Here is a 48,392-nt window from a genome sequence, read left to right as displayed (position 1 = left end):
AGTACAACCAGTACAACCAGTACAACCAGTACAACCAGTACAACCAGTACAACCAGTACAACCAGTACAACCAGTACAACCAGTACAACCAGTACAACCAGTACAACCAGTACAACCAGTACAACCAGTACAACCAACTAAACACGTTGAGTCTAGATTACCGCAGCACTTACCACCAGTGACACAGCTTCAAACCCCTGAACCTGTCATTCAGGCAGTACTTGATCCTGTTCAAAAACAGGGTTTCAGTCAGGTTGAAGGGGTGGAATATGTGGATAGTGAATATCTGGAAAATAAAGAATTTAATCTGGAAGGTAAAAAACGTTTCTACAGCATGCCTGAAGGGATAGTTGATAAAAATATTGGGTCAACACGTGTACAGACGATTGAGCGTGAAAAAGGAGTGGGACAGTCGATTATAAAATCCTTGTTTCAGCAACCTGTTGTAGATTCTGGTCCTATTGTACTGGCTCAAACCTACTATCGTATTTCTCAGCCTGAATCTGTAGAAAGCTTAGGTAAGCAGTGTTTTAAAGATAAAAAAGTTAAGAATGCGAAAGAGATTAGTGCAGGTAAATCCATTAATCTGTGGCCACGGGCACCGCTGAAATCAGATGAGTTTGATTATGAAATTGTGAAGCTAAAATCTGATATTAAAAATATTCAGATTCAGTCTTATGCTTCCCGTCAGAATAATCCTGCCTATTACTGGCCATTTGTTGTATTTCTGGATGAACGAGGCTGTGTTTTAGAAGGGGCGGGCGGTTTTAAAAATCAGGAAGCACAAGCCAATATTATTCAACATGAGAAGATACAGGGAATTATTCAGATTCCTGCGCAAAGCCAATATGTATTAATGACCCCACTCGCTTCAGCCATAGATGTTGAAGACAAGATGCTGACAAATTATGGACAACTAAAACTAGTCGCCATTCGATAAGGACGATTCGAGTAGAATAAGATGAAAAATAAAATATTATATCCATTTGCTTTCACTGCTTTATTTGCCGCCCTCAGCGGATGCGGAGGTGAAAGTGCGAATGTCATACCAGAACAAAATGATGAAGCCACCACGAACGGTTCATGCTCTGCTACTGCAACGAATTGTCTGGAATGGGGGCTTGAATATCCAATTGATGGTCTTAATTTTAATTGTAGTGGTGATAAAGAAAATACCTTTATTACTTTATTTGACCAAAATGATGGGGTGGCGTCAGGTACTTGTCAAAAAGCAGATAGTATTGAATTTTATCTGAAAAGTTTTAGTGATACCAAAATCAAGTTGGGTACTGTAAAGCTTTCTGAATATATGAACCTCAGTACATCGAGTCAATTACCTCGACTAAGTGTACTTGATATTGCCAAGGGAATTACTGGTCGTAATATTGCCAGAATCGAACAGACAGATCCAACCGTACAGGTGGCGATGAAACTGGTCAAAATCTGGCAGACCTTGGCACTGGAAAAAGGCCGTATCTATAATCCGACGGATGTACAGCCCTTGTATATCACAGAAGATATGCGAAAGAATCTGGGCAAAATTAATAAAGATATCAGCCTGACAGATGCAAATTTGGCAGAAACCCTTAAACCTTTTATTGATATTAGCCAGATTAGTGATGATCAGGCCTTTGAAGTCGTAAAAAAACTGGCCAATATTGCCAGTGCAGCAGTATATCAACCGGAATTTTCTCTGTTCTCAACTTCAGGCATTATTAGCAGTAACTTGACTGGTTCCGATGGCCTGGCGGGTTGTAATAAATCTGTATGTGACATTAAAGATAAAACGACTAAATATTTATTTGGACATTTTATCCTGATTACAGACCGCCAAGGTTATACCTTTGGCAGTGGACTACAGTGGCGTGACACTCAGCTAAAACTGGGCTCCAATAATCTGGGATCTTTGGGTGGCATTAATGCGGAATTGATCCGTAAGGTCAAACCACAGCAAATTACTGCAGTACCGCAAACCAGCTGGATTAGCCCTGCCACGAGAATGCTTTCATCAAATGCACCATATAAAATGAATGTGGCTAACAACAGCAATCCATTAGAAATTTACCAAGGTCGTTTGCTGAGCGATTATGTGATTGCCGGTAAAGAAGCATTTTATAAGATGGCCACAGGTAAAACTGAACTCAGCGATGCTGATCGTGCCAGTCTTGGCTTATGGCGTTTTAATGCCGATGATGACAACTATAGTGGCTCAATTGATCTTTATAAAATTTTCCCGATCAGCTATCTGGATCGTCAAGTCTTTAGAACAGCTGAAAATGTAGAGCCAGGTGAAGAATATATTTTCCCAATGTATGGCAACATGGAGTTTAAATTTAGCGAAAACTCAATTAGCCCTGTTACAGTGGGTGTTGTGATTGATAGTAATGGTGATGTGCGTACCAATATGCAGTCCGCGAGCAATCTTGCAACTGATAGCATTAATGGTTGCCAGGGAGATATCTTACCGGCTGGACTTAAAGACAATAACGGCGTTCAACAATATCGTCTCGGTACCTTAGGCCGTGCATTTATAGATGAAAAAACAGTATCTATGCGACTGGTCTTCGCTGATCCTGTATTTGGTTCATTAAATGGTGCCTTGGTAGGTATGAACTCCACTATTCAGGCTTCAACCAATACAGATGATAAGATTGTGATTGATGGGGCATTACTCAATTTATCTAATGTATTGAATGGAACCAGTCGTGTGGGCTTTACCAACTCAGCTGGAGAAAGTGTAGGCTGGGCAAATACTTATGCCAGCTTCCAGAAAGTCTATAACAACAATAATACTGATGAAACGACAGAAGAGACCAATCTGGCCAAGCTAAGTGGCGGAAGTGTTTCATTTAAATTAGCGGATTGTTATAGCATCAAAACCAAATAATGAAAAAAGCCCATCAAATGATGGGCTTTTTTATAAAAAGACATTTTAACCTGTGTGATCCAAACGAGTACCCAAGGTCTCTAGGTGCATCGGGAAACTATTGGTTTTACGGTCTTCAAAATAATGACGAAGCGTATGCTCTACACTCGGGAAAGCCAGTTCACTCCAGGGAATTTCATCTTCATTAAATAAACGTGCTTCAATGGTTTCTTCACCTGCACCAAATTTTCCATCAATCAGTTGAGATTTAAACAGGACATAAATCTGGCCAATCCGCGGAATATTGTACATGCAGTACAGCTGTTCAATATCCACTTCAGCTTCGGCTTCTTCACGGGTTTCGCGTGCTGCGCCCTGTTCCATGGTTTCAAACAGTTCCATATAGCCGGCAGGTAGGGTCCACAGTCCATAACGTGGTTCAATTGCACGGCGGCAGAGCAGGACTTTATCTTCCCAGAGCACCAATGCACCGCAAATCACTTTTGGATTAATGTAATGAATATATCCGCATGTAGTACAAACCTTGCGAACCTTCTGATCGCCTAAAGGAATTTTCTCTGTTGTTTTATGTCCACAGTTCACACAGAAGTTCATATTCATCATCAATGATAACAGTAAGGTCAGGATAACTGAAAAATCAAAATTTGGCATCATTTCTATCCCGCCAAATCAAAAATCAGCTATGATGAAATTATAGTCGCATAGGGAGCTGAATGAATGGATGAGCTGGGATTAATACAACGCTTGCAGAAACATTTACGATTTTCCAAACGGATTCAAACTGCACAGGCTGCTGTATTAATTGCGATCACAGATGAAGCTGATCCCAAAGTTTTGCTGACACGCCGTTCAGCTTATATGAATAATCATGCAGGGGAAGTCTCTTTTCCAGGTGGTAAACGCGACCCTCAAGATACCAGTAATATTGTAGTGGCTTTGAGAGAGGCGTATGAGGAAACGGCGCTTAATCCATTTGATGTGCATCTGATCGGGGATCTCCCGATGCAAAAAGCACGTAACGGGATGCTGGTTAAGCCTGTGGTCGGTTTAATTCCGCCTACCATTCAACTTATTCCTCAGCCGACGGAAATTGACCGGATTTTCTTTGCTTCCTTGCAGCATTTGCTGGAAGCCCAGCCGATGCCTTATGAAGTGCGGTTTGCCCAGCAGTCTTTATATTTTCCAAGTATGCGGGTGGAAAATGAGATTGTCTGGGGACTGACCGCACGTATGCTAATTTCATTATTTCAGTACGGGCTTGACTATAAAAAAGACTGGCCATTTTTACTTAATTCACCTGCGTTTAAACGCTCAAAATTTTTTAACCGTTGAACAGGATTTCAGCCATGTTATATCAATTTCAGGGACATTCACCAAAAGCAACGCATCAGCCGTGGGATGGTTGGGTGGCACCTACAGCGACGGTCATTGGACAGGTCGAGTTGGGCAAGCAGGTGAGTGTCTGGTTTGGTGCCGTCGTTCGCGCCGATAACAGCAAAATCCGTTTAGGTGACTTCACCAATGTTCAGGAAAATGCAGTGCTACATACCGATGCTGGCATTGAAATGAACATCGGGAATTATGTGACGATTGGTCATCAGGCCATGCTGCATGGTTGCACCATTGGCGATAATAGCCTGATTGGAATTCAGGCAGTGATCTTAAATCATGCCGTGATTGGCAAGAATTGTATTATTGGTGCCAATGCCCTGATTCCAGAAGGGAAGGTAATTCCTGATAATTCGGTGGTGATGGGCTCACCAGGCAAAGTCGTGAAAACTTTAGATGACGCCAGTATTCAGAAACTGAAAATGAGCGCCATGCACTATGCTGAGCATTTCCAGAAATTTCAGGATCTGGAAGAAGTACAGCTTTAGGCTGTTATCTGAATAATGTCCTCAGTTAAGCCTAGAATTTTCTAGGCATTTTTGTATCTGGCTTGGGAAAATCTCGCCTAGAAGATATGAGTGGAGTATTATATTCGACGTTTTTTATATTCTCTGAATTAAGGTTGTGCATGAAAGTGCTGGCATTGGAGACTGCCAATGAGCAGTGTTCCGTCTCTGTGATCGATGATACTCAAGAACTATTTTTTCAGCTTGATGCGCGCGCCAAGGCACAAACGCAAACCATTCTTCCAATGATTGAACAAGGCCTCAATGATCTAGGATTGGCTGTATCTGATCTGACAGCGATTGCTTTTAGTCGTGGCCCGGGATCGTTTAGTGGTGTTCGTATCAATGCGGCTGTGACTCAAGCTTTGGCTTGGTCAAATGATCTGCCTGTAATTCCGGTATCCACTTTACAGGCTTTGGCGCAAGCGGCATATCGTTTGCATGGTTTAACTGCAGTAACTGCAGTACTGGATGCACGGATGAATGAAGTCTATGTCGCCAGTTATCAGTTAGATGCTCAAAGGATTATGCAGACTGTTGATGAAGAACAGCTTTTGAGTTATGAACAAGGTGCTGAAGCAGTTAAATTTACTGTGGTGGGTTCAGGTGCCAATCTAGTTCAAGAAACAGCATCCGAATATAAAAATGTCAGTGCAACAGCACAGGATATTGCCATGATTGCGCGTGCAGCAGCAAAAACAGAAAATTGGGTCAGTGCAGAATTGGCACTTCCGGTATATTTACGTGATAACGCATGGAAAAAAATTCCAGAACAAAGCAAAGCATAATTAATCAGGATTAAGCATGGATCTTTTACTGCTGCTGAAAGCAGCAATTATGGGTATTGTTGAAGGTATTACCGAGTTTTTGCCTATTTCCAGTACTGGGCATCTGATTTTGGCTTCAGAATTAATGAATTTCTGGACCAAAGAAAAAAGCGATGTTTTTGTCGTCGCAATTCAGATGGGGGCAATTGCCGCGGTTATTTATGAATATTGGGCACGGCTTTGGGGTGCAGCAACCGGGATCGTAAGTGGTGAACCGCAAGGACGCCGTTTAGGGATTGGCCTGATTCTGGCCTCTATTCCCATTGTGCTGATTGGCCTGACCCTAGGGCAAACCGTAAAAGAGCTGCTATTCAATAATATTGCGATTGCCATTGGCTTGATCGTTGGTGGTCTGATCATTATCTGGATTGAAAAGAATCCACCCAAGGTACGTGCCCAAGAAGTTGAAGATCTGACCGTGAAAGATGCAATCTGGATCGGTCTGATTCAGGTCTTATCCCTGATACCGGGAACTTCACGTTCAGGTGCGACCATTATCGGGGCGATGTTCCTTGGCGTATCACGTAAGGCTGCAACTGAATTTTCATTCTTCTTGGGGATTCCGGTCATTATCGGTGCAGGCCTGCTCGATCTTTATCAAAGCTATGATGTTTACAGTAGCACAGAAGACTGGACAGTTCTGGCAGTCGGTATCATCGTATCGTTCATCTCGGCGCTTTTATTAATCCGTGCCTTGGTAGCCTATGTGGCAAAACGTGATTTCATGGTTTTTGCCTGGTATCGCATTGCCTCAGGTTTACTGATTTTATTATTTGCCTTTACAGGTTGGAGATTATGGTAAGCACGATTCGCTTATATACCGAATCTGAGTATCAAGAGAAAGCACAGCACTTCGAGGCTGTGCTTTCTTCTCGTGATGTAGAGGTTAGTATTGAGGTTATTGAAAAGCTGAATGCACGTTTCTTGCGTTTACATCCCGAACTGGCGTTGTGTGTTGATGCTGACGGCCTATGGCTCTGTGCCAATGGCATGAAAATGCAACCAGATTGGCAAGCAGAAGTAGGGCGCTTAAAACGTGCCTCTTTAAAATCGGAAATGATTGCTCGTGCTTGTAATTTGGGAGAAAAGCCGACTCTTATTGATGCAACGGCTGGGCTAGGTCATGACAGTCTGTTGATGGCACATTTGGGTGCTCAGGTGACCTTGGTCGAACGACATCCTATTTTATTTACCCTGCTTGAAGACAGTCATCACCGAGCGAAAAAGGATACTTTTCTAAGTTCGGTGGTTAACCGGATTCATCTGGTTTTTTCAGATTCTGCAGACTATCTGAAATCACAGACTGAGCAGAATGCGGTCGTCGATGTGGTTTATCTGGACCCGATGTTTCCACAACGTGACCAGAATCAGCAGGCACCGAAAAAGCAGGCACAGGTGAAAAAACAAATGCAGTTATTACATTTGCTTTTACCGGAAGATGGTGAAATGGATCTGGGGGATAATCTCTTAGAATTAGCACAAAAAATTGGCAAGCGGGTGGTGGTGAAACGTCCTCGTCTGGCCGTATTTTTAGCTGGAAAAGAGCCAAATCATCAATGGTCTGGTGATGCTTGCCGTTTTGATGCCTATTTTCAGCATGAACTGGTTACTTAATATGAGAATTGCTTCAAAATAGATCAAGGATTTGTTATATATTTAAAAATTGGCATTGATAAAACTTATATCAAGCATAAACTTATTGGGCACATTAGCGAGCCACTCATCTCCCTGAAATCATATGATCGACTTTAAACCCTCCATCAATTTTTGGCACGATTTTAAAAGCAACCAAATTGCCGGGATGTGGTTATTTCTGGGATCTCGGCGTTCGCTGCAACTGGTGCGTCCCTCTATTCTGCAACTGGTATTCTGGGGGATTTTGGGCGGCTGTGCTAACAGTCTCTTTAGCTGGCTCAGTTCCGGCCGCATGGGAGATTTTAACTCTCAAGGTCTGATCAGTTATGCGCTTTGGCCCTTTATTGCCTTGATTGTCGGGATCTTTTTGTCCCAACGGGTGAATAATCCTCGTCTGATGCTGGTACCCGCATTGCTCTGGCTGGTGCTGGATACGCATATCATGCTGTTCCAGAGCTTGATCCAGTATCTGGGTGATCTGGATTATCTACCTTATATTTTCTATGTTTATATTCCAACCCTGTTTGTCATGCTATTTGTCTGGCAAAGTCTGGCTGTGGTCTGGGTAATTTCACGTGAATTAAAATGGCCGTGGTGGGAACGGGCACTGATTATGCTGGCCACCCTGTTTACTTTGGTGGTGTGGCAGATTTCGGTGAAAGATCAGCCAATCTGGAAAGTCGAAGAAATTCCACCAAGTTTTGCTGAGGATGCTTTCTATGCTCAGCCGATCTTGCTGAACAAGGCGTTAGATGCAATTGAATATGGTGAATTTGCACAATCGCACTGGTACTTCATGGGTGTGGCTGGCGCGAGTTATCAGGATGTGTTCTATTCAGAAATAGAGCGGATTAAAAAGCAGTTTGATACCCGTTTTGGGACTTTTGGCCGTTCGATTATGCTAGTCAATCATCCGGCAACGCGAACTGAAATTCCGCTTGCTTCCAAAACCAGCATGGAACTGGCCTTGCGCCGTATTGGCCAGCAGATGAACCGGGAAAGTGATGTACTGTTCCTGTATATGACCTCACATGGCTTGCCAAATGAATTTGAAATGGAAAATGCACCGCTAGATCTGGCATCAGTCGATCCAAAATGGTTGCGTGATACTCTGGATGCCTCAGGTGTACGCTGGCGAGTGATTGTTATTTCTGCCTGTTTCTCAGGTAGTTTCGCTTCGGCTTTGCAGAATGATAATACTTTAATTATCACAGCCTCTGCTGCTGACCGTCAGTCTTTCGGTTGTTCAAACGAAGCTGATTATACCTATTTCGGCCGTGCTTTCTTTGATGAGGCCATGCGTGAAAATAACAGCCTGAAAGCCTCTTTTGAGCAGGCCAAGACTACAGTGGCTAAATGGGAAGCCGCTCAAGGATTTGAACCTTCAGAACCACAATGGGTGATTGGCAAAAACATGGAATTGATGTTGCCACAACTGGAACAGCGTCTTTTCCCTCCAGCGACGACCACTTCAGCATCTCCGTCTGTCGCTTTGACTCCATAAGCCAATCTACAACTTTAGAAAATAGAAAAAGGAATGATGATGGAACTGGTACAGAATAATCGAAGCTTTGAGGGTGAACAGCGGATTTATAGCTTTGAGTCTAAAATATTAAAAAAACCAACCAGATTTGGAATCTTTCTGCCGCCACAAGCTCTGGAAGGTCAAAATTGTCCAGCTTTGTTCTATTTAGCTGGCCTGACCTGTACTGAAGAAACTTTTGCAATCAAGGCACATGCCCAGCGTCTGGCGGCCCAGCTTGGTCTGATTCTGATTACACCAGACACTTCTCCGCGTGGAGATGATGTTGCCAAAGGGGATCACTGGGATATCGGGCAGGGTGCCGGATTCTATATCAATGCCACTCAAGCACCGTGGGCTGAACATTATCAGATGGAAAGCTTTATCGTCGATGAGTTGTATGAACTGGTGTGTGAAGAGTTCGTAGTTCAGGCGGATAAGATCGGGATTTTCGGTCATTCCATGGGTGGACATGGCGCTTTAACTTTGGCTTTTAAATATCCGGAAAAGTTCTGTTCAGTTTCGGCATTCGCACCGATTTGTGCACCAAGCCAATGTCCATGGGGTGAAAAGGCATTCTCGAATTATCTGGGTGAAAACCGCGAAGAATGGTTGAAGCATGATGCAACTGCGCTGGTTCAGGAAAAAGGTGCACTGTTTGGCGATATCCTGATTGATCAGGGCTTTTCTGACCAGTTCTATAGCCAGCTGAATCCGGCTTTATTTCAGCAAGCCTGCGATGCTGTGAACCAGAAATTAACCTTACGTGAACATCAAGGTTATGATCATGGTTACTATTTTATTCAAAGCTTTGTAGATGACCATCTACAATTCCATGCCGTGCAATTAAATCCATAAGCCAAGCAACACAAGCGCAGCAAATTTAAAAGTACAATGAAACTCCAAAAATAGGTCATATTTTTGGAGTTTTTTATATGAATATCAAATAAATATAATAAAAATGGCATATAAGTTGCTATTCAAAAATCAGGTAGAACCAGTTGCAGTTAAGAACACGATGCACAATAAGCCTGAACCAGAGATTGACCAGCCATCACCTTCACTAGAAAAACATAACTTCCGATTTCATGGCAGTGCCACGGAATATTTTGGAATCTGGATGGTGAATCTGATGTTAACCATCATTACGCTTACTTTGTATAGCCCTTGGGCAAAGGCACGCCGTATCCGCTATTTCTACGGTAATACCCAATTGTTAAAACATCGCTTTGACTTCATCGCCATGCCAAGCCGAATTCTGCTAGGTCGTCTATTGGCATTGGAGTTGTATGTGGTGACAGTGATCTTGACCAATTACTCCATTCTTGTCACCAGTTCATTATTTCTGATTGCTGCGATCTCTCTACCTTGGTTAATTCGGATGACCCTGAAATTTAAGGCCCGGAATAGTAAATATGGCAATGTCCGGTTTCATTTTAGTGGAAGCAATCGGGAAGCCTATAGGGTTTTATGGCTCGCGATATTGGTCAACATTTTTACCCTGTTTCTTTTCAGCCCAGTGGTGATCTGGCTATACAAACGTTACTGCTTTAATCATTTATCGATCGGCCAACTTCAGTTCAGCTTGGGGATCAAATGGTCTAAATTTATGTCAGCAGTCTATGTTCCCTTATGTCTGTGTCTGCTAATTGGTATCGCATGGAGCGCAGCAATCGTTTACTGGGTCGATTTGATCGGTACAGCCCTGTTTACCTTAGGTGTTGTGTTGAGCTATCTGTTTTGCCTGGCCTTGGTCTGGCCGATGATCTCTGCACGCTTATATATGTATACCTGGAATCATGTAGAGCTTGGTCAAAGCTATTTTAAAACCCGGGTAACGACATGGCGCTATAGCTGGATTGTACTGAGTAACTGGATAGTGCGTGCACTCAGTTTGGGACTCATGACCCCTTGGGCGAGCATCCGTTTATATGAATATCAACTGGCTAACCTAGAACTCTATCTAGCAGAGGACGAAACTAATCTAAAAAATATCTTGCAGCGTGATCCAAATGCTATAGCCAATGAAGTACTGGATATCTTTGATTTCGATGCATCGTTATAGAGGCAAGTAGGATGAAGCGACCTGTTGAAGTCAGATTTTATGATGGGGTTTTGGCTGAAGCCCAGCGTGCATGGATTGTCTCTGATCAGCAACATGGGATTGCCCTGAAGCTTAGTGAAGAAACACTCAAGCAAGTGAGCGAAGCTGACTTTTATTTTACTTATCCTGATATGGCGTATATTGGTGGGGTTGGGGGACGTAAACCAATTATCGAACTGCCTGAAGATCGTCGGATTGAATTTTTGACCAAAGCACCGCATTGGCTGAAGATTAAATCCAAAGAAATCTATCATGCCATATGGAAATTTGAACGTTCTCCACTCCTGATTTTCTTCTCGATGATTATCGTGATATGTGCGGTAATTTTTATTCTTAAATGGGGGATTCCTTATACGGCCCATCAGCTCGCTCAATTACTTCCGGAACAGACCTTGGTCGAGGTAGGAAATCAAACTGAGCAGAAATTAATTGAGCAAACTGAGCCATCCAAGCTCTCCGCAGAGCATCAAGCACGTCTAAAAAAACTGTATGAACAGAAAATTGCGGTAGGACAACCTGCAAAGATTATTTTCCGTCAAGGCGGAGAAATCATGGGACTTAATGCCGCTGCGATTCCGAACAATACCATTATTGTCACCGATGAATTGGTCAAGCTTAGTGGTGCAGATGAAGAAGTCCTTGCAGTACTGGCGCATGAACAAGGTCATCTGGTACAAAAACATAGCATGCAAAAAGTGATTTCCAACCTGGGTGCAGCAGGATTATTTGCCTTGGTAACGGGAGACTTAAGTGATGTCGTGGCGGCATCTATAGCGGTACTCGCCGATGCGGGATATTCACAGGCGCTTGAACTTGCTGCGGATGATTATGCCATGCAACATTTACATCAACAGCAGATATCCAGTATCCATTTGTCGAACTTTTTGCAGCGGGTTGAAAACGCTAGAATCCTGGCAGAGCAGAGTAAAACGATAAAAATGAAAAACTTTACCCTGAATATTGATGGAAAAGAACGGCAAATTACCGAGTCTGAACTGAAATGGTTGCGTTTGATTGGAAAACTCAAAAAATATCTGGAATCGCATCCCGAGCTGGACAAAAGAATTGAACGGATTCATGCATTCGAAGAAAAAATGAGTCAACCTGTTTAGCCCTAATATTGAATGCAAAAACTCATATCTCTATATTCTGAGGATCAAGGCATGTTTAGCCTCGATTTTTTGTTGATGGATATGCGAGTTTTCCTGTCTCAATTAATCATCTTCATCTTAATTTTCATCCAGGTCAAATGATGTTAAGCACAAATACTGTCCAGCGTTACATAGCATTGTATTCACACAACATCCAAGTCACAGTAGCAGGACTGGATTTGGTATAATGAGAAAAATCCAATTTTACTTAGCCAGGTCCTTTCATGTCCAAGCCTTATTTAATTGCTCCTTCTATTTTGTCTGCCGACTTTGCCCGTTTAGGTGAAGAAGTTGAAAATGTACTTCAGGCCGGTGCAGACGTTGTGCATTTCGATGTTATGGATAATCACTATGTACCCAATTTAACCTTTGGCGCAGGTGTATGTAAGGCACTGAAAAAATATGGTATTCAGGCACCTATTGATGTGCATCTCATGGTGAAACCTGTAGATCGCATGATTGGTGACTTTCTGGAAGCAGGCGCAGATATTATTACGTTTCATCCGGAAGCATCTGATCATATTGACCGTTCTTTACAATTGATCAAATCGGGTGGTGCTAAAGCCGGTCTGGTATTTAATCCAGCGACACCATTGCATTATCTGGATTATGTACTGGATAAGGTTGATCAGGTATTGCTAATGAGTGTGAACCCTGGCTTTGGTGGACAGAAATTCATTCCAATGACTTTGGATAAATTACGTCAGGCGCGCAAGATCATTGATGCTTCAGGTCGTGATATCCGCTTAGAAGTAGATGGCGGTGTGGGACCAGCAAATATTCGTGAAATTGCAGAAGCTGGTGCAGATATGTTTGTGGCCGGTTCAGCGATTTTTGGCAAGCCAGATTATAAAGCTGTGATTGATGAAATGCGTAGTGAGCTGGCTAAAGTCGGTCAAATCCAACTTTAATCTCTAAAATGTTTAAGGTGCATAAATCTGTGGATAACTTTATGGATAAGTGTGTAGATATCTATGTTGATAACCATATGGATATGTTGCATATTTTGTAATCGTTTGTAGCCTGATTGATTGCATCTTAGACAGAATTTGTATAAAAAGAACTCAATTGGAGTTCTTTTTAAATATGTCAGCCCTTGATTTTAGTGATCGTTTATTCATCAAAGGTTAATAATCAAGCCAAACAAAAAGTGATCAATAGGTCTTAGTTTTGTGTTTCATTGTGTAAGATCTCCACGCTATTTTTAAATTTAATTCATGTGCATAACTTAATAATATGGACTTATTCCTTGTTTGTTTTTCTTACTCAAGTCTCTGTAATGTCATAACACGATGTCCCGTGTTGGCGTTCCTTAAGATAGGCTGAAATCTTCAGGTTGTCCTGAGCATTTGAGTAAGACATGGTTAAATTAATTCTCATTCAGTCAAATTTTGTAAACGGCAGTTTGGTTTTGTCATCTGTTTTATAAGATGTTTATTTTTTTAGGGGGAACGACCTCCCTTGTTGATTAAATTTATAAAATTCAACAAGAAAAATCGTCAGGACGGCCTGACTCTGTTAATCAGGAGGAGGGAGATATGGCCTGGATTATACTTGTATTCGCTGGACTATTTGAGATTGTCTGGGCCTATTCTATGAAGCTCTCAGAGGGTTTTACCAAACTCACACCGAGTATTTTTACGATTGTTTTTATGGTGCTCAGTTTTGTATTACTGGCCTATGCCATGCGTACTTTGCCTTTAGGGACTGCCTATACCATCTGGACGGGCATTGGTGCAGTTGGCTCATTTCTGGTCGGTGTTATAGTTTTAGGTGAACCTGCTTCTGCTATGCGTATGCTGGCTGCGGTGCTGATTATTTCCGGACTTGTTTTGATGAAATTATCCTCCTCCTAAGAGCTGTTGAGCAGTTCTGATTTCGAGTAAAATAAAAACTGGCAAGCTTGATTCTGTAGGAGTAGGGCCATGCAACTCAGTTATATTTACATGGACTCGCCTGTAGGACAGTTGCAGCTGGTCGCCAATGAAACGGCACTGGTAGCTGTACTCTGGGATTGTGAAAAACCGAATCGGGTCAGGTTGGCAACTCTGGTTGAAGATCCACAGCATCCCGTGTTGATAGAAGCTCGGCGTCAGCTTCAGGAATATTTTGCCGGTCAACGCAGTACTTTTGAGCTGCCTTTAGATTTTGCCGGTACTGATTTTCAAAAAAAAGTCTGGCAGGCTTTGCTGAATATTCCTTATGGACAGACCCGAAGCTATCGGGAAATCGCTGAACAGGTCGGTAATGTTAAAGCAGTACGCGCCGTGGGTGCTGCCAATGGTAAAAACCCGATTTCGATTATTGCACCTTGTCATCGGGTGATTGGCAGTAGTGGTAAGCTGGTAGGCTTTGCGGGTGGTCTGGATAAAAAAGAAATTCTGTTAAATATTGAGCGAACCCATTAAGATCAAAATCATAAAATTAATGAAAATTAAAATATGGATCAGTTCGTAACACTAATCTTAGGCCAACTCTGGTCGAGTTTATGGTGGGTTCTTCTACTTTTTATTGGTTTAATCATTTTTAAGTTATTTAAACCATTTTAAAAAGGGAAGCTGGGAGAGTTCGCTATTGCCACGCATGTCAAACTTTATCTGAAAGACCCTGAGTATCGGTTATTAAACGATTTGACTCTTCCAGATGGAGAAGGGAGCACAACACAAATTGATCATTTCTTATTAAGTCCTTATGGCCTGTTTGTGATTGAAACCAAAAACTATAAAGGCTGGATCTTTGGTAGCGAGCGACAAAAAACCTAGACGCAAAAACTTTATAAAAATAGCTATAAATTTCAAAATCCGATTCATCAGAATTATAAGCACATCAAAGTTCTGGAGCAGTTGCTGGTTGATATTATTGAGCCAGCCCAGCTGCATTCTGTGATTGTATTTATGCCAGATGCGGTATTCAAGACCCCAATGCCGAATTATGTATTTCGGGGTGCAGGTTGGACAGATTATGTAAAAAGCTTTAATCAGCGAGTTATTTCTGATACCAAGATTAAACGTATCCAGATTCGATTGGAGAAGGAAGTACTAGAAAAATCCTGGAAAACCAACCGTGAACATGTCGCAAATTTAAACAGGCGGCAATCCGAACAGAAAAGCCTTTGAATTATTCAAAGGCTTTTTCTTAATTTTTCGAGGCTTTTAATTTTTCAGTAATTTCAACCAGCTGTTTAATCCGTTTGACCTCATCCCAGAGCGCTTTGGCTTCAGGATAATGCTTGGACATCATCCCCAGCCATTGTTTATAACGACCGACCATATTCATTTCCTTTTTATAGGAACCATTCAGGAAACGGATTTGCAGTTCCAGTAGTTCATTCCAGGTGATGAGCGGCTCATCAGAATTCTGGCGAATACATTGGGTCAGATCAGGTGTAGTGACCGCACCACGGCCAATCATCAGGTCTTCACAGCCTGATTCTAGCTGACATTGCTTCGCATCGGTATTGGTCCAGATTTCACCATTGGCAATGACATTGATTTTTAAGGCTTCACGAATTGGTTGCAGCTGATCCCAGAAGGCTGGCGGAGTATAGCCATCGGCCTTGGTCCGCGCATGAACAGTGACCCAGGCCGCTCCAGCATCTTCAATGGCATGGGCATTTTCCATCATGAAGTTGCGATCCATATAACCCAGACGCATTTTTGCCGAAACCGGGATATGTGCAGGCACGGCATCACGAACAGCTTTGACCAGTTCATAAACGACTTCAGGTTCATCTAGCAGTACTGAACCACCACGATGACGGTTTACGGTTTTGGCTGGACAGCCGAAATTCATGTCAATTGCAGGGGCGCCCATAGCAGCGACTTTCACTGCATTGGCTGCCAGCATTTCCGGATTATTTCCGAGAAACTGTACATGCACCGGCGTGCCGGCAGCAGTTTTGCCGTCATTTAACAATTCAGGGCAGTAGGTGTGATAGATATGATCCGGCAGCACCGAATCCGTGACACGAATAAACTCGGTTACACACCAGTCGAAGCTCCCGACGGATGTCAGTACATCGCGCATAATCGGGTCAGTTAAGCCTTCCATGGGTGCAAGAACAAGTTTCAACGGTCAACACCTGTTAATTCGAAAAACGGTGTTATACGGCTTTTTGGTGGCAATGTCCAGGCAGTTTAATTTTCATATGAATTGCAGAAAAAGATTGAGTGTGAATGAGTATCTATTGATCTTTTGTGATCTAAATAAAAAACCTTAAATCGGCTGATTTAAGGTTTGGATTTAAAGCTTGAAAATCTAATATTGTCTTAATCGATCAGCTTTTCGACTTTCATACTTTCACGATAATACTGACAGCCTTTATACAGCAGGAACACACCAACCAGGCCGGCTATCGCATTGACGATAGAAATTGAATTTCCCACCATTAAGGTATTCTCATAATATCGGTCTGTAATCAGCGCCACCGCAGTTGTACCCACACCGAGTGCAATCAGGTTAGAAATCAACAGGAATTTGGCTGATACCTGAGAGCGCAACTGGTTCGGTGTCAGCATCTGGGTAGCAGCGGCTGATGCCGGAATCGGGAAGGTGGAGAAGAACATCGCGACAAAGATCAATGCGAATGAAAGCTGCATATTGTCGACCTGAGTAAATAGCACACTTGGAATGATCAGGGCAGCACAGCCAATTGCACCGGCACGAATCGCTGCATCACTATAGCCACGTTTAGAAAAGAAGTCGATGAGCCAGCCACAGAATAGGGCGCCTGAAGTATTTGCGACAAGAATAATACTTCCAAGGATATATCCGGTCTGGCTTGCATCCAGGCCAAAGTGACGCATGTAGTAGGCCGGTGCCCAGCCGAGCAGTGAATACAGCATCATGGTGTAGAAAGAGAAGCCAATAAAATGACAGAGGAAAGTCTTTTTATGGGTTTTGATAAAACCCATCGAATTCTTAAAAGATGCTTTCACTGCGACACCATTCGCATCCATTTTGAGGCCTTTACGTTCTGGTTCACGTACGGTCAGAATCATCAGTAATGCCAGCAATACACCCGGTAAACCGACAATCATAAAGGTCAGCTGCCAGGTTTTGATTTCACCGATCACCGGTAAAGTGACAAAGCTCACATCTTTGAGCAGACCAATCACATAACCACCGATCAGGAAAGCCAATCCTGAACCGATAAAAGCACCAATGGCATATACGCCTAGCGCACGGCCCAGTTTATGTTTCGGGAATAGATCCGCCACAATGGAATAAAAGGCAGGAGATAGGGCTGCTTCACCGGCACCGACACTGAGGCGAGCCAGGAACATCTGGATAAAGTTTTTACTGAGGCCACAGGCTGCAGTGGCCAGACTCCAGAAAGCGACCCCGATCGAAATAATTTTCACACGGGATTTCTTATCGGCCAGTGCGGCGATCGGTACGCCCATAAAGGCATAAAACAGCGAAAAGGCCAAACCTTGTAACAGGCTGAACTGGGTATCACTGAGCATAAGGTCGGCCTTAATCGGCTCAATCATCAGGGATAAAATCTGACGGTCTACGAAAGACAGAATGTAGGCCACCATACAGATGATCACCACATACCATTGATAGCTGCTACGTTCTGGAGCTGCTGGTGGAATTTCTGTAGCCAGCTGTTCAGGGATAGGCGTAGTAATTTTTAGATGAGAATCGAGTGGTTGGACGTCATTGTCAACCTTGTCTATGACCAATGTTTTTTCATTCATCATGCAACATCCTGTGCAAGTTATAGTGATTGGTTTATTTGATACAAATTTAATTATTTTTATTTTTAATGTGTATCAATTAATCTAATCTAGGAGTAATTTGCACAGCCGTCAATATGTCTGGATTAAAAAGATACAATTATTTTTAAATCAATAAAAAAGGGAATCAAATAGATTCCCTTCTTACTTTAAGTGTCTGAAAATATTTGTTAAGCAGCTTTTTCTACGAGAGTTAGGATGTCATAGGTCGCGACCAGTTCATTGCGCTGGTTTTTCACCTTGATGTCCCAGACCACGACACCATGCGGTCTCTGCTCATCACGCAGCGGTTTTGGGGTTTTCTGCTTGCAGGTCAGTTCTACCTGAATGGTATCACCAATTTTCACCGGTTCTACGAAGCGCAGGTTGTCCATGCCATAGTTGGCAATAACTGGACCTGGAGCAGCATCAACAAACAAGCCGGCAGCGGCAGAGACAATGAAGTAACCATGTGCGACGCGTTCACCGAACAAGGATTCCGCAGCCGCAATCTTATCCATATGTGCATAGAAGTAATCTCCACTTAAACCACCAAAGTTGACAATATCAGCTTCAGTAATGGTACGGCGTGCAGTCAGCAGGCGTTCACCGATCCGCAGTTCATCAAAGGATTTCTTGAATGGATGCACGCGGTCTTCAAATACCTCCGCACCCGCGGTCCAGCTATGACCGACCTGAGTCAGCACATTTGGTGAGCCTTGAATAGCAGTACGCTGCATATAGTGTTTCACTGCACGCAGACCACCGAGTTCCTCACCACCGCCAGCACGCCCCGGACCACCATGCACTAACAATGGCAGTGGTGAACCATGACCGGTACTTTCCTTAGCGCTTTCACGATCCAGAATATGCACACGACCATGCCAAGGCGCGATCTTGCTGAGTAGCTGTTCAATATTTTCATCATGGTTACGCACGATTGAAGCGACCAGACTGCCTTCACCACGAGCTACTAATGTTGCCAGTTGTGGTAGGTCACTATAGGGCATCAATGTAACCACTGGGCCAAAGGCTTCGATATTATGAATCTGTTGGGCCTGTACCGGATCTTTACATAACAATACTGTTGGTGGATAGAAAGCAGATTTTTCCGGATGTGCGACCTGGATGGCAAAGTCCTGGCGCAGGTGGCTACCTATGATGATTTCAGCTTCCTGTGCCAGCTGTTCTACCTTGACAGCAACATCATGCTTCTGTTTAACGCTGGCCAGAGCACCCATGGTTACGCCGTCCTGTGCAGGATCACCGATGACTACTTTCTGTAGTTTTTCAGTCAGGCGTTGCTGTACGGTATCGAGCAATGCTGCTGGCACAAAGGCACGACGAATTGCAGTACATTTTTGTCCGGCCTTGGTTGTCATTTCACGGAAGACTTCACGCTCAAACAGGTCAATGGTTTCATCGTTGGCTTGCTGGGTCAGGATGGCGCTGTTCACCGAATCGGCTTCCATGCTGAATGGAATGGAGTGGGCATTCAGGTGTGGATGCGCACGCAGTTTCTGGCCGGTAGCAGCCGAACCTGTGAAGGTTACCGTATCCTGTGCATTCAGGTGATCAAACAGGTCATAAGTCTGCCCGCAGATCAGCTGAAGGGTGCCTTCTGGCAGTAAATTGCTGGCTAAAATGTCTTTAACGACTGCATGTGTCAGTTCTGCACCTTCTGTTGCTGGCTTGACAATACAAGGTACGCCGGCTAGTAGAGTAGGTGCAATTTTTTCCAGCATGCCCCAGATCGGGAAGTTAAAGGCATTAATATGCACTGCTACACCAGCTTTTGGGCTCAGGATATGTTTGGCACCAAAGCTACCCTGTTTGGATAGTGGAATCCAGGCATCTTCAACCAGTGCCGTTTCATCGCTGAGTTCACGGCGAACCAGACTTGAATAGGCGAACAGGGTGCCGATCCCGCCTTCAATATCAATCCAGGCATCTTTACGGGTACAGCCGGTTGCGGCTGCCAGGCGGTAATAATCTTCCTTACGTTCCAGTAAATATTGTGCCACCTGTTTCAGAGCATTAGCACGCTGGTGGAAAGTCCAGTGGGCAATGGCTGCACCCTTCTGTTTGGCATATTGCACCACATTATGCATGTCGATACCGTGACTGCTGACCTGATAAATCGCTTCACCGCTAATAGCGTGATAAACCGTACGCAAGTCATTTTGTGCGCTATGTTCACCACCTAAAACCAGTGAACTCAATACTTTAACTTTAGCTGAGTAATTCGCCTGTGTGTCGTCCTGAAGATCCGTGCTCTGGGTAGTGCTGTCCAGTTCCAACATTGTATAACTCCATTTATGATACGTTGTTGAGTTTATTTTTGCTTTTGATGTTTCATAAATTGCAATCAAAAAGCTTAAATGTCAATCATAATCCGCAAACAAAAAAGTAACTTTCATGTAATTAAAAATTTAAAAATAATAAAAACAATAACTTAATAAAAAATGCTTTTGAAAAATATATGATACTTAAAAAATAGCATTGATTTTATATTTGTATCGTTTTAATTTAGTTGTATCAGCACTTGGGATAAGTGAGACAAACATGAATAAGCAACAACAAACATTCGATCAGAAGATAGAGCAGGACATTTCTATTGAAGCGAAGGACTGGATGCCGGATGCCTATAGAAAGACCCTGGTTCGCCAGATTGGTCAGCACGGACATTCAGAAGTGATTGGCATGCTGCCAGAAGGTAACTGGATTACCCGCGCACCGACTTTGAAACGTAAAGCGGTATTGCTGGCTAAAGTACAAGATGAAGCCGGGCATGGCCTGTACCTGTACAGTGCAGCAGAAACGCTTGGTGCAGACCGTGATGACATGATGGAAAAGCTGATTGCTGGCCGCATGAAATACTCATCCATTTTTAACTATCCAACTTTGACCTGGGCAGATGTAGCGGCGATTGGCTGGCTGGTGGATGGGGCGGCAATCATCAACCAGGTGGCGCTGTGTCGTACTTCTTATGGTCCTTATGCACGTGCCATGGTGCGTATCTGTAAAGAAGAAAGTTTCCATCAGCGTCAAGGTTTTGAAGCCATGATGCAACTGGCAGAAGGTACACCAGAACAGAAACAGATGGCACAGGATGCAGTGAATCGTTTCTGGTGGCCGGCATTAATGATGTTTGGTCCAAGTGATGACAATTCTCCAAACAGTGCGCAAAGCATGCAGTGGAAAATCAAATTATTCAGTAATGATGCATTGCGTCAGAAATTTGTCGATAACACTGTGCCGCAAGTATTGCAGCTTGGCCTAACTGTACCGGATCCAGACCTGAAGTTTAATGAAGAAACAGGCCACTATGAATTTGGCGAAGTGAACTGGGATGAGTTTTTCGATGTACTGGCAGGCAAAGGTCCATGCAACCACGAACGTATTGAAGCACGTCGCAAGGCTTGGGAAGACGGCAAATGGGTGCGTGAATCAGCAGCAGTTTATGCCAGCAAGCAACAGCAGCAGTCAGATCAACGAAAAATCGCTTAAGGCAACGGAATAGCACAAGGATATGCAAATGAACAAGAATAACTGGTCTTTATACGAAGTATTTATTCGCAGCAAACAGGGTCTGAGCCACCGTCATGTCGGCAGCCTGCGCGCCCCTGATGATGAAATTGCCCTGCAAAATGCCCGTGACGTCTATACCCGTCGCAATGAAGGTGTAAGTATCTGGGTCGTGAAATCTGAACTGATTACCTCATCTCAACCAGATGAAAAATCGGAGTTTTTTGATCCTTCATTGAACAAGGTCTACCGTCATCCGACCTTCTATCACATTCCAGATGGCATCGAACACATGTAAGGTGGAGGAAAGAGCAATGACGAATCAGGTATTGGCACAATTTTTACTGCATGTTGGCGACAGCCAACTCATCCTTTCACACCGTCTGGCAGAGTGGTGCGGTCACGCACCGGAGCTAGAGCTGGATATTGCATTGGCAAATATCGGTTTGGACTTACTGGGTCAGGCACGTACAGCACTGAGTCTCGCCGGTGAAATTGAAGGGCAAGGTCGTGATGAAGACAAACTGGCTTATTTTCGTACCGAGCGTGAATACCGCAATTTGCTGTTGAGTGAACAGCCAAATGGTGACTTTGGTCAAACCATTGTGCGTCAATGGTTGATGGATCATTACCATGCTTTGCTGTTTGCGGCACTCAGCAATAGCAAGAATGAAGACATTTCTTCATTCGCCATCAAGTCGCTGAAAGAGGTGAAATACCATTTGCGTTTTTCAACCTCATGGATGGAACGTCTGAGCTTAGGTACTGCAGAAGCACATGAAAAGATCCAGAATGGTCTGAACCAGCTATGGCGCTTTACTGAAGAGCTGTTCAGCCTGACTGCAGATGAACGTCAGCTGGTTGATGCTCACCTGATTCCGGATCTGGAACTGCTGAAACCGAAATGGTTGGAAACTATATCTGCTGAGTTGCAACGTTTTGAACTGAGCTTGCCAGAAAGTGGTGCTTACCGTAGTGGCGCCAAGCAGGGACTACATACCGAACATCTGGGTTATGTACTGGCGGAACTGCAATATATGCAGCGCAGCTATCCAGGCATGAACTGGTAAATCCAGCACATCACAGGGAGTGAGTGGCATGAACTTGATTAGACATGTAGAAGATCAATGCTGGGAGGTCCTGGCACAGGTTTCCGATCCGGAAATTCCAGTCCTGTCAGTCCTTGACCTGGGCATGATTCGTGGAGTGGAGATCAACCCACAGGATGAAATCGTGGTTCGATTGACCCCCACTTATAGTGGCTGTCCGGCAACCGATCTGCTCAAGGCGGAAATCATCCAGGCATTTGCAGCACATGAGCTGACGCCGGTCAAAGTCGTGGTCGATCTGTCAGAAGCATGGACCACTGACTGGATGAGTGAAGAAGGCAAACAGAAACTGCAGCAATATGGTATTGCCCCACCCAAAGGTGGTTCAAACAGCTGCGGTACCCATGTCGCACTCAGTGATGGTATCCAGTGTCCACATTGTCAGAGCCATCACACTCGACTACTCAGTGAATTCAGTTCAACCGCTTGCAAGGCGCTGTACAAATGTCAGGAATGCTTGGAGCCGTTTGACTATTTTAAATGTATTTAAGGGCTTAAGCGCACAAGCCATAACAATAAAGCGTGAGATTGCCACAGCTTAAGAAGGATTTTGAAATGAGCCAGTTTATTCCGTTAACCATTAAATCGATTCAGCCTCAGACTGAACAGGCAATTTGCATTGCTTTTGAACTGAGTCCGGAACATGCCGAAAATTTTCAGTATCAGCCGGGCCAACACCTGACCATCCGTTATCTTACAGAACAGGAAGAATTGCGCCGTTGCTATTCGATCTGTAGCGATAGTGATGAAGACATGAGTATTGCGATCAAGAAAATTGATCAAGGCCAGTTCTCAACCTGGGCCAATGAAAACCTGAAAGTGGGCGATGTACTGGAAGTAATGCCACCACAAGGTGTGTTTTTTCAGAAAGCGGCCAAGGTTGGTGGCAAACATTATCTGGGCTTTGCTGCAGGTAGTGGTATTACGCCAATCCTCTCTATTGTCAAAGCAGTGTTGAACCGTCAACAAGATGCCACTTTTACCTTAGTTTATGGCAACCGTTCCTGGAAACAAACCATGTTCTCTGAACAGATTATGGATCTGAAAGACCGTTTTAAAGAGCGTTTGCAACTGATCAATATTTTCTCGCGTGAACTGAATGACAGCGAGATTTTCAATGGTCGTATTGATGCAGAAAAACTGCAGCAGCTGTTTCAGGCAGGCCTGATTCCAGCAGAAACCGATCACTGCTTTGCCTGTGGTCCTGAAGAAATGATGAATGCGGTCGAAACCGTATTGCCAACCCTCGGGATTGAACGCAGCAAAATTCACACCGAACGCTTTAATACCGGGACTGCACCAAAAGCCTCTACACAGCAGATCGAAAGCCGTACTGAGGAAAAGGTCAACATCGTTCTGGATGGTCGTGAGCTGATCATTGAAGTATCCAAGCAGGATGACAGTATTCTGGATGCTGCTTTACGTGCTGGAGCAGATCTACCTTATGCCTGCAAGGGCGGGGTATGCGCAACCTGTAAATGTAAGGTGCTGCAAGGTGAAGTGGAAATGGCGATCAACTATAGCTTGGAAGAAGAAGAAATCCAGAAAGGTTATGTGCTGAGCTGTCAGGCGCGTCCAATCACTCAAAATGTTCGTCTCAGTTTCGACGAGTAAAGATTTTAAATTAAGCATCATGCAGATAAATGCATGAACGAAATAGAAACTTAAAAGGTGTGTAATGGATTACCAAACAATTATTGTCGAAGAAAAAAATGCTGTGGGCTACCTGACTTTTAATCGTCCAAAACAGCTCAACAGTTTTAATGAAACCATGCATCAGGAAGTTTCTTCTGTCGTAAAACACTGGGCGCAAGATTCAGCAATTCGCGCTGTAGTGATTTCTGCAGAAGGACGTGGTTTCTGTGCTGGTCAGGACCTGAACGATCGTGTGGTTGATCCAAATGCTGATGCGCCAGATCTGGGGCTATCGATTGAAAAATACTACAATCCGCTGATTAAACTGATTACTGAAATGCCAAAACCGGTGATCTGTGCCGTGAATGGTGTAGCAGCGGGTGCAGGTGCCAATATTGCATTGGCTTGTGACATCGTGGTAGCTGCCAAATCTGCTTCATTTATTCAGGCTTTCTGCCGTCTCGGTCTGGTGCCAGATTCAGGGGGGACCTGGTTCCTGCCACGCCTGGTTGGCCGTGCCCAAGCGATGGGTCTGGCGATGCTGGGTGACAAAATCTCGGCTGAACGTGCACTACAACTCGGCATGATCTGGCAGGTAGTTGAAGATGATCAGTTAAAAGCAGAAGCTGAAAAAATGGCTGAACATCTGGCGACTCAGCCGACTTATGGTCTATCCCTGATCAAAAAAGCGATTCATGCCGCCGCAGACAATAATCTGGATGAGCAACTGATTCTGGAGCGCGATCTGCAACGTCTGGCGGGTCGTTCTAGCGATTATCGTGAGGGCGTTCAGGCCTTTATGCAAAAACGAACACCACAATATAAGGGCTGCTAAATCTGCCAGAGATGGATTTGACTCGGCTCAAAGTTGTGACGATCTTTCCCGACAGTTATCGCTTAGCAATTTGGTCGAGTTGAACTATTCCTGACGGGTATGAATATGATACCTATTTGGTCTGATGGTTAGTTAGGTTTTATGTTATATGTAGTAATACCCTGATAGTAAATGAAATCTGAAAAATATAGATTTATGCACTATTTTCTACTCAAGATATTGATTTATTAATTATTTTTATTTTATTTATTCAGATAAATGATTTGGGTGAGTAAATAGAATTTAATATGACACAAATTTACAAATATTAAAAAATATGTATCGTATTTTTGGTGAAGAGCGATACAACCTGGTATATATTGAACTAAGCAGACAGCGCTGGGACAGGCGCAACAAGGATCGCCAACAGACTAAGGATGGGGAGCTAAGGAACAAGAACGATGGAACATGTTTATATTTTTGACGGTATTCGTACCCCAATTGGTCGTTATGCAGGTGATTTGAGTAGTATTCGTGCCGATGACCTTGCTGCTTTACCGATCCAGTATTTAAAACAGCAGCATCCTAATCTGCCGTGGGCAGAAGTTGATGAGGTAATTTTAGGCTGTGCCAATCAGGCCGGTGAAGATAATCGTAATGTCGCGCGTATGGCAATACTTTTAGCGGGCCTGCCGGAAAGCGTACCTGCCATTACTGTAAATCGTCTCTGTGCCTCTGGTCTGGATGCAGTCGGCTTGGCAGCACGTGCAATTAAATCGGGTGAAGCACAGTTTGTAGTGGCCGGTGGGGTAGAATCCATGAGCCGTGCGCCATTTGTACAATCCAAGCCAACCACAGCATTTAGCCGTACTCCGGAAATTTATGACACCACCATTGGCTGGCGTTTTATCAATCCACAATTCAAGGCAGGTTTCGGCGTAGATAGCATGCCGGAAACGGCAGAAAACGTAGCTGAAAAATATCAGATTAATCGTGAAGATCAGGATCTGTTTGCTTATCGCAGCCAGCAAAAAACTACACAGGCACAGCAGAATGGTATTTTTCAGGCAGAAATTCTGCCAGTAGAAATCAAAGGTGCTAAAGGTGCTACTCAGGTGATTGCTGAAGATGAGCATCCACGTGCCGATACTACTTTAGAAAAATTGGCTTCTTTAAAAGCACCATTTCGCAAGGAAGGTGGTTCGGTAACTGCGGGTAATGCGTCTGGTGTCAATGACGGTGCAGCCTGTGTGCTGCTTGGTAATAAATATTTCGCAGAACAATATGGGCTGAAACCGCTAGCACGGGTGGTAGGAATCGCCAGTGCAGGAGTAGAACCACGTTATATGGGTATCGGTCCAGTGCCCGCAGTGCAGAAAGTATTAAAACAGACAAACTTAAGTCTAGAACAGATGGATGTGATCGAACTAAATGAAGCCTTTGCCGCACAGGCGCTTGCAGTGCTACGTGAGCTGGGCCTTCAGGATGATGATTCGCGAGTCAATCCAAACGGTGGTGCTATTGCCCTTGGCCATCCACTCGGAATGAGCGGTACACGACTGGTCATTACCGCCATGAAAGAATTACAACGTAAGCAAGGAAAATATGCCCTTTGTACCATGTGTGTCGGTGTTGGACAGGGTGTCGCACTGATTCTGGAAAATGTGTCTTAAGAACTGAATCAAAAGAGAAATCATCAGCAGTCAGGATGACTGCAGCAGGAGCAAGAATATGAATAACAATGCAATGGAACAGATTGAAACCGCTTCAGTAGATGAATTACGTGGCCTGCAATTGGAACGTATGAAAAAAACACTACAGCATGCTTATCAGAACAGTACGGTTTACAAGAAAAAGTTTGATGAAGCCGGTGTCCATCCAGATGACTTAAAATCACTAAAAGATCTGGCAAAATTCCCGTTCACCACCAAGCAGGATCTGCGCGAAAACTATCCATTCGGTATGTTCGCTGTGCCTCAAGAGAAGATTGTCCGTGTACATGCTTCTTCAGGGACCACAGGTCAGCCGACTGTAGTCGGTTATACCCAGAATGACATTAACACTTGGTCAGATGTGGTGGCACGCTCGTTACGTGCAGCAGGACTCAGTAGTAAAGATACGATTCAGGTGTCTTATGGCTATGGACTATTTACTGGCGGTCTAGGGGCACATTATGGGGTAGAACGTCTGGGCGCCACCGTAATTCCAATGTCAGGTGGCCAAACTGACAAGCAGGCCCAGCTGATTCATGATTTCAAGCCAACAGCTTTAATGGTCACACCATCTTACTGTCTAAATATTATTGAGTGTCTGGAGAAAAAATTCGGAACTGCTAAAGATTGTTCAATCAAGACCGGGATCTTTGGTGCAGAGCCATGGACCAATGAAATGCGCCGTGAAATCGAAGAACGTCTGGGTATTGATGCGCTGGATATTTACGGCCTGTCTGAAGTCATGGGACCGGGTGTGGCGATGGAATGTCTAGAATCCAAAGATGGTCCAACGATTTGGGAAGACCACTTCTATCCTGAAATTATCCATCCGGAAACTGGTGAAGTATTACCTGATGGTGAATTAGGTGAACTGGTATTTACCACTATTACCAAAGAAGGTATGCCGGTGATTCGTTACCGTACCCGTGATCTGACACGCTTATTGCCAGGTACAGCACGTACCATGCGTCGTATGGACAAGATTGTCGGTCGCAGTGATGACATGATGATTATTCGTGGTGTGAATGTGTTCCCATCACAAATTGAAGAGCAAATCCTGCATATTCCGCAGCTTATTCCAAATTATCAGATTCAGATTTGTAAACAGGGTCACCTGGATACATTGCATATTCGTACCGAAATGCGTAAAGATAATGCTATAAATATGACACACCAATTGGCAAATCAGCTGAAAGTACAAATCAAGACCATGGTCGGGATTAGTGTCAGTGTGGAAGTTTTACCGGAAGGTAGCTTGCCACGTTCTGAAGGTAAGGCTCAGCGGGTGTTTGATATCCGAAAGTCCGCTTAAATACGTCTGGATGACAGGCTCAGGTCTGTCATCCGGCTTTAACAAGGTAAATTGAACGTAATGAATCCGAAATTAAAACAAGTAATTGATGATTTCATTCAGAATGAGACCCTTAGTGGAACCTCATTGGTAATGACGATTTTTGGTGACAGTATTTATCACCGCGGGGGAGTCATTAGTCTTGCCAGCCTGATTCAGCTGATGGATGTATTCGGCTTCAATGAGCGTTCTGTGCGTACCGCCGTATTCCGTCTGGTACAAAATGGCTGGCTGAGTTCTGAAAAAATTGGCCGCACCAGTTATTACCGGATTACCGAAAGCAGCCGTCAGCGTTTTATTACCGCAGACCAGAAAATTTACAGCTTCCAGCATAATGAATGGGATCAGAAATGGGATCTGGTTCTGCTCAGCTCAGTTGAGCTGGAAAATAAACAGACACTGAAAAAAGAACTGGAATGGTTAGGCTTTGCCAATATCGCGACCAATGTCATGGCCTATCCGGGTTGTGATCAGCAGAAACTGCAAAACCTTCTGCTCAATAATAAAATGACCGATCAAGTCGTAGTGTTTCGTGCTGAAACTTTACAGCTTTGGCAGGAATCTTATCCAACCATTAAACGCATGGTTGAAACCAATTGGCCAATTCCTGAACTGCATCAGCGTTATGAAAAATTTATTAGTGATTTCCGCGAGTTTTTCTATCTGGTGGAAAATGAAGAGGAACTGAATCCAGTACAAGCCTTTCAGATTCGTATTCTGCTGATCCATCAATACCGCCGTATTTTACTGAAAGACCCGAATCTGCCATTTGAACTGTTGCCAACAGACTGGTTGTCACTGATTGCGCGTAACTTAAGTACCAATCTATATCAGGCAGTATTTGCAGCAGGAGATGAGTTTTTTCTGGAGACTGCCCGGACAGCGGAAGGCCTTATGCCACCTGCACATCCACAATTTTATAAACGTTTTGGTGGCTTAAAGCAGCCGGAATTGACCTTTTAATATTAAAAAAATCATGAATGTAATAGCTCAAGGAGGAGTCTATGCCATGTTATGCGATTGATGGGGTAATTCCTGTCGTCAGCCCTGAAGCTTATGTCCATCCTACGGCTGTGCTGATCGGTGATGTGATCATTGAAGCCGGAGTTTATATTGGTCCATTTGCTTCGCTGCGTGCCGATTTTGGCCGGATTCATATCCAGAAAAATGCCAATGTCCAAGACTCCTGTACCATCCATGGATTTCCGGACAGTGTGACCTTAGTGGAAGAATATGGCCATGTTGGTCATGGTGCCATTCTGCATAGCTGCGTGGTACGAAAAAATGCCCTGATCGGTATGAATAGTGTGATTCTGGATGAAGCCGAAATCGGGGAGAATGTGATTGTTGGGGCCAACAGTACAGTCAAGGCTAAATTCAAAGTGCCAGCAAATAATCTGGTACTTGGCAGTCCGGCGAAAGTAGTTCGTCCTTTAGAAGAAAAAGAAATTGCCTGGAAAAGCCATGGCACCGAGCAATATATCCAGCTCACTGCACGTTGCTTGAATACCCTGCAGGAAGTAGAAGCTTTAACCGAAGATTCCGCAGAGCGACGTAGTTATCAGAACTTTAAAGCTGATTATCAAATCAAGAAAAATAGTTAAACTAGCTGATTTTTAAAAATTTTAGGTAATTAAAATACGCTAATTTTTTAGTTTTAAAATTATTGGAAATGAAACCAAATTACTATTGTCGCCTTTCCGGATCAAGCTAAGCTGTTAGAAAGCAGGTCAGGAAAGTGCAGATGAAAAGTCGGGAATTTAAAGACCATTTCTCCCAGCAGTCTCAAGATTATGCCTTGTTTCGCCCGCATTATCCGGACACTTTGGGGAAGATACTGGCAAAGCTAAAGCTATCACCGAGTACCAAATTGGCTCTAGACGTCGGCTGTGGCTCAGGACAGTTTTCAGAGGTTTTGGCGCATTATTTTGATCAGATCATTGCCATTGATGCGAGTAGCGAACAAATCGCACAGGCCAAACCTCATCCGAAAATTCAATATCATCAGGCCTTAGCCGAAGAAATCCTATGTATTGACCAGAGTGTAGATCTGATTTCAGTCGCGCAGGCTGCCCATTGGCTGGATCTGGACAAGTTCTATGCGGAAGTTCGCCGTATTGCAAAATCCAATGCCATTCTGGCTCTTATTAGTTATGGGGTATTCAGCATTGATGAAGAACATCTGAATCATTATTTCAGACATTTTTATGAAGTGACGATCGCACCCTATTGGGCACCTGAACGTCGCCATGTCGATGAAGGATACAAAAATCTGCCATTTCCATTTCAGGAAATTTCTGTACAGCCGCCGGTATTACAAGTCGAGTGGAACTTTTACCAACTGATAGGCTATATGAGTACCTGGTCAGCCGTAAAAGCAGCCACCCAGGCACTCGGACATAATCCGCTGAATGTACTGGCAGATGCCTTATTGCCAGAATGGGAAGATCCAGAATTGCCCCGGGTGGTGAGTTGGCCGCTATCGCTACGAGTGGGAAGGATAAATCCAGATAAAGGAATGGATAATTAAATAAAAAGCCCAGTCTTAGCTGGGCTTTTATAATACCGATCGAAGATCAATCAGCTTATTTGTTTAACAGCATTTCTAGCACAAATTTGGAACCGATAAAACCGAGCGCCAGCAGGCCAAACCCAAGCAGGGTAAAACGAACTGCTTTCTGACCACGCCAGCCAAATTTCCAGTGTCCAATCAATAATGCGCCATAAACCAGCCAGGACACAATACTAAAGGCAGTCTTATGGGCCAGATGCTGGGCGAAGAAATTATCAATGGTAAAGAAGCCAAAACCCAATGCCAGTGTCAGTAAAATGAAACCGGTCATCAGCATATCGAACAACAAAGATTCCATATCCTGATAGGAGGGCAACAGATTCACCCAAACCCGACGTTTCTGTTTTTTCTTCAGTTCACGATCCTGAAACCGCAAAATGACGGCCTGAATCGTCGCCATCAATAACACAGCATAAGCGGATAGGGACAAGATAATATGAATATCCAGGCCTAGAGAATTCTGTGCAATGACTTTCGCTGGCTGGGTGAAACTGAAACCGAGAATTAGGCCGGTTGCAGCGACGGGGATACCAATCAGGTTTAGCGCAATAATCGGCCGATAGGTACTGTAAATGATACTTAGCAGCAGCATTAGCCCTGACGTAAAGGAAAGTAAGGCAAATACATCATAATTCATCCCCATCGGGGTATACATGTCACCTGATAAAACCAAAGCATGCAGTACCAGTCCAACTAAAGCTGTTAAGCCGACAAACCATTGATTTGGAGTACGTTTAGTCATTAAATGAATGAACAGATACCAAAAAGAGGAGGTATAAGCGATTAATGCTAAGATCGTGTAAACCAAGGGTAGGCTAAGCATGTCAAACCTTTTTAAGGGTGATGAATATTCATTTATATAAATTCAGTGCGAACTACAGTATCCTATAGCATTCTATGCATAAATTTTCTATTTTAAGAAACAATTTTTTGCTACTAGCTATTTTAAGCGGATTTTGCAATGTTTGATACCTTAACAGAACGACTCACGCAGAGTTTAAGAAATGTTACTGGCTCAGGGCAGCTAACCGAAGACAATATTAAAGATACGTTACGTGAAGTACGTATGGCACTTCTTGAAGCCGACGTTGCGTTACCTGTAACTCGTGAATTTATCGCGAAAGTTAAGGAAGAAGCATTAGGCCAGGAAGTGATGACTCAGTTATCACCAGGGCAAGCCTTCGTCAAAATCGTCTATGACGAATTGACCAAAATGATGGGCGAGGCCAATGAAAGCCTTGACCTTGCAGCGAAACCACCGGTGGTGGTACTGCTTGCTGGTTTGCAGGGTGCGGGTAAAACCACGACTGCAGCCAAACTTGCACGCTTCCTGCAAGAACGTCAAAAGAAAAAAGTAGCCATGGTGTCTGCCGACATTTATCGTCCGGCTGCGATCAAGCAGCTACAGACGGTGGCTGGCGAAGTTGGCGCGATTTTCCTTGAATCGAGTGCTACTGAAAAACCAATCAGTATCGTTAATCGTGCAATTGAACAGGCAAAAATCCAGTTTGCCGATGTACTGATTGTCGATACCGCAGGTCGTCTGCATATCGATGACGATATGATGGAAGAGATTAAAGAGCTGCATGCAGCGATTAATCCGACTGAAACCCTGTTCGTGGTCGATGCCATGACCGGTCAGGATGCGGCAAATACGGCCAAAGCATTTAACGATGCGCTTCCTTTGACAGGTGTGATCCTGACTAAAACTGATGGTGATGCGCGCGGTGGTGCAGCACTGTCTGTTCGTGCGATTACTGGCAAGCCAATCAAGTTCCTCGGTATGGGCGAAAAACTGGATGCGCTTGAGCCATTCCATCCGGAACGTGTGGCACAGCGTATTCTGGGCATGGGTGACGTGCTTTCTTTGGTCGAAGAAGTTGAACGCAAAATCGACAAAGAAAAAGCCGAGAAAATGGCGAAGAAATTGCAGAAAGGCGGTAGCTTCAACTTTGAAGATATGCTGATGCAATTCGAGCAGATGAACAAGATGGGCGGCATGATGGGCTTCCTGGACAAACTTCCAGGCATGAGCAATTCTGGTATTCAAGATGCGATTGCGCAGGCGAATCCTGAAAAGCAAGTGAAGAAAATGGAAGCGATTATCCAGTCGATGACCATCAAGGAACGTCGTAACCCTGACCTGATGAATCCAAGCCGTAAAAAGCGTATTGCAGCAGGTTGTGGTATGGAAGTATCAGAAGTCAACAAGCTGATCAAACAGCATGCGCAAATGGCGAAGATGATGAAGAAATTTGCCAATCCGTCGGGTATGGCAAAAATGATGAAATCACTGAGCGGTCTGCAAAAACAGTTTGGCGGTGGCGGTGGTATGGGTCCACTGTTCGGCGGCAACGACAAAAAATAACTGTTTTAAATAAAAAAGGCGCGTACAGCGCCTTTTTTATTGTCTGTATTTTCTTTTATATCCAGTTTAAACAAAACAACATTTGCTTACCCAAATTTCTAGAAAAATCAGGCAGACTCGAAAACATTCGAAATAAAATAATATAGAAGGATGTATCTAATGACTCAAGTGATTGTGGTGCATGGCTATACCGCAAGTCCTGAAGAAAACTGGTTTCCATGGATTCAGGAAAAAGCCCAGCAGGAACATGTCAGCTTGAAAGTACTCAGACTTGACCCGTCAACTACGCCAAAACTGGAGGTCTGGGAACAGCAAATGCGTGAACAGATTGACGGGATTGACGAAAACAGTATTTTTATTGCGCATAGTCTGGGATGTCTGGCTGCATTACATTATTTAAGTCGCGAATTAAAAAATCAGAGAATCAAACAACTGGTATTAGTGGCCGGTTTCAATGGCCGACTGGGACGTCTGGAAGAAGTTAATCCGTTCATTGACGCTGCTGAAGTAGATTTTGATTTACTAAAACGTCAGATTGATGAACGTGTAGTGATTTATTCGGAAGGTGATGATCGGGTTCAGCCTGACTTCAGTCTGGAGCAAGCGGAAAGTCTGGATGCAATCGTAGTCTGTGCCGAACATCAAGGACATTTTATTAATTCGCAAGGTTGTACTGAACTGCCGGAAGTCTGGCGAGTGATTCAGCCTTATCTGATTCAATCTTCCAGTGAATAGGGAGGATGATGAACAGATCGGTTCAATGATGACAGGATGAAATTAAATAAGGAATATTGAATTTCATCCGCTAATAATTAAAAACTTAACTTTTGTCGGAGCATTTTGCTCTCAATATAATAAGTACAATGCTATGAAAAATATAACGAAGAAAGTCTATATCGTGCCTGACTATCAGGCAACCTCAAATGACCATTGGTATCCATGGTTAAGCCGGCAGATCAAAGACGCGGGGTTCGAGGCCAAACGGATCATGCTGGCCAATCCTTTTCAACCCGATCTGGAAGAATGGCAGCACAACCTGAAACTACAGATTCCGTACCTGGATGAGCATAGTTTCATTGTTGCGCATGGCTTGGGTGGCTTAAGTGCTCTAAAGTTTCTCGAAGAACACTATAACCGTACACAATTGAAAATTGGCGGGCTCATGTTAGTCGCAGCTTTTGATACACCACTGGTGGCCTGGTCGGAACTAAACAAAATGGTGCAGGCAGTAAAGTTAGATCTGAACAATTTATCACATGGCGCCAAACGTTTTGTAATGCTGCTTTCTAGCAATGATCCTTATGTGCCTGCACCGATTTCGTTGCGTTTGGGCCATAGCCTGAATGCACAGATTTTTGAAATCAAAAATGCAGGGCATTTTAACAAGCTGGATGGCTATGCAGATTTTTCAAAGTTACTTGAGCTGCTTAAACTGTGTCTGGCAAATGATCTGCAAAATGCTGCAGGCCTTTAAGCAATAAATCGGGTTCAATAATAGGCTGAAACCGTTCGAGATGCTGGGCAAAGAGCGCAGCATCTCCACCAGTTAGGATCAGCTGTGCCGGAAAATCTTGCAGTACTTTTTCAATGGTGCTGAGCAGACCGAATAAAATGCCATGGTGTACAGCATCAATGGTATTACGTCCAGGACTGAGTTCCTCGAAAGCCGCATCCGGGATTTTAATGCCTTTGGTATTCTGGATCAGGGAATCGCGCTGTAAATACAGATTCGGCAGGATATAACCGCCGAGATGTTTTTGACCTTGGGCAAGATCAATGGTCAGGGCAGTCCCACAGCTAATCACACAGTAATTTTGCTGAGTTGACTTGGCAACGGCCAGCACTTGCAACCAGCGATCGATCCCAAGCTGGGAAGGATCGTCATAGCCACAGATCAAACCGGCATAGCGTGCCTGTACCTTGGCAAAAACTACAGGAATGTTCAGGCAGGTCAGAATCGATTGAATTCGGGTATTATTTGCTTTGTCCAGCACGGAAGAAATCCCGACCTGATGCAAGCCCAAACTCTTAAAGTGCTGAATCAAGCCAAGAAGTAAGTCGGCAGGGGATTGCAAATGCATTTCCGCGGCATGTTCAATGATCTGGTTCTGCTCCGTAATCCAGTACTTGAGCCGTGTATTGCCGATATCCAACCATAGTTTTTTCATTGAATGATGCCTGTTCAGCCACCGTTTTTAAGACGGAGTTGCCCCTGATAAAATGTCTGCGTACCTGCATTCGTTTCGATAATCACCGCACCATCGTCTTGAATGCCGAGGAAAGTTCCGGAATATTGGCCTTGAATATCGGTAAATTCAACTGTTTGCTGGAAAAATGCAGCATATTGGTTAAACCGTGCCGGCAGATTCTGACTGCCATAATTAAACCATTCCCCCGCTTGCTGAATAGCCAGATACAACTCGGCAATCAGATCTACACGTGAAGTATGTGGTAGTCCCAATTCAGTCAGAGAGGTGACCTGCTGGTCTGGAATGCTTTCCATGAGTGGGCTGATATTGATCCCGACACCAACCACCACCTGTTGAGTCGAAATCGGTTCAATCAGAATGCCACCCCATTTCCCCTGCAGGCTGTACAGGTCATTGGGCCATTTCACCTGCAAGTCCAGTCCTTTTAGACTTGGCATTTGCAGGATATTTAATGCAATTTCCAGTGCCAGGCGACCATCGATTACTTTTTGTGTATGCAGCAATGTGCTTAAATAGATGTTCCCCTCAGGAGAAATCCACTGACGTTGACGCTGTCCACGTCCCTGGGTTTGCACGCGGCTACACACTAGTACCTGTTGTACCCCTTTGGTTGCCAGTTCCCGGACATCGTCATTGGTCGATGTGGTGATCGGCTTGATCAGCAATACTTCAGGGAGTTGGCCTGCTTGACTTAAACGTTGCTGCAGTTCGCGAGTTTCTACATCCATTTGAATCTAAACGTGGTAAATGTCGTTATGGAGTTAATCATATATTTATTGATTGGTGCAATTGCAGGATTTGCCGCAGGCCTGTTTGGCGTTGGTGGTGGTCTGATTATCGTGCCAATTCTGTACATTGTTTTTACCCAGCTCCAGTACGATCCAAGCGTGATTATGCATATGGCAGTCGGAACTTCTCTGGCTACGATTATTGTGACCTCAATCAGTTCGGTGATGGCACATCATCAAAGAGGGGCAGTGTTATGGGATGTAGTGCGTAATCTGGCACCCGGTCTGGTTATTGGCTCATTCTTAGGAGCTGGTATTGCAGATTATTTATCGGGTCAAGGTCTGCAATTGCTGATTGGCTTCTTTGCAGTCTGGATTGCGTTCAGAATGTTTAGAGGCGCGCATTATCAGGTTGATCCGAATCAGAAATTGCCTTCCGCAGCATTACAGTTGGTAGCAGGCGGCGGCATTGGTGTGGCATCAGCCATCTTTGGAATTGGTGGTGGCAGTTTGACTGTGCCTTTCCTGAATCGTTGTGGTGTCGTCATCCAGAAAGCAGTAGCCACTTCTGCTGCCTGCGGTTTGCCGATCGCAGTGGCTGGTGCCTTAGGTTTCATCTGGTTTGGTCAGAAAGCTGAAGTCGAAGTACCAAATACGATTGGTTATATTCATATTTATGCGTTTATTGGTATTAGTGTGATGAGTTTTATCACTGCAAAATTTGGTGCAAAAGTGGCGCATTTATTATCACCAGTTCTATTAAAAAAATGTTTTGCGGCCTTATTGACTACAGTTGGTCTGTATTTTATCTATCAAGGCTTTACTGCCTGAACTACTCATTTTTTATCAGCTAAATTTTTTGAGGAGAATAGGTCACTATTCTCCTTTTTCTTTGACTGGGTTGGCTGTATAGACACAAGATTGTCTGACAATGTCAAAGTATTTTCTGCAAAAAAGCCGTTTAATAACTGAAAAGTCATCCAGAATGACTGCACTTGCATCAATAAAAATAAGACAGGAACAGTATGCAACAACAAGAAGCACACAGTTTGTCTGAACAGATTGCCAAGCATATCAGTGAACAGATTATCCGGGGTGAACTGGTTGAAGGCGAACGCATCCAGGAACTCAGAATTGCATCGGAACTTGACGTCAGTCGGGGATCAGTCCGTGAAGCCTTGCTCTTGCTTGAACGTACCCAGCTGATTGAAATCTTCCCGCGTCGTGGCGCCATTGTTTCGGAAATGTCGGCCATGCAGGTTCGTGCCCTGTTTGACCTGACCTCTTTATTGCTGGGGCAGATGGTACATCGCATGGCAGAGACCTGGCGCAGTCATGAGGCAGAGCGCATTCAGCTACTATTAGAACAATTGGAAGCCGAAACCCGCCAAGGCCATATCGAAAAGTTTTATGATTTGATCTTTCAGGGAATGGCCCAGCAACAGGAGATGGTCGGTAATCTTTACCTGATGCGCTACTATCAGGAACTGCTGCCATCTTTACGCCGTAGCTATTTTCTGACCCTGAATATTTCAAGACGTGAGCTACAGGAATCTTTTGAATTATTTAAACTGGTGACGGAAGCGATTTTAATTCGTAAATCCCATGAGGCGACGTTATTTATGGAAGATTTTTGTCGACACTTGCGCAACCTTGTGTTGGAATCTCTGATACGGATGAAACAAATTGAACTCGCGTGGGCCAGACGCTCACGACGTTAAATCAGGACACTATGCGTTTAAGCAGTTTAAAACTTTCAGGCTTCAAATCTTTTGCTGACAGTACTACCTTACACTTCAAGGATAACCGGACTGCAGTGGTGGGACCCAATGGTTGTGGTAAATCAAATGTGATTGATGCCATACGCTGGGTGATGGGTGAGTCCAGTGCGCGCCAACTACGTGGTGGCAGCATGCAGGATGTGATTTTTACCGGAACAGCCAAGCGCAAACCGGTGGGCATCGCCAGTGTAGAACTGCGTTTTGATAATACTTATGGCAAGCTGGGCGGTGCGTATAATGCCTATAATGAGCTGGCAGTGCGTCGTCAGGTCAACCGTGATGGCAAGTCTGAATATTTCCTGAATGGCACTAAATGCCGACGTCGTGATATTACCGATATTTTCTTGGGAACCGGTCTGGGGCCGCGTTCTTATGCAATTATTGAACAGGGCATGATTAACCGTCTGGTAGATGCCAAGCCGGAAGAAATGCGGGTTTTTATTGAAGAAGCTGCCGGGGTTTCCCGTTATCAGGCACGTCGCCGCGAGACCATGCTGCATCTGGATCACACGACGCAGAACCTGTCGCGTCTGGAAGATATTGCCTCTGAACTCAAGTCTCAGCTTAAAACCTTGAAACGCCAGTCAGAAACTGCCATTCAATATAAGGAACTGGAAGGCCAGATCCGTACCATCAAGATTGAAATCCTGTCGTTCCAGTGTGAGCAGAGCCAGCGTCTGCAAGAAGAATATACTGTGCAGATGAATACGCTGGGCGAGAATTTTAAGCTGGTACGTTCTGAATTGACTACTGTTGAGCATGATCTGGGAGCGACCAGTGAACTGTTCCAGCGCTTGATTCAACAGTCCACACCGCTACAAACTGAATGGCAACAGGCTGAGAAAAAGCTCAGCGAACTGGAAATGACCCTGCAGCAAAAGCAGTCCTTATTGCAGCAGAACTCAAGCAGTCTGGTGAAGCTGGAAGAACAAAAAGCACAAACCAAAGAACGTTTACAGCTGATTGAATTGCAACTGGACACCCTGCATCAACAACTCGAAGATCAGACTGCACAATTGCAGCAGCAGGAAGGTCAAAGTCAGGAACAAAACCAGGGTCTGACTGATCTGAAATCCCAGCAAGGCACAATTGCTGCCCAGTTTGCTCAAATTAAAACCCAGGTTGAGCAACAGCAACAACGTAAACAGCAAATGCTGGCGCAAAGTGAACAGCTGGCTAAAAATATTGTCCGGATTGAACAGCAAAAAGAAACCTTGCAACAGCAGGCAGCACAAATTCAGCAGCAGGCGCAGCAAGATGAGCTGGAACAGTATCAGACTGATAGAGCTGAAACTGAACAGCAAATCACTGGCTTTGAGACTCAGCTCAAAACACTGAAAACTGAGCTTGAGCAGCTACAGGCAGAACAGGCAGGTCAGCAGCAATTGCTCATACAGATGAAATCAGAAATTCAGGTACTGCATTCAGAACGGAAAAACCTGAGCCAGTTACTGACCAAAGCCAATCCAAACGCCAAAGCGGATGCGGTGCAGTTAATGCAGGTGTTGAAGCTGAATCCACAGGCCAAAGCTCATGCCAGCCTGATTGAAAAGTTCCTGGCGAAATGGCTTTCTGCACAAGTATTAGAAGAAACTGAGCATTTTTTGAAAAATAGTGCACGCCAGCTCAAAGCTCAGATGATACAGGATAATATTCAGCTTGATGGACTCCCTTGTTTAGCAGACTGGATTGAAGCGCCTCAATACTCACTCTGGCAACAGGTGGCCGTAGCTGAGAACTTTAAACAGGCACTTGGTTTACAAACTCAGCTGAGACCAGGCCAGTCGATCCTAAGTCTGGATGGCTATCATGTCGGACCCGACTGGATGATTGCACTGGACTATGATGAAGCCAGTCAGGCGGGACAAGGAGCACTGAGTCATCGTATCCGTCTGGATGAAATTGAGCAGCAACTGATTCAGCTTGAACCAAAATTCGCAGATCTAGAGCAACAGCTTCCTGAGTTAAATGCTCAAGTGAAAGCTTTACAGAGCCAGATTCAGAGCATCAATGAGCAGCAGAAGCAGGCACAAAAGCAGTTACAACAGCTTGATCTGAATATTGCTAAAGTCCAGAGTGCGACACAGGCCTTTGCAGTACAGAAACAGCAATTGCAGAACCAGTTACAGCAACTGGACGAGCAACTGGAAGAAGATGCGATGCAGAAAGATGATCTGGAAATTGATCTGCATGCACTGAATCTGAAACTGGAACAGGCACTGCCCAATTACAAGACCTTGCAATTTCAGTTGGAAGAACTCAATGCTCAACTTGAAGACTCACAGCTAGTCACTCAGCAGGCGCAGCAGGAATTAGAAGTACTGCGCCGTCAAACAGTACAAAGCCAGCAGCAGGCTGAACTGCTAGAAAAAGACCAGCTGTTTTTAAAAGAACAATATCAGCAGATTATTGCGCAAATAGAACAGGCTAAAAAGTTTGTTGATCCGGTACAGCTGGAATTGCCAGCTTTACAGAGCCAGTTTAATGAACAGGCTCTGATTACGGAAAAACTACAAAAGACCTGGGCAGACTGGCAGATCGAGCTGAATCAGATCCAGAGCAAGCAGCAGCACCTGACTGAGCAGCGCCATACTTTCCAGCAGCAAGATGAACAATTGCGTACTGAACTTGAAGCCAAACGTCTGGCCTGGCAGGCAGCAAAATCCGATTTACAGCATTATTCAGAGCAGCTGAAAGAGTTGAATAGTGAAGTAATTTCAGGGCTAAATATTGATGTAAAAGCACATCAGGCTAAACTGGAAAAAGCACAGGCTCAATTCGATAAACTGGGTGCGGTGAATCTGGCAGCTTCTGAAGAGTATGAAGAAGTTTCGAAACGCTATGGCGAACTCAGCCATCAGATTCAGGACCTGGAAAATACCGTTGAACAGCTGCAGGCAGCAATGAAAAGTATTGATCAGGAAACCCGTAAGCTGTTTATGAATACCTTCGATCAGGTCAATGCCGAGCTGCAAAACCTGTTCCCGAAAGTATTTGAGGGCGGTGAAGCGAGTTTAAGTCTTGAAGATGGATGGCAATCGGGTGTAAAACTGATGGCACGCCCACCAGGCAAGCGCAATAGCTCACTGGCATTGCTTTCTGGTGGTGAAAAGGCTTTAACCGCATTAGCACTGGTCTTTGCAATTTTCCGACTAAATCCGGCACCGTTCTGTGTACTGGATGAAGTCGATGCACCGCTGGACGATGCCAATGTGGGACGTTTTTGTAATTTAGTCAAAGAGCTTTCTGAACAAGTGCAATTTATTTATATTACCCATAACAAACTTGCAATGATGATGGCGACTGATCTTTTAGGTGTAACCATGCCTGAACCGGGAACCTCAAAATTAGTGACAGTAAATTTGGAACAGGCAAAAGAATACGGCTTAGCTGCGGAGGTATAACATGGAAATCACCACAATTATCGGGATTGTTATTGCAATTGTGATTATGCTATTCGGCATAAAACTGATCTTGAAAAAACCTGCGGAGGCTGTACCGTCACTGGATGCGGATCTGCATATTGATCCTGACAGCCAGACTCCGGTTATTCCAAGGCATGTACGTTCTCAACTGTCTAAAACAGAAAGTCCAGCCTCTGCACGTGTGGAACCGAGTCTGAATGAAGAAGTAGTAAACAACATTGCACCTGCGGAAGAACAACAAGAAGCAGCCAAAGTAGAGCCAACTTTGACTGAAACCGCCCAGCCCGAAACCAAAGCAGCAAGTCCACTCGATACACCGGTGGTTGCAGAGGAAGCAGAACCGGAAGTAACCAAAGCTGAAGAAACCGCAACATCTGTTGAACAAGAAAATAAGCCTGAAACAGTAGAAGCAGCAGAGCCTAAAGCCGCTGAATTTAGCCTGAATAGTAATATTGAAAAAGCTGAAATTTCTGACTTTAATGATGAAAGCAGTATTCTCGATGCACATCTCCATGAGCAAAAAATTGTGGATGAAGAATGTTCGCTGGCTAATGCTGAAACGATTATTTCATTGCATGTTTATCCACAAGGCCGTGCTCTTTCAGGTGAAAAAACTCTAAAAGTTTTACTGAAATATGGCCTGCGTTATGGTGAGTTGGCATGTTTCCATCGTTATAGTGAAGATGGCTCGAAACTGCTATTTTCAGTATTGCGTATGGCAGATACCGGTATGGAAGGTTTTGACCTAGAAACTCTGTCGACTGAAGAAGTGAAAGGTCTGGCGTTCTTCCTGGCTTTACCGCATAGCGATGTGCAGAATGCCTTCGATACCATGGACAGCATTTCTCGTCTGATTGCACGTGAAGTGGATGGTCTGGTTTATGATCAGAACCAGCAGGAAATGACCCCACAATTACGTGAATTCTGGCGTCATCAGGCGATTGATTATCGTGCTGGACAGACTGCAGAAGTTTAATATTCCAATATTGAATCTGCAGAATCCGATTTTTATAATAGCGAAAAGCTGAATATTGTATAGGGCGGATTTTCCGCCCTTTTTTATGGTGAAATTATGACCCAAGATGCCACTGTCATTGCGCAAATGCGTCAATTGATTCAACTGATTGCCAAGCATAATCATGCTTATTATGTGATGGATCAACCTACGATTGAAGACAGTGAATATGATCAGCTCTTTCATCAGCTCAAAGCTTTAGAAGAACAATATCCACATTTACAACAGCCAGACACACCGACAGTTAAAGTAGGTGGTCAGGCACTTTCCAAATTTCTGACCGTAACGCATGCGGTGCCAATGCTGTCTTTGGGCAACGTGTTTAATCAGGATGACCTTTTTGCTTTTGCGCGCCGTATTGAAGAACGCTTACCCAATCAAAAGATTGAATACGATGTTGAGCTGAAATTTGACGGGCTGGCAATTTCCCTCTGGTATGAACATGGCGTACTGGTTCGTGGTGTCACCCGTGGTGATGGGGAAACTGGAGAAGATATTACCCAGAATGTCAAAACCATCCGTAACCTGCCAAAATTCCTATCTCCAGTGAATGGCGTGATTCCAGAATTACTGGAAGTGCGTGGCGAAGTGCTGATGCCGAAATCCGGCTTTGAACGCCTGAATGCGGCCAATGCAGCGAAAGGTGAAAAAACCTTTGCTAATCCACGTAACGCTGCGGCTGGCAGTTTACGCCAGCTTGATCCGAATATTGCAGCTTCTCGACCTTTGGCTTTTTATGCTTATGGAATTGCCCAGTGTGTTCCTCATCATGGTCAAACCACAATGTCAGGCAGTCTGGAATGGCTACAGCAGTTTGGCTTTGCTGTGGGTGAGCGCCATTTCATCTGCAGTAGCATCCAGGAAGTGCAAAAGGTTTACGAGCAGATCATTGAAGAACGTTCTAAACTCAGTGTCGAAATTGATGGTATGGTCATTAAGGTCAATGACCTGAAACAGCAACAGAAACTGGGTTTCTTGAGCCGGGAACCACGTTGGGCAACTGCTTATAAATTCCCGGCAGTGGCTGCACTGACCACCGTTGAAAATATTGACTGGCAAGTGGGCCGTACCGGGACTCTAACGCCTGTAGCACGGTTGAATCCGGTTGCAGTGGGTGGTGTAACCGTTTCCAATGTAACGCTGCATAATATTGGTGAAATTCACCGTCTGGATGTAAGAATTGGGGATACCGTCAGTGTCTATCGTAGTGGTGACGTGATTCCTAAGGTAGAAAAAGTCTGGCCAGAATTCCGTCCTGCCAATGCGGTAGAAGTGCATTTACCTGAGAACTGTCCAGTCTGTGATTCTCCGGTGGTGATGCCAGAAGGTGAGGCCTTGGCACGCTGTTCAGGTGAACTGTATTGTGCAGCGCAGCGCATCGAGACCATCCGTCACTTTGTTTCACGTAAGGCCATGGATATCGAAGGTTTGGGCGATCGCTGGGTGGAGTCACTGTTACATCTCAATCTTTTGAAAGATGTGTCGGATATTTATCACTTGCATGAGCATCGTGAGCAATTACTGCAAATCGAAAAAATGGGTGAAAAGTCCGTTCAGAATCTCATTGATTCGATTGAAAACAGCAAGAAAACTACATTGGCCGCATTTATTTATGCGCTCGGCATTCGCGGTGTAGGTGAAACGACAGCACGTATGCTGGCCAATACTTTCCAGACTCTCGACGCTTTGCGTAGTGCTGATGTAGACGCTTTAAAGAAAACACCGGATGTTGGTGATATTACCGCAGAATGGATTGTTGATTTCTTCCAGGCACCGCATAACCTGGAAGTATTGGATCGCTTGTTGGCTGCCGGTATTCATTGGGATGCGCCAATTGCACCAATGCGCCAACCACTGAATGGTGAAAGCTGGGTAGTGACTGGAACTTTAAGTTCTATGGGTCGTGATGAAGCGACGCAATTACTGCAAGCCTTAGGTGCACGGGTCAGTGGCAGTGTCTCTAGCAAAACCAAATGTGTGGTGGCGGGTGAAAAAGCGGGTTCTAAGCTCGATAAAGCAGAAAAACTTGGTGTGCCTGTGATCAATGAAGAACAGTTTATTGCCTTGATGAAAGAGCATGGGCAAATCGAAGAATAATCAGTTCTAAACAATGACTCAAATAAAAAAGACACCCAGGATGATGAATCTTGAGGTGTCTTTTTTATTGCTAGTTCAAAACTATAGGTGAATGAGAAGGGGAGGATAGACAAATACAAGGACGGGTTCGGCAATGTGAGTTGAATTCACGTACAATATCGATTCATTTGCAGGTATAGATCCTGCCTTATTGATTCTATTCTCCCGTTGATGATTGGCATACACATGGCGCAAGCAAAGAAATCTTTTCCGCAACAAAAATCGCAATTACATGCACGAAATCTGCATCGCAGTCGTTACGATTTTCCTCAGCTCATCCTGAGTTGTCCGGAACTAGCACCTTTTGTCAGTCCGAATCAATATAACGATCTTTCAGTCAATTTTTCTGATCCACTGGCTGTGAAAATACTCAATAAAGCATTGCTGAAACATTTTTACGGCATTCAATATTGGCATATTCCTCAAGATTATCTTTGCCCACCGATTCCGGGTAGAGCCGACTATATTCACTATTTGGCTGACCTGTTAAGTGACAATAATAATGGCCAGATTCCAACAGGACACGCCGTTCACGTATTAGATATTGGGGTGGGCGCGAACTGTATTTATCCGATCATTGGTCATCGTAGTTATGGTTGGAAATTTGTCGGCTCAGACATTCATTCGGCATCGGTGAAAAGTGCTCAATTTATCGTGGAAGCAAATCCTAATCTCAGGAAGGGGATTCAGATTCGATTGCAGAAGACACCGAGCAATATCTTCAAAGGTGTGATTAAACCTTCAGATCGTTTTGATTTGACCCTGTGTAACCCACCATTTCATGCTTCGCAAGATGAAGCAAATGCCATAGCAACGCAAAAATTACGCAAACTTGGCAAACCGGTTGATCGGTCTAAAGTGGTGTTAAACTTTGGCGGGCAAAAGAACGAGCTGTGGTGTGACGGTGGAGAAGAACGCTTTGTTTGCCAGATGGTACAAGAGAGCACACAGTTTGCTGAGCAATGTCTTTGGTTTAGTACACTGGTTTCTAAGAAAACCACATTGCCTATGCTGTTAAATACCTTGCGTAAGTGCGGTGCAGTGGATGTAAAAACCATTAAAATGACCCAGGGGCAAAAAGAGAGTCGTTTTGTAGCTTGGACTTTTCTAGATGCAAAGCAACAGCAAGCGTGGAAAAATGCGCGTTGGACTTCTGCTTAAGCAGATTTTTAAGCAGTCGTCATAAGCTTGCCGATAAATGACTTGATGCATAAGCTCAAACTTAATCTGACAGACACAATAAAAAATCGGTCACTGTCAGATCAGGTTTGAGCGAGTACGATTAAGGAATATATTTCTTCACCACACCATCATCCAGCAATTGCTGGAAATGTTCGACCAGGCTTTCTTTCACTGGACGATATTCCAGACCGAGTTCATCCTTACTTTTTTGTGCATTAAAGAAAATTGGATAACCCATATTGAGTTCAACGAATTTACGGCTAAAGCCGGCCAGAGGACCAAAAATCTTGAAAGCCGTTTTTGGCAACTGGTTGCGTGGAAACGGGAATTTTGGACCAAATGCTTCACGTAGGATTTTCCCCATTTCCAGCAGGCTCAAAGTCTCACTACAGATAATATAACGGCCATGCGCTTCCGGATTAAATGCAGCACGGATATGGGCTTCCGCAACATCTTGAACATCCACCACACCATTCCACATTGGTGGAACACCCAGCAAGGTCATGCCATTGGCAAACTGTTGCAGAACTTCCACACTGCCTGATTGAGTATTAGGCGTTAAGGACTCCCCAAAGACCAGTGCCGGATTGATACAGATCAGGTCCCAGCGATCCTGCGCTTCCGCCATTTCCCAAGCTTTGCGTTCTGCCATGACTTTGGAATATGGATAAGGCTGATGGGTTTCTGAACTGGTGGTATTCCAGTGAGATTCATCAAAACTGGTGTGCTCGGTTTGCAAAATATCAATCGCATCGCCATACGTTGAGGCAATACTTGAGGTGACAATCACACGTTTGACAGATTCAGTTTTATTGACGCTATTCAGCACATTTTGCGTACCCAGAATTGCCGGTTCAATAATGTCTTTGAGAGCATCTTTATAATTGGTGACCACAAAAGGCGAGGCCATATGAAAGACAATTTCACAACCTTCCATGGCCGCATCAAAAGAACCGGGCTTGAGCAGGTTAGCTTCAAACAGCTTTAAGGTCCCCGGGCTGCTGTCTGCAATTTGTTCAAGGTGTGTATAACTCTGGGTTTTATTCAGGTCACGTACAGTGGCGTGTACGGTATAACCTTGTTTTAAAAGTTTCTGGATCACCCAACTGGCGATATAGCCAGATGCGCCGGTGACCAGAACAGGTGCTGTGCTATGTTGTAATGTCATATTTAAACCGTTGTTGTTTTGACTTCTTTCATCGTAGGCACAATTATGCATGAACCAGGCCAAACAGGTGAGTCCAAGATAAAAATAAGCAACAAGATAAGTGCTTATTAATATTTACAAAAATTAACGTTTGAATATTCCAGCTTGCTGGATTGAATAAAAACGGAACGAAAAATGCAAGATGTTGTTTTATAAATGGGATTTGGCCGAACAGAGAGCGTAAATGCAAGTGCTTCTCATTTTAATTATATAAAAATCAGACATTTACCATAATTTTGCTTTTGCAAATCAAACATCTTTTCTCCATAATAAGATGATAAAAGCAGGGAGTAATTCAAATGCGCGGTAATCCAGAAGTCGTAGATTATTTAAATATGCTGATCGGTGGCGAACTGGCTGCTCGTGATCAATACCTGATTCACTCTCGTATGTATGAAGATTGGGGTCTGACGAAAATCTTTGAACGCATCGACCATGAAATGCAGGAAGAAGCACAGCATGCAGATGCCCTGATCCGTCGTGTCCTTTTTCTTGAAGGTACGCCAAATATGCAGCGTGATGACATCGAAGTTGGTGAAGATGTGGTGACCTGCCTGAAAGCTGACCTGAAGCTTGAGTATCATGTCCGTGAAAAGCTGGCTCAAGGGGTCAAACTTTGTGAAGAGAAGGGCGATTATGTGACCCGTGACATGCTGCGCCAGCAAATGTCGGATACGGAAGAAGATCATACTTACTGGTTAGAAAAACAGTTACGTTTGATCGAGCTGATTGGTCTACAAAACTATATCCAGTCACAAATGTAAGATATTGAATAATAAAAAACCCAGCAGATGCTGGGTTTTTTGATTCTATAGACTTAAGAATTGTTGTTACTGACAATTCCGATTTTTTTCACTTCCAGACGCTGAGCCGCAGCCATCACCATCGCGATATGCTTGTATTCAGTTGCACGATCAGCCTTGATTTTAATCTGATCCTGATCGGCTTTTTGCGCCACGGTCTTGAATAAGGCTTCTAGCGCTTGAGCATTGGCCACTGGCTGATCATTCCAGAAGATTTGGCCTTGAGCATCGAGACGTAAATTCACAATCTCTGGCGGTTTTTCCTCAGTTGGTGGTGGTGTGCCATTTGGCAGGTTGATATTAATCGAATTATTCGGCAACGGAATAGTGATAATAAACATAATCAGCAAGACCAGCATGACATCAATCAATGGTGTCATGTTGACGTCCAGCATTACATCATCATCCTGATTTGAGCCAACATTCATTCCCATAACTGGATTCTCCCTCAATCTTAAGGTGAAGCGGGCGGGGTCGTGACAAATGCAATCTTGCCAATACCTGCTTGCTGGGTAGTACTGATGACCTGATCAATCGCTTCAAAAGCTGTTCTTTGATCACCACGAATATGCACTTCAGGCTGAGGACGTTTTTGGGCTTCTGCCTGTAAACGGGTCAGTAAAATTGCCTTGTCCGGAATATAGGATTCATTCCAGAAAATATCGCCATTTTTATTGACTGCCAGCTGGATATTTTCCGGCTTGGTTTCATACGGGACATTACGTTCTTCAGGCAGATCGACCGGTACGGTATGAATTGCAACCGGTACTGTAATCAGAAAGATAATCAGCAGTACCAGCATCACATCAACCAGAGGCGTGGTATTAATGGTACCAATGACCTCATCATCGCTGTCGTTTGAATTGACCATCATTCCCATGGTTGACCCCCATTTTTATTTTGTGTCGCGGTGAACAGGATTGTTTGAGCTGATTTCGCCGCTCAGTAGTACAGCATGCAGGTCAGAACCGAAGGTACGAACTTCTTCCATTACAGCTTTATTACGGCGAGTTAACCAGTTGTAACCAAGTACTGCCGGAACTGCCACAGCCAGACCGATTGCAGTCATGAT

At 44.2% G+C, this 48,392-nt stretch carries 46 protein-coding genes and 1 pseudogene (1 of these 47 only partly in view); 36 read left to right on the top strand and 11 right to left on the bottom strand.

The features are described 5' to 3' along the window. Together filE and ACEWB7_RS04285 are read left to right on the top strand one after the other, a co-directional pair. Window positions 1-940 (top strand): putative pilus assembly protein FilE (gene filE / locus ACEWB7_RS04290; protein ID WP_411580449.1); only part of this gene is annotated, 940 nt, incomplete at its 5' end. A gap of 21 nt (window positions 941-961) precedes the next feature. Then, on the top strand, window positions 962-2,887 hold the full coding sequence (locus ACEWB7_RS04285; protein WP_411580448.1) for a hypothetical protein: 1,926 nt from the start codon (window positions 962-964) through the stop codon (window positions 2,885-2,887). 45 nt (window positions 2,888-2,932) lie between these two features. Here ACEWB7_RS04285 and ACEWB7_RS04280 read toward each other — a convergent pair whose 3' ends face one another. Further along, the gene (locus tag ACEWB7_RS04280) at window positions 2,933-3,481 is read right to left on the bottom strand and encodes an NUDIX hydrolase (RefSeq protein ID WP_262738344.1); all 549 of its coding nucleotides are present in this window, start codon (window positions 3,479-3,481) and stop codon (window positions 2,933-2,935) included. Between the two features lie 123 nt (window positions 3,482-3,604). Between ACEWB7_RS04280 and ACEWB7_RS04275 the strand changes: the two genes are divergently transcribed. The 13 genes and pseudogenes from ACEWB7_RS04275 to ACEWB7_RS04215 all read left to right on the top strand — a co-directional run bounded on the left by ACEWB7_RS04275 (window position 3,605) and on the right by ACEWB7_RS04215 (window position 15,137). Beyond that, complete coding sequence (locus ACEWB7_RS04275) at window positions 3,605-4,219, top strand: CoA pyrophosphatase (protein ID WP_004783401.1); 615 nt, start codon at window positions 3,605-3,607, stop codon at window positions 4,217-4,219. Window positions 4,220-4,233: 14 nt separating this feature from the next. Next, window positions 4,234-4,764 carry a gamma carbonic anhydrase family protein gene (locus tag ACEWB7_RS04270; RefSeq protein WP_005234166.1) on the top strand — a complete coding sequence of 177 codons (531 nt, stop codon included), beginning with the start codon at window positions 4,234-4,236 and terminating at the stop codon, window positions 4,762-4,764. 140 nt (window positions 4,765-4,904) lie between these two features. Next, window positions 4,905-5,570, top strand: coding sequence for a tRNA (adenosine(37)-N6)-threonylcarbamoyltransferase complex dimerization subunit type 1 TsaB (tsaB, locus tag ACEWB7_RS04265; RefSeq protein WP_262738339.1), 666 nt, complete (start codon window positions 4,905-4,907; stop codon window positions 5,568-5,570). A gap of 16 nt (window positions 5,571-5,586) precedes the next feature. Next, window positions 5,587-6,411 carry an undecaprenyl-diphosphate phosphatase gene (locus ACEWB7_RS04260; protein ID WP_262738338.1) on the top strand — a complete coding sequence of 275 codons (825 nt, stop codon included), beginning with the start codon at window positions 5,587-5,589 and terminating at the stop codon, window positions 6,409-6,411. Next, a complete protein-coding gene (locus ACEWB7_RS04255; protein ID WP_262738337.1) occupies window positions 6,405-7,223 on the top strand; it encodes a class I SAM-dependent methyltransferase in 819 nt (272 codons plus the stop codon). Before ACEWB7_RS04260 ends, ACEWB7_RS04255 begins: the two co-directional genes overlap by 7 nt. A gap of 124 nt (window positions 7,224-7,347) precedes the next feature. After that, the gene (locus ACEWB7_RS04250; protein ID WP_262738336.1) at window positions 7,348-8,748 is read left to right on the top strand and encodes a C13 family peptidase; all 1,401 of its coding nucleotides are present in this window, start codon (window positions 7,348-7,350) and stop codon (window positions 8,746-8,748) included. A 39-nt stretch (window positions 8,749-8,787) separates the two neighbouring features. Beyond that, window positions 8,788-9,624, top strand: coding sequence for an S-formylglutathione hydrolase (fghA, locus tag ACEWB7_RS04245; RefSeq protein ID WP_312309546.1), 837 nt, complete (start codon window positions 8,788-8,790; stop codon window positions 9,622-9,624). 160 nt (window positions 9,625-9,784) lie between these two features. Further along, the gene (locus ACEWB7_RS04240; RefSeq protein WP_312309548.1) at window positions 9,785-10,831 is read left to right on the top strand and encodes a YjgN family protein; all 1,047 of its coding nucleotides are present in this window, start codon (window positions 9,785-9,787) and stop codon (window positions 10,829-10,831) included. An 11-nt stretch (window positions 10,832-10,842) separates the two neighbouring features. Next, a complete protein-coding gene (locus ACEWB7_RS04235) occupies window positions 10,843-11,982 on the top strand; it encodes a M48 family metallopeptidase (RefSeq protein WP_262738333.1) in 1,140 nt (379 codons plus the stop codon). Between the two features lie 263 nt (window positions 11,983-12,245). Beyond that, window positions 12,246-12,932 (top strand): ribulose-phosphate 3-epimerase, encoded by a 687-nt coding sequence (gene rpe / locus ACEWB7_RS04230; protein ID WP_034170624.1) that lies wholly within the window; start codon window positions 12,246-12,248, stop codon window positions 12,930-12,932. A gap of 627 nt (window positions 12,933-13,559) precedes the next feature. Beyond that, complete coding sequence (gene sugE, locus ACEWB7_RS04225) at window positions 13,560-13,877, top strand: quaternary ammonium compound efflux SMR transporter SugE (protein ID WP_034170625.1); 318 nt, start codon at window positions 13,560-13,562, stop codon at window positions 13,875-13,877. Window positions 13,878-13,946: 69 nt separating this feature from the next. Next, entirely contained in the window at window positions 13,947-14,429 is a 483-nt protein-coding gene (locus ACEWB7_RS04220) for a methylated-DNA--[protein]-cysteine S-methyltransferase (RefSeq protein ID WP_180012475.1), read from the top strand. A gap of 150 nt (window positions 14,430-14,579) precedes the next feature. After that, window positions 14,580-15,137: pseudogene (locus tag ACEWB7_RS04215) on the top strand (nuclease-related domain-containing protein). A 19-nt stretch (window positions 15,138-15,156) separates the two neighbouring features. Here the strand turns inward: ACEWB7_RS04215 and ACEWB7_RS04210 are convergent. From ACEWB7_RS04210 to paaZ, 3 genes are all read right to left on the bottom strand, one after another. Beyond that, the gene (locus tag ACEWB7_RS04210) at window positions 15,157-16,092 is read right to left on the bottom strand and encodes a tRNA dihydrouridine synthase (RefSeq protein ID WP_262738332.1); all 936 of its coding nucleotides are present in this window, start codon (window positions 16,090-16,092) and stop codon (window positions 15,157-15,159) included. Between the two features lie 197 nt (window positions 16,093-16,289). Continuing rightward, window positions 16,290-17,729: a spinster family MFS transporter gene (locus ACEWB7_RS04205; RefSeq protein ID WP_262738331.1), complete on the bottom strand. Its 1,440-nt coding sequence runs from the start codon at window positions 17,727-17,729 to the stop codon at window positions 16,290-16,292. A 206-nt stretch (window positions 17,730-17,935) separates the two neighbouring features. Next, a complete protein-coding gene (paaZ, locus tag ACEWB7_RS04200) occupies window positions 17,936-20,047 on the bottom strand; it encodes a phenylacetic acid degradation bifunctional protein PaaZ (protein WP_262738330.1) in 2,112 nt (703 codons plus the stop codon). Between the two features lie 262 nt (window positions 20,048-20,309). Between paaZ and paaA the strand changes: the two genes are divergently transcribed. From paaA to ACEWB7_RS04145, 11 genes are all read left to right on the top strand, one after another. Further along, window positions 20,310-21,254, top strand: coding sequence for a 1,2-phenylacetyl-CoA epoxidase subunit PaaA (gene paaA / locus ACEWB7_RS04195; RefSeq protein ID WP_262738329.1), 945 nt, complete (start codon window positions 20,310-20,312; stop codon window positions 21,252-21,254). A 28-nt stretch (window positions 21,255-21,282) separates the two neighbouring features. After that, window positions 21,283-21,570 carry a 1,2-phenylacetyl-CoA epoxidase subunit PaaB gene (paaB, locus tag ACEWB7_RS04190; RefSeq protein ID WP_004783374.1) on the top strand — a complete coding sequence of 96 codons (288 nt, stop codon included), beginning with the start codon at window positions 21,283-21,285 and terminating at the stop codon, window positions 21,568-21,570. Between the two features lie 16 nt (window positions 21,571-21,586). Next, a complete protein-coding gene (gene paaC, locus ACEWB7_RS04185) occupies window positions 21,587-22,342 on the top strand; it encodes a 1,2-phenylacetyl-CoA epoxidase subunit PaaC (protein ID WP_262738328.1) in 756 nt (251 codons plus the stop codon). A gap of 28 nt (window positions 22,343-22,370) precedes the next feature. Further along, window positions 22,371-22,871 carry a 1,2-phenylacetyl-CoA epoxidase subunit PaaD gene (gene paaD, locus ACEWB7_RS04180; protein WP_166136733.1) on the top strand — a complete coding sequence of 167 codons (501 nt, stop codon included), beginning with the start codon at window positions 22,371-22,373 and terminating at the stop codon, window positions 22,869-22,871. A 65-nt stretch (window positions 22,872-22,936) separates the two neighbouring features. After that, entirely contained in the window at window positions 22,937-23,995 is a 1,059-nt protein-coding gene (paaE, locus tag ACEWB7_RS04175; RefSeq protein ID WP_262738326.1) for a 1,2-phenylacetyl-CoA epoxidase subunit PaaE, read from the top strand. Window positions 23,996-24,059: 64 nt separating this feature from the next. After that, window positions 24,060-24,851, top strand: coding sequence for a 2-(1,2-epoxy-1,2-dihydrophenyl)acetyl-CoA isomerase PaaG (paaG, locus tag ACEWB7_RS04170; RefSeq protein ID WP_262738325.1), 792 nt, complete (start codon window positions 24,060-24,062; stop codon window positions 24,849-24,851). 440 nt (window positions 24,852-25,291) lie between these two features. After that, on the top strand, window positions 25,292-26,503 hold the full coding sequence (pcaF, locus tag ACEWB7_RS04165; protein ID WP_262738324.1) for a 3-oxoadipyl-CoA thiolase: 1,212 nt from the start codon (window positions 25,292-25,294) through the stop codon (window positions 26,501-26,503). A gap of 58 nt (window positions 26,504-26,561) precedes the next feature. Next, the gene (paaK, locus tag ACEWB7_RS04160; RefSeq protein ID WP_262738323.1) at window positions 26,562-27,854 is read left to right on the top strand and encodes a phenylacetate--CoA ligase PaaK; all 1,293 of its coding nucleotides are present in this window, start codon (window positions 26,562-26,564) and stop codon (window positions 27,852-27,854) included. 60 nt (window positions 27,855-27,914) lie between these two features. After that, window positions 27,915-28,856: a phenylacetic acid degradation operon negative regulatory protein PaaX gene (gene paaX / locus ACEWB7_RS04155; protein ID WP_262738322.1), complete on the top strand. Its 942-nt coding sequence runs from the start codon at window positions 27,915-27,917 to the stop codon at window positions 28,854-28,856. Window positions 28,857-28,897: 41 nt separating this feature from the next. Next, window positions 28,898-29,497 (top strand): gamma carbonic anhydrase family protein, encoded by a 600-nt coding sequence (locus ACEWB7_RS04150; protein WP_262738320.1) that lies wholly within the window; start codon window positions 28,898-28,900, stop codon window positions 29,495-29,497. 140 nt (window positions 29,498-29,637) lie between these two features. Beyond that, window positions 29,638-30,423, top strand: coding sequence for a class I SAM-dependent methyltransferase (locus tag ACEWB7_RS04145; protein WP_262738319.1), 786 nt, complete (start codon window positions 29,638-29,640; stop codon window positions 30,421-30,423). A gap of 55 nt (window positions 30,424-30,478) precedes the next feature. On the opposite strand, the gene ACEWB7_RS04140 is transcribed toward ACEWB7_RS04145, so the two are convergent. Continuing rightward, on the bottom strand, window positions 30,479-31,288 hold the full coding sequence (locus tag ACEWB7_RS04140; RefSeq protein ID WP_004783358.1) for an inner membrane protein YpjD: 810 nt from the start codon (window positions 31,286-31,288) through the stop codon (window positions 30,479-30,481). A gap of 138 nt (window positions 31,289-31,426) precedes the next feature. On the opposite strand from ACEWB7_RS04140, the gene ffh reads away from it, so the two are divergent. The 3 genes from ffh (at window position 31,427) to ACEWB7_RS04125 (ending at window position 34,307) form a co-directional block, all read left to right on the top strand. Next, on the top strand, window positions 31,427-32,833 hold the full coding sequence (gene ffh, locus ACEWB7_RS04135) for a signal recognition particle protein (protein ID WP_262738318.1): 1,407 nt from the start codon (window positions 31,427-31,429) through the stop codon (window positions 32,831-32,833). 159 nt (window positions 32,834-32,992) lie between these two features. Further along, a complete protein-coding gene (locus tag ACEWB7_RS04130) occupies window positions 32,993-33,568 on the top strand; it encodes an RBBP9/YdeN family alpha/beta hydrolase (RefSeq protein ID WP_180138571.1) in 576 nt (191 codons plus the stop codon). Between the two features lie 133 nt (window positions 33,569-33,701). Further along, window positions 33,702-34,307 (top strand): RBBP9/YdeN family alpha/beta hydrolase, encoded by a 606-nt coding sequence (locus tag ACEWB7_RS04125; RefSeq protein WP_004783353.1) that lies wholly within the window; start codon window positions 33,702-33,704, stop codon window positions 34,305-34,307. Here ACEWB7_RS04125 and ACEWB7_RS04120 read toward each other — a convergent pair. Together ACEWB7_RS04120 and ACEWB7_RS04115 are read right to left on the bottom strand one after the other, a co-directional pair. Then, window positions 34,261-35,001 (bottom strand): type III pantothenate kinase, encoded by a 741-nt coding sequence (locus tag ACEWB7_RS04120; protein ID WP_262738317.1) that lies wholly within the window; start codon window positions 34,999-35,001, stop codon window positions 34,261-34,263. The two genes, ACEWB7_RS04125 and ACEWB7_RS04120, sit on opposite strands and share 47 nt — an antisense overlap. A gap of 14 nt (window positions 35,002-35,015) precedes the next feature. Beyond that, window positions 35,016-35,771 (bottom strand): biotin--[acetyl-CoA-carboxylase] ligase, encoded by a 756-nt coding sequence (locus ACEWB7_RS04115; RefSeq protein ID WP_004783349.1) that lies wholly within the window; start codon window positions 35,769-35,771, stop codon window positions 35,016-35,018. 27 nt (window positions 35,772-35,798) lie between these two features. Here ACEWB7_RS04115 and ACEWB7_RS04110 point away from each other — a divergent pair, with 27 nt between their 5' ends. The 6 genes from ACEWB7_RS04110 (at window position 35,799) to rlmF (ending at window position 45,289) form a co-directional block, all read left to right on the top strand. Further along, window positions 35,799-36,602 carry a sulfite exporter TauE/SafE family protein gene (locus ACEWB7_RS04110; protein WP_262738316.1) on the top strand — a complete coding sequence of 268 codons (804 nt, stop codon included), beginning with the start codon at window positions 35,799-35,801 and terminating at the stop codon, window positions 36,600-36,602. A 194-nt stretch (window positions 36,603-36,796) separates the two neighbouring features. After that, window positions 36,797-37,492, top strand: a complete 696-nt coding sequence (locus ACEWB7_RS04105; protein ID WP_262738315.1) for a GntR family transcriptional regulator — start codon at window positions 36,797-36,799, stop codon at window positions 37,490-37,492. Window positions 37,493-37,503: 11 nt separating this feature from the next. Then, a complete protein-coding gene (gene smc, locus ACEWB7_RS04100) occupies window positions 37,504-40,956 on the top strand; it encodes a chromosome segregation protein SMC (RefSeq protein WP_262738342.1) in 3,453 nt (1,150 codons plus the stop codon). 1 nt (window position 40,957) lies between these two features. Further along, window positions 40,958-41,953, top strand: a complete 996-nt coding sequence (locus tag ACEWB7_RS04095) for a cell division protein ZipA C-terminal FtsZ-binding domain-containing protein (protein WP_262738314.1) — start codon at window positions 40,958-40,960, stop codon at window positions 41,951-41,953. Between the two features lie 96 nt (window positions 41,954-42,049). After that, window positions 42,050-44,089, top strand: coding sequence for an NAD-dependent DNA ligase LigA (gene ligA / locus ACEWB7_RS04090; protein ID WP_262738313.1), 2,040 nt, complete (start codon window positions 42,050-42,052; stop codon window positions 44,087-44,089). A 225-nt stretch (window positions 44,090-44,314) separates the two neighbouring features. Next, window positions 44,315-45,289, top strand: coding sequence for a 23S rRNA (adenine(1618)-N(6))-methyltransferase RlmF (gene rlmF / locus ACEWB7_RS04085; RefSeq protein WP_262738312.1), 975 nt, complete (start codon window positions 44,315-44,317; stop codon window positions 45,287-45,289). Between the two features lie 121 nt (window positions 45,290-45,410). On the opposite strand, the gene ACEWB7_RS04080 is transcribed toward rlmF, so the two are convergent. After that, window positions 45,411-46,478, bottom strand: a complete 1,068-nt coding sequence (locus ACEWB7_RS04080) for an SDR family oxidoreductase (protein WP_034170652.1) — start codon at window positions 46,476-46,478, stop codon at window positions 45,411-45,413. A gap of 338 nt (window positions 46,479-46,816) precedes the next feature. On the opposite strand from ACEWB7_RS04080, the gene bfr reads away from it, so the two are divergent. Then, window positions 46,817-47,281 (top strand): bacterioferritin, encoded by a 465-nt coding sequence (gene bfr, locus ACEWB7_RS04075; protein WP_004783337.1) that lies wholly within the window; start codon window positions 46,817-46,819, stop codon window positions 47,279-47,281. A 53-nt stretch (window positions 47,282-47,334) separates the two neighbouring features. On the opposite strand, the gene ACEWB7_RS04070 is transcribed toward bfr, so the two are convergent. The 3 genes in view from ACEWB7_RS04070 to ACEWB7_RS04060 are tightly spaced (at most 20 nt apart) and all read right to left on the bottom strand, a layout consistent with a single transcriptional unit that may run on beyond the window. Continuing rightward, on the bottom strand, window positions 47,335-47,754 hold the full coding sequence (locus ACEWB7_RS04070) for an ExbD/TolR family protein (protein WP_004783336.1): 420 nt from the start codon (window positions 47,752-47,754) through the stop codon (window positions 47,335-47,337). Window positions 47,755-47,774: 20 nt separating this feature from the next. Beyond that, window positions 47,775-48,200, bottom strand: coding sequence for an ExbD/TolR family protein (locus tag ACEWB7_RS04065; RefSeq protein WP_005234255.1), 426 nt, complete (start codon window positions 48,198-48,200; stop codon window positions 47,775-47,777). A gap of 15 nt (window positions 48,201-48,215) precedes the next feature. Then, window positions 48,216-48,392, bottom strand: partial view of a MotA/TolQ/ExbB proton channel family protein gene (locus tag ACEWB7_RS04060; protein WP_125278783.1) — the 3' end only. Its footprint extends 708 nt past the window's final position; 177 of the gene's 885 nt are visible here — the last part of the coding sequence; its start codon lies beyond the right edge, outside the window; it ends in the stop codon at window positions 48,216-48,218.

It is taken from the genome of Acinetobacter sp. NIOH-H-8, assembly GCF_046635365.1.
GTDB lineage: Bacteria > Pseudomonadota > Gammaproteobacteria > Pseudomonadales > Moraxellaceae > Acinetobacter.
The sequence above is the reverse complement of the archived record's forward strand: the minus strand, read 5'-3'. Positions and strand labels throughout refer to the sequence as shown.

Coding starts and splice junctions, on each gene's coding strand:
- ACEWB7_RS04285 (WP_411580448.1), top strand. CDS start 962: ATGAAAAATAAAATATTATATCCATTTGCTTTCACTGCTTTATTTGCC.
- ACEWB7_RS04280 (WP_262738344.1), bottom strand. CDS start 3,481: ATGAACTTCTGTGTGAACTGTGGACATAAAACAACAGAGAAAATTCCT.
- ACEWB7_RS04275 (WP_004783401.1), top strand. CDS start 3,605: ATGGATGAGCTGGGATTAATACAACGCTTGCAGAAACATTTACGATTT.
- ACEWB7_RS04270 (WP_005234166.1), top strand. CDS start 4,234: ATGTTATATCAATTTCAGGGACATTCACCAAAAGCAACGCATCAGCCG.
- tsaB (WP_262738339.1), top strand. CDS start 4,905: ATGAAAGTGCTGGCATTGGAGACTGCCAATGAGCAGTGTTCCGTCTCT.
- ACEWB7_RS04260 (WP_262738338.1), top strand. CDS start 5,587: ATGGATCTTTTACTGCTGCTGAAAGCAGCAATTATGGGTATTGTTGAA.
- ACEWB7_RS04255 (WP_262738337.1), top strand. CDS start 6,405: ATGGTAAGCACGATTCGCTTATATACCGAATCTGAGTATCAAGAGAAA.
- ACEWB7_RS04250 (WP_262738336.1), top strand. CDS start 7,348: ATGATCGACTTTAAACCCTCCATCAATTTTTGGCACGATTTTAAAAGC.
- fghA (WP_312309546.1), top strand. CDS start 8,788: ATGGAACTGGTACAGAATAATCGAAGCTTTGAGGGTGAACAGCGGATT.
- ACEWB7_RS04240 (WP_312309548.1), top strand. CDS start 9,785: ATGCACAATAAGCCTGAACCAGAGATTGACCAGCCATCACCTTCACTA.
- ACEWB7_RS04235 (WP_262738333.1), top strand. CDS start 10,843: ATGAAGCGACCTGTTGAAGTCAGATTTTATGATGGGGTTTTGGCTGAA.
- rpe (WP_034170624.1), top strand. CDS start 12,246: ATGTCCAAGCCTTATTTAATTGCTCCTTCTATTTTGTCTGCCGACTTT.
- sugE (WP_034170625.1), top strand. CDS start 13,560: ATGGCCTGGATTATACTTGTATTCGCTGGACTATTTGAGATTGTCTGG.
- ACEWB7_RS04220 (WP_180012475.1), top strand. CDS start 13,947: ATGCAACTCAGTTATATTTACATGGACTCGCCTGTAGGACAGTTGCAG.
- ACEWB7_RS04205 (WP_262738331.1), bottom strand. CDS start 17,729: ATGATGAATGAAAAAACATTGGTCATAGACAAGGTTGACAATGACGTC.
- paaZ (WP_262738330.1), bottom strand. CDS start 20,047: ATGTTGGAACTGGACAGCACTACCCAGAGCACGGATCTTCAGGACGAC.
- paaA (WP_262738329.1), top strand. CDS start 20,310: ATGAATAAGCAACAACAAACATTCGATCAGAAGATAGAGCAGGACATT.
- paaB (WP_004783374.1), top strand. CDS start 21,283: ATGAACAAGAATAACTGGTCTTTATACGAAGTATTTATTCGCAGCAAA.
- paaC (WP_262738328.1), top strand. CDS start 21,587: ATGACGAATCAGGTATTGGCACAATTTTTACTGCATGTTGGCGACAGC.
- paaD (WP_166136733.1), top strand. CDS start 22,371: ATGAACTTGATTAGACATGTAGAAGATCAATGCTGGGAGGTCCTGGCA.
- paaE (WP_262738326.1), top strand. CDS start 22,937: ATGAGCCAGTTTATTCCGTTAACCATTAAATCGATTCAGCCTCAGACT.
- paaG (WP_262738325.1), top strand. CDS start 24,060: ATGGATTACCAAACAATTATTGTCGAAGAAAAAAATGCTGTGGGCTAC.
- pcaF (WP_262738324.1), top strand. CDS start 25,292: ATGGAACATGTTTATATTTTTGACGGTATTCGTACCCCAATTGGTCGT.
- paaK (WP_262738323.1), top strand. CDS start 26,562: ATGAATAACAATGCAATGGAACAGATTGAAACCGCTTCAGTAGATGAA.
- paaX (WP_262738322.1), top strand. CDS start 27,915: ATGAATCCGAAATTAAAACAAGTAATTGATGATTTCATTCAGAATGAG.
- ACEWB7_RS04150 (WP_262738320.1), top strand. CDS start 28,898: ATGCCATGTTATGCGATTGATGGGGTAATTCCTGTCGTCAGCCCTGAA.
- ACEWB7_RS04145 (WP_262738319.1), top strand. CDS start 29,638: ATGAAAAGTCGGGAATTTAAAGACCATTTCTCCCAGCAGTCTCAAGAT.
- ACEWB7_RS04140 (WP_004783358.1), bottom strand. CDS start 31,288: ATGCTTAGCCTACCCTTGGTTTACACGATCTTAGCATTAATCGCTTAT.
- ffh (WP_262738318.1), top strand. CDS start 31,427: ATGTTTGATACCTTAACAGAACGACTCACGCAGAGTTTAAGAAATGTT.
- ACEWB7_RS04130 (WP_180138571.1), top strand. CDS start 32,993: ATGACTCAAGTGATTGTGGTGCATGGCTATACCGCAAGTCCTGAAGAA.
- ACEWB7_RS04125 (WP_004783353.1), top strand. CDS start 33,702: ATGAAAAATATAACGAAGAAAGTCTATATCGTGCCTGACTATCAGGCA.
- ACEWB7_RS04120 (WP_262738317.1), bottom strand. CDS start 35,001: ATGAAAAAACTATGGTTGGATATCGGCAATACACGGCTCAAGTACTGG.
- ACEWB7_RS04115 (WP_004783349.1), bottom strand. CDS start 35,771: ATGGATGTAGAAACTCGCGAACTGCAGCAACGTTTAAGTCAAGCAGGC.
- ACEWB7_RS04110 (WP_262738316.1), top strand. CDS start 35,799: ATGGAGTTAATCATATATTTATTGATTGGTGCAATTGCAGGATTTGCC.
- ACEWB7_RS04105 (WP_262738315.1), top strand. CDS start 36,797: ATGCAACAACAAGAAGCACACAGTTTGTCTGAACAGATTGCCAAGCAT.
- smc (WP_262738342.1), top strand. CDS start 37,504: ATGCGTTTAAGCAGTTTAAAACTTTCAGGCTTCAAATCTTTTGCTGAC.
- ACEWB7_RS04095 (WP_262738314.1), top strand. CDS start 40,958: ATGGAAATCACCACAATTATCGGGATTGTTATTGCAATTGTGATTATG.
- ligA (WP_262738313.1), top strand. CDS start 42,050: ATGACCCAAGATGCCACTGTCATTGCGCAAATGCGTCAATTGATTCAA.
- rlmF (WP_262738312.1), top strand. CDS start 44,315: ATGGCGCAAGCAAAGAAATCTTTTCCGCAACAAAAATCGCAATTACAT.
- ACEWB7_RS04080 (WP_034170652.1), bottom strand. CDS start 46,478: ATGACATTACAACATAGCACAGCACCTGTTCTGGTCACCGGCGCATCT.
- bfr (WP_004783337.1), top strand. CDS start 46,817: ATGCGCGGTAATCCAGAAGTCGTAGATTATTTAAATATGCTGATCGGT.
- ACEWB7_RS04070 (WP_004783336.1), bottom strand. CDS start 47,754: ATGGGAATGAATGTTGGCTCAAATCAGGATGATGATGTAATGCTGGAC.
- ACEWB7_RS04065 (WP_005234255.1), bottom strand. CDS start 48,200: ATGGGAATGATGGTCAATTCAAACGACAGCGATGATGAGGTCATTGGT.